Raw genomic sequence first — 56,871 nt, forward strand, 5'->3', positions numbered from 1 at the left:
GCCGAAAAAATCAAGCTTGCGTGCTTGTTAATCGAGAGTTATCGTCCGCGGCAGATTTCCGCAGGCGAGACGGGCCGGACGCGGCCGCATGAGACCGAGACGGCACAATCGGCTGCATGTCCTCCGATGTCGCCGTGGTCGTCCTCTTCGCTCTCGCCGGATTCCTCATCGGCGGGGCGTACACGACCTGGAAGACCGCACGTCCGCTCGCCATCGCGCTGGGCGTGTGCGCAGTGCTAGCGGCGGTCGGCGCGGTCGTCTGGCTCGTGTAAACGGCCGACCCCAGCCCTCGCTGGGAGTCACGCCCGTTGTCGAGCGAAGCGAGACCGAGCATGAGAGTTCGCGACGCCGCAGGCGGTGCAAATCAAACACTGCTCAGCCGGAAGATGCGCAGATCCTCGGGTACCCCGCTGAGCGGAGCGCTGAACATCCCCCGCCGGTACGGCTTGACCGCGTAGCCGAGTTCCTCCAGTACCCCCGGCGACACCGAACGCAGCGTTGCCTCCGACAGCATGGTCCGCCCGTTGCCGCCCGCCTCCATGACGCGGGCCGCGATGGTGACATCGACGCCGAGCCAGTCACCACCGATCTCCCGCGGTGATCCGGTGTGCAGGCCGATCCGCATCTGCGGGCGATAGCCGTCGATACCGACCTCACTCAACGCACGTTTGGCCGCCACCGCGGCGCGTACGGCCGCGTCGGCGGTCGGGAAAACCGCCATCACGCCGTCACCCATCCGTTTCACCACCTGACCGCCCCGCTCGGCGATCGGCGGTTCGATGGCCTTGGCCACCCGGCGCAACAGTTCGAGGGTGGCCTCGTCTCCGGCCGACAGCGACCATTTCGAGAACGACACCAGGTCGGTGAACATGACGGTGACTTCCTGGCTCCCCCGGCCGCGGCCAACTCGCTCCAGCGCGGCCTGCCACACCTGTAGCGCGCCGAATCCGATCTCCCGCGCCGCACTCGGCCTGGCACCGACGAACTTGTCCGCGGCACGGGCCACCGCGCGCGGCCCACCAGGACCGGACACCGACAGCGGATCACCGAACGATGGGTCGCCCGGTAGCTGTTCACGGGCCTTGCGCAGCGCGCCGATGACGTCAGGGCGTTGATTCGCCGCGGTCATCAGGGCCGTGATCGCACGCGGCCGCGGGCGGCGGGAGGAGCCGGCTTCCGCCGGGGGAATGATCACGCCGGGATCGACGTCATCAGCTTCCGGTTCCGGTCCGGACACCGCACCGCCGGAAGGTGTTTTGCTCACGCCCCGAGGGTATCCCAGCCGACTGGACGTGGTGGAGGCCATGAACGGCCTCCGGTCCGGTGCGAGGTTCGCACCGGACCGGAAAAAGAACCGCACCGTCCGCCGGGCAGTGGCGGACGGTGCGCGAGGGGCGCGGACCTCCCGACAAGGTCCGGTTACCCCACAACCCGAGTGGCGAGGGAGGGCTACTCGGGTAGCCAGTGATTCGAGCTAGGCGTCGCGCTGGTTCACCGCGAACAACGCGGCACCGAACACGATCGCGACGAAGGCGATGAAGTAGAGCAGGCTGCCCCACACACCCCAGTGCCAGTTGCCCACCTGCTCCTCCACCGCGAGGAAGCGGTTGGCGTTCGCGAAGGGCAGGAACGGGGTCACATTGCGACCGAAGCTGCCGAACGCGCCGAGCAGCGGCTCGATGAGCAGCGACCACAGCACGATCAGCGAGATCGCCGCCGCCGACTGGCGCACCAGCACACCGACCGCGATCGCCAGCGCCACACACAGGAAGGTGTAGATGGGCAGGCCGTAGATCGTGCGCCAGTGGCCTTCCAGCACCAGGGTGGCAGCCGCCTCGGAGCCACCGACCAGCTTGCCTACCAGGAAGGCGCCGAATGCGAGCACTGTGGTCAACACGGCGCCGTAGAACCCGACGAGCGCGGTCTTGGTGAGGATCACCAGGTTGCGATGCGGAACCGCCTGAAATGTCGTGCGGATGACGCCGAAGCGGTACTCGCTGGTCACTGTCAGCGCCGCCATGATCATCAGCACCATCACGCCGAAGCCGGAGACGCCCGCGGTCACGGTGCCGATGTCGAGCGAGGGCACATCACCCGAATCCGAACCCGCCGTCCGCACCACCAGCGCGAACAGCGCCGCCAGGCCGAGGCCGAGCACGACGACGATCACCGAGCACCACCACGGCGACCTGGTCGAGGTCAGTTTGATCCGTTCCGCTTCGAGCACGCCGATCACAGCGCACCTCCCATCACCTGGTCGTTCATGGGCACGCCCTCACCGTGATACTGCACCGCGCCGCCGGTCATCCGCATGAACGCTTCCTCCAGCGAGGCCCGCTGCGGTGCGAGTTCGAACAGCGTGATGTCGTTCGCGCCTGCCAGCTTGCCGACCGCGTCACTGGTGACGCCCGCGATCATGAGCGCGGGACCCTCCTGGCCGGAGCCGTCCTCACGGACGGTCATGCCATTGGAGGTGAGAATGCTGCGCAGCTGGTCCAGCTGCGGGCTACGCACCCGCACCGACGACTCCGAGGCACGGTCGATGAATTCCTGTGTCGTCGAATCCGAGATCAATTTGCCGCGGCCGATGACCACCAGGTGTTCGGCGGTCTGCGCCATCTCCGACAGCAGATGGCTCGATACCAGGACCGTGCGTCCCTCGGCGGCAAGGCGCTGCATGAACCGGCGGATCCACAGGATGCCCTCCGGGTCGAGGCCGTTGACCGGCTCGTCGAACAGCAGTACCGCGGGGTCGCCGAGCAGCGCGCCCGCGAGGCCGAGCCGCTGCGACATACCGAGCGAGAAACCGCCCGCGTTCTTACCGGCGACCTCGGACAGACCGACCAGCCGCAGCACCTCCTCGACCCGCGATTTCGGGATGCCGTTGGAGGCTGCCATCCATTGCAGATGGGCGCGCGCGGAGCGGTTGGGATGCACCCATTTGGCGTCGAGCAGGGCGCCAACCTCGCGCAGCGGCTGGTCCAGGTCGTGATACGGCCTGCCGTTGATCAGGGCGGTTCCGGCGGTCGGCCGGTCCAGCCCGAGAATCATGCGCATCGTGGTCGACTTGCCCGCGCCGTTCGGTCCGAGGAAGCCCGTCACCTGTCCGGGGCGAACAGTGAAGGTCAGATCCTGAACCGCGACGGTCTGCCCGTAGTGCTTGGTCAGGCCCTTCAGTTCGATCATGCCTACAGCATTGCGCAGATTCGGCCCGCGCGCGTCGGTATAAAGGCTTGTCGTCGGTCATCCTCGAGGATGACCCCGCCTCCGGGGGTGTCCCCCTGCCGTCCCCTAGAGCGACGGCGAGGAGGCTTGGGCCCAGAATCGCTTGGGGATGCGGCCTGCCTCGCGGGCCAGGCGACCGGCGCGGACGGCATCGGCCATGGCCGATGCCATGAGCGCGGGCTGCCTGGCGCGAGTCACCGCGGTCGCGAGCAATACCGCCGAGCAGCCGAGTTCCATGGCAAGTGCGGCGTCGCTCGCGGTGCCGATCCCGGCGTCCAGGATCACCGGGACACCGGCCTCGGCAACGATCATCTCGATATTGTGCGGATTGCCGATGCCGAGGCCGGTGCCGATCGGGGCGCCGAGCGGCATCACCGCGGCGCAGCCCGCCGCTTCGAGCCTGCGGGCCAGCACCGGGTCGTCATTGGTGTAGGGCAGCACCACGAAACCGGCGTCGACCAGCTTTTCCGCGGCGTCGAGCAGTTCGATCGGATCGGGCAGCAGGGTGCGCTCGTCGGCGACGACCTCGAGTTTGACCCAGTTGGTGTCCAGTGCCTCGCGGGCCAGTTGCGCGGTCAGCACGGCCTCGGCGGCGGTGCGGCAACCCGCGGTGTTCGGCAGCGGGGCGATATCGAGACGTTTCAGCAGGTCGAGCACACCGGTGCCGCCCGCTGCATCGACCCGGCGCATGGCGACCGTGGTCAGCTCGGTGCCGGAAGCGACGAGAGCCTCCTCCAGCACGGCCAGGCTCTCGGCACCGCCGGTGCCCATGATCAGCCGGGAACCGAACTGCCTGCCCGCGATCTCTAGCGGGGTGTCGAGGGCCGCTGTGTCAGCCACCCTGGACCGCCGTCAGCACGTCGATCTGCCAGCCGCGGCCGACCGGCTCATCCCAGCGCGACTTCGGGAACACCGCGCCGTCGACGGCCAACGCCACGCCCTGACACGGCAACTCCAGCCGGGTGAGCAGCTCGCGCACCGTGAGCGGCTCGGCGAACTCGTGGTCCTGGCCGTTCACGGTGACGCCGATGGGCACAGATATCGCGGTCATCGAACTCCTCCTGCGGATGAAACAGCCGGCGCGGACGGCGCCGAGAAGCGTTGCGGATTCGCCGATGCCACCTCGGGCAGCGGGGCACCCGCCAGCTCGGCCGACACCGCATCCGCGGTGATGGCGGTGGTGAGCATGCCGTTGCGGCCGTGTCCGGTGGCGGCGATGATCCGGTCGGTGAGCCTGCCGATGAGCGGCAGGTTGTCCGGCGTTCCTGGTCGCGACCCCGCATTCGCCTCGGCCAGTTCGTATTCCCCGATACCCGGCAGGATGGCCTCGGCGTCGGCGATCAGGTCACGCACCCCTCCCACGGTGACCGTCACATCGAAGCCCGCCTCGTATTGTGTTGCGCCGACCACGATTCCGTCGCCGCGCGGCACCAGGTACACCGGCCTGCCGTGCACCCGCGCCCGGATCACCCGGGTCGGCACCGGCTGCGCACCCGGCCGGTGCCGCAGCCGCAGGATCTCGCCCTTGACCGGACGCACCGGCAACCCGGGCGACAGCGTCGACGACGACGCGCCTGCGGCGAGCACGATCTGATCGTGCGGCAGGGCGTCGAGATCGTCGACGGCTTCGGCGCGCATCTGGACCCCGGCCGCCTCGGCGGCGTGGCGCAGCGCGGTGACGAGCAGCCGGTTGTCGATCGCGGGCTCGGCGGTGGCCAGCATGCCCGCGCGCACGGTGCGGGCCAGTCCTGGTTCGAGCTCACGCACCCCGGAACGATCGAGAATGCGCAGGTCGTGGCCGTGGCCGCCCACCCAATCGGCAATGGTGCGCAGATCGGCGGCATCGGCGGCGTCGAGCGCGACGGTCAGGGTCTGCTCGGCCACATAGACATCGACACCGGTTGCGGCGCGGAGGCGGGCGGCGAACTCGGACCAGTGCGCCAAAGCCGCGGCACCGAAGGCGAGCACGGCGTCCTCACCGGGCCAGCCTTCCGAGAGCGGGGCCAGCATCCCACCGGCAACCCACGAGGCGCCGGAACCGACCGACGGATCGAACAGCGTGACCGTCCACCCTGCCTCCGCGGCCCGCCAGGCCGCGGCGAGCCCGATGGCGCCGCCACCGACGACGGCCAGAGTCCGCATCCGTTCCTCCTCGTATTCGCATCACCACGGTAGCGCGGCTACGGTCGAAGGCGTGCAACCCTCCCACCCGAACCGACCGCTGCCGCCACGGGAGCGCCTGGCCACCGCGCGGTTGTATCTGTGCACCGACGCCCGCCGGGAAAAGGGCGATCTGGCCAAGTTCGCCGAGGCCGCACTCGCGGGCGGAGTCGACATCATCCAGCTACGCGACAAGGGGTCGCCGGGCGAGCAGAAGTTCGGCCCGCTGGAGGCGAAGGCCGAACTCGGCGCACTCGCCGAACTGAAAGCCGCCGCCCGCAGGCATGGCGCCCTGATCGCGGTGAACGACCGGGCCGATCTGGCACTCGCGGCGGGCGCCGACGTCCTCCACTTGGGCCAGGGCGATCTGCCGCCCTGGTACGCCCGCCGCATCCTCGGCCCCGACGTGGTGATCGGCCGCTCCACCCACAATCGCGCCCAGGCGGGCCTCGCTGCCATCGACGAGCACATCGACTACTTCTGCACCGGGCCGGTGTGGGCGACTCCGACCAAGCCCGGCCGCTCGGCCGCCGGGATCGACCTGGTCCGTTCCACCGCCGACGCGCATCCGACCCGTCCGTGGTTCGCCATCGGCGGGGTCGATGCGGAGAAGCTGCCGGAGGTGCTCGAGGCGGGCGCCGACCGGGTCGTGGTGGTTCGGGCGATCACCGAAGCGCGAGACCCGGAGGCGGCGGCGCGGGAGTTGAAGGCAGCGCTGCTCGCCAATTTCTGAGCGGCCGAGCGCTCAGGACAAGATCTGGCCGGTGGTCAGCGCCAAGGTGGGATTTGCCTCGGCCCGATCCGCGACATCCTCGTCGGCCAGGTCCGCGAGCCCCTCGACGATCGTGGCGAAATCCCCCGGCCCGTCCGCGACCGCGTGCAACCAGATGAACCCCTGTTCCGCGAGGTCGACGGTGCGGGGAAGGGCGGCCGCCAACGCGGGCGCCTTGGCGATACCGGCCAGGTCCACCCGTGCCGGGACGGCGCGCAGTTCGGGCCAGGCGAGAGCGAAGCCGGGATGCAGCGGGCGAGCGTCCACCTCGTCCTCTGGCACCCAGGCCAGTTCGACGCTCTCCCGGTTGGCGCTGGTCGACAGGGTGTGCGCGGCATCGGCGACGACGGTCGTATAGGTCCAGCCGCTCGGCGCGCACGCCGTCACCCGTTCGGCGCGCACCCGGACATCGGTCGAGGCGATCCCGGCCTCTTCCCACGCCTCGCGGACCGCGGCGTGCATCGGTGTCTCATGGCTGTCGCGGGCACCGCCCGGCAGCGCCCAGGTGCCGCCCTGATGACTCCACGGGGCGCGATGCTGCAACAACACCGCCGAACCTCCGCCCGCCAGCGGCGCCCGCAGCAGCAGGCCGGCCGCCCCGAACTTTCCCCAGTGGCGGACCCCATCCGGTCCACGCGACCAGCCGTCGCCGTCACCACGCATTTCGCACCATCCTCGTCACCTGGCCACTTCCATACTGCCCCACCCGGCGCCGCTAGCGGGCCGTGTCGGTGCGACGCCAGGCGGACGCGGCCGGTATCGGCGACACGCCCCACACACCGACCGCGGGCACTAACCTTGGCCGGTTACCGTGGCCGGTCGCACTCGTTCGGACGGATGAGTTGTCGGCGCACGGTATGGGGCCAGACAGAATAGGCTCCGAATCAGCGCAAATAGGCGCCCCTGAGCGGGGAGGTGGACATGACGCGGTTGGCAGCGGATCGGGCGGCGGCGGTACTGGAGCCGGCGACCGATGCCGAGCCGCCGAACGGGAGCGGGCGACGGCTCCCGATGCGTCCGCATGTGCGGGCGATGCGTAAGCAGCTCGATCCGGCCAATCTACGGTCCTTTGCCCGGTCAACGCCGGGCCGGCTGATCGGCGTCGGACTATTACTGGCCGTGGTCTGCCTGGCCGCGGGCGCGGTGACGGCGGCGACGGTCAACGAGCGGCAGAACGGCCTCGACATCCTGCTCGCGGAAACCGAACCCGACGCCCATTCCGCACACCGGATCTACACCTCGCTCTCGGTCGCCGACGCCGCGGCTGCGACCGCGTTCATCTCCGGTGGTCTGGAGCCACAGCATGTTCGCGACCGCTACAGCCAGGCGGTCGGTGAGTCGGCGGCCGAGCTAGCCGCCCTATCCGGCGAGGGCCCTGACCAGAGGATCCGCACCGAGATAGCGACCGGCCTACCGGTCTACACCGGGCTGATCGAGACCGCGCGGGCCAACAACCGCAGCGGTTACCCCGTCGGCGCCGCCTACCTGAGCGAAGCGTCGAATGAGATGCAGACGAAACTGTTGCCGATGGCGGGTGAACTTCAGCAGCACCGTTCCGACGCGGTCGACGTGGCGCAGCGCCATCACGTGCGGCCGCCGTGGGCGGCGATCGCGTTGCTGATCCTCGCGTTGGCCGGATTGGTCTGGGCCCAAGTAGATTTCGCTCGCCGCTGGCATCGCACCTTCAACCCCGGACTACTCCTCGCCGCTGGTGGGGTGCTCCTGCTGCTGGTGTGGACGGTGGTCGCCGGATCCATCTCGGCGACGTCGATGATCCGCGGCCGCGACGACGCCGCGTTGCCCGCCGACCGTTTGACCGAGAGCCGCATCCTCGCCCAGCAGTCCCGTTCCGCGGAAACTCTGAAGCTGGTGCGCCGCGACGCCACCGGCGACTATGACCTCACCTACGACGCCAACCGGACCAGGCTCACCGAATTGCTCGCCGATGACGCCCCCGGCGTCGCGGATGCCCGTGCGGCACTCGATCGTTGGCATGCCGCGCACCTGCGGATGAACGAGGCACTCGACCGCGGCGATTTCGTCGCGGCGGCAGCCGTGGCGACCGGGCCCGGCGCCGCCGATTCCGCCGCGCAGGTCGACGCCCTCGACAAGGCATTGGCCTCCGGGATCGCGGACACCCGAAACAACCTGCGCGACGACATCTCTCAGAGCGCGCGAGTATTGGACTTCCTGGCACCCGGCGCGCTGATCCTCGGCATCCTGGCCGCGGCATGCGTCGTCCTCGGTGTCTGGCCCCGACTACGGGAGTATCGATGAGAATCGTACGCACCGCGCTCGTGCTGGCCGCGGTCGCAATGATCGGCGGCGGGTGCGCGACCGAGCCGACATCACGCACCGCCATCGACGGTGTCGATTTCACCGCACCTCCGCTGCCCGCGCAGGCGAAAACGATCGAGACCGACGCGAGACTTTCGCCGAAATCCGAACCGGATTGCGGTGACCCCACCGCAAGCCTTCGCCCCGACAATGCCGCCAACGGACCGGCTCTCGATGCCATCCGCGCCCGCGGACGTCTGGTGGTCGGCTTGGACGCGGGCAGTAACCTGTTCAGCTTCCGCGATCCGATCAGTGGGGCGATCGTCGGATTCGATGCCGATATCGCCAGGGAGGTCGCCCGCGATCTGCTCGGCAGCCCGGATCTGATCGAATACCGGAGCTTGTCCTCCGCTGATCGGGAGAAAGCCCTCCAGGACCATTCCGTCGATCTGGTGGTCAAAACCATGACCGTCACGTGTGCCCGGCGGGAACGGGTTTCGTTCTCCACCGTCTACCTGATGGCGCATCAGCGAGTGCTCGCCGTCAAGGGGTCCGGTATTCAGAGCCTCGCGGATCTGGCCGGTAAGCGTGTCTGCGTCGTGGCCGGGACGACCTCGGTGGACCACATCCGCCGCTATGAACCCGCGGCCACGATTCTGACCGTGCCCACCTGGGCAGACTGTCTTGTGGTGCTGCAACAACGTCAAGTCGACGCGGTCAGCACCGATGACGCGATCCTGGCGGGCCTCGCCGCCCAGGACCCCTACACCCATCTGGTCGGCCCCAGTATCAGCGATGAGCCGTACGCAATCGGCATCTCCAAGGGCAATGACGATCTGGTGCGCTTCGTCAACGGCACCCTGGCGCGTATCCGCACCGACGGCACCTGGACCCGTATCTACGACCGCTGGTTGTCGGTGCTCGGCGACGCCCCCCGTCCGCCCGAGCCGGTCTACCGGGACTGATCCATGCGCGAAACCGGCGGCAGCCCAGATGAGCCCGCGGCATCCGACGATGTGCCGGGTACGCAGGCAGTGCCGGGTACCCAGGCGGTGCCGGGTACGCAGGCTGTACACGGCACCCAGGTGACCCCCGGCCGCTCCAGCGCGACCGGGCGCGATTCCGCCGCCACCATGCGCACCTCGGGTCGAAGTGTGCGCACGGCGCTGTCTCGCCCCGCGGTGCGCAAGCTGGGGGCCGGGCTGGTGGAGATTCCCACGGTGGACCCCGCCGATCCGCGTGATGCGGTGCTCGCGGATCCGATTGTCGCGGAGGGTAAGCGGTTCTGCTGGCGGTGCAGTTCCCCGGTGGGGCGGTCGACGCCGACGCATCCGGGGACAACGGAAGGCTCCTGCGACAACTGCGGTGCGCCGTTCGATTTCCGGCCGTCGCTACATCCCGGTGACATGGTGTCGGGCCAATACGAGATTCAAGGCTGCCTCGCACACGGCGGGCTCGGCTGGATCTATCTGGCGATCGACCGCAATGTGAGCGACCGGTGGGTGGTGCTCAAGGGCCTGCTGCACGCGCGGGATGCGGAGGCGCAGGCGGTCGCGGTGGCGGAGCGGCAGTTTCTCGCCGAGGTCGCGCATCCGAGCATCGTCAAGATCCACAACTTCGTCGAGCACACCGGCTCGGATGGCACGCCGGTCGGCTACATCGTCATGGAGTATGTCGGCGGCCGATCCTTGCGCGACATCCTCGACAGCCATCCGCGCCCGGAAAGGATGCCGGTCGCCGAGGCCATCGCCTATGTGCTCGAGGTGCTGCCCGCGCTGGACCATCTGCATTCGATCGGGCTCACCTACAACGATCTCAAGCCCGACAACATCATGGTGACCGAGGATCAGGTCAAACTCATCGACCTCGGCGCAGTCGCCGCCATCGAGGCATACGGAAACCTGTACGGCACCAGGGGTTTCCAGGCACCCGAGATCGCCAAGACCGGACCTACCGTCGCCTCCGACGTCTACACCGTCGGCCGGACGCTTGCTGTACTCACCGTCGATATGCCGATGGAGCACGGCCGCTATCTCGACGGTATCCCCGACCCCGCCGCGCATCCGGTGCTGGCCGTGCACGAGTTCTTCTACCGGCTGCTGCTGTGCGCGACCGATCCGGATCCCGCACGCCGCTTTCCCTCCGCGCGCGCCATGTCCGCCCAGTTGGCCGGTGTGCTGCGGGAGATCCTCGCGATGGAGACCGGCGCCGAACATCCACAACTGTCCACAGTGTTCAGTCCACAGCGGGCCGGGTTCGGTACCGAGGAGCTGCTGGGGCAGACCGATGCTTACACCGACGGCGTCGCCCGCAGCGCCAAGTTGCCCGCCCGGGATGTGGCGCTGGCATTGCCGGTGCCGATCGTCGATCCGGCCGATCCGTCCGCTCCGCTGCTGACCGCCGCGGTGCATCCGGATCCCGACCACGCACTGGAAGCCTTGGACGACGCGAGGGAACGCGCGGCAGCCGATCCGGACAACGCACCACCGAACCTGGACGTGGAGTTGCGGCTGGCCGAGTCACGCATCCGTCTGGATCGCGGCGAACCCGCGGCGGCGACCCACGTACTCGACGGCATTCCGGTCACGGCGCGGGACTGGCGCGTCGACTGGTACACCGGTCTCGCCGAGCTGGTCGAACTCGATTTCGAGAAGGCGTTCGCCCGTTTCGACTCCGTGCTGAACGTGCTGCCCGGCGAGATCGCCCCCAAACTGGCGCTCGCGGCTACCGCGGAACTCGTATTGCAACAGTGGGACTCGGCCGATCCGGAGCAGTGGCGCGCCTACGCGCAGCGGTTCTACGCCACCGTCTGGCGCACCGACCACGGTGTGGTGAGCGCGGCCTTCGGTCTGTCCAGACAGCTCACCACCGCGGGTCGAGTCAACGACGCGGTATACGCACTCGACGAGGTCCCGCCCACCTCCCGCTACTTCACCACAGCTCGGATGACCGCCGTCTTGCTCCTGCTCGCCTCCGCCGAGCCTGACGAGCTCGACGAGACAACCCTGCATTTCGCGGCGGCACGGGTACAGGCCCTGCCCGCCGCGGAGCATCGCGCGGTGCAACTGCGGTTGATGGTGCTCGGCGCCGCCCTGGCCTGGTTACAAGCGGGCCACACCCCAAAGCGTCCGGATGCCACCCTGTTCGGCGAGCCGTTCACCGAGCGCGATCTGCGCGACGGCACCGAAGCGGGGCTGCGTACATTGGCCCGAATCGCCCCCAATCGCGCACACCGATACGCATTGGTCGATCTCGCCAATGCCATCCGGGCCAAAACCTGGTTCTGAGCGAACCACCCTCCGGTCCTTACGCCTCCGAATCGCGCGTCGCTCCGGGCCGCGGCGCTTCGCGTACCTCGTGCAGGGCCCCGTCGTTCAGCCGGGCAGCCCGGCGACAACCTGTTGCGCTGCCCTCGCGATCGCGAGCTCCTCGTTGGTCGGCACAACGAGCACCGCGACCTCGGCATCCGGTCGCGAAATGAACCGCGCAGAACGATCTTTCGCATTGTTGCGCTCCGGATCGACGGCGATTCCGAACTTCTCCAGATCGGCCAATGCATCGGCGCGCACGTCGGGGCTGTTCTCCCCCACGCCCGCGGTGAAGGTGATGGCATCCACCCCGCCGAGCTCGATCAGATACGCGCCAAGGTAGCGACGCAGGCGATGGATGTAGACGTCGTAGGCCAGCTGTGCGGCGCGATCACCACCATCGATGAGCCGCCGCAGTTCGCGGAAGTCATTGACACCGGACAATCCCTTGAGGCCCGAATTGCGGTTGAGCAGTTGGTCGATCCGGTCGATGTCCATATTCGCCGAACGCATCAGATGCAGGATGATACCAGGGTCCAGGTCGCCGGTGCGGGTCCCCATGACCAGGCCTTCCAGCGGGGTCAGCCCCATGGTGGTGTCCACCGGCGCACCGTCGCGAATGGCCGAGGCCGATGCGCCGTTGCCGAGATGGAACACGATCTGCGATACCTCGTCCGGTGCGCGACCGAGCAGCTTCGCCGCCTGACCGGACACGTACTCGTGTGATGTGCCGTGGAAGCCATATCGGCGAATACCGTGAGCTGCCGCCACTTTCGCATCGATCGCGTAGGTTCTCGCGGCATCGGGGAGATCGTGGAAGAACGCGGTGTCGAAGACCGCGACCTGCGGAGTGCCGGGCAGCAGTTCCCGGACCGCTTCGATACCCATGACATTGGCCGGATTGTGCAGCGGAGCCAGCGCCGACAGTTCGGAGATCGTGGCGATGGCGTGATCGTCGAGCAGGGTCGGCCGGTAGAACACTTCGCCGCCGTGCACGACGCGATGCCCGACCGCGGTCATCGCCTCATCGGTCAGATCATGGCCGGAGTCGGCGAACATCCGGAACGCCAATCGCAACCCGGCGGTGTGGTCGGCGATCGGGCCGCGATGCTCGACGGTCTGCCCGTCCACGGTGTGCTCGATCCGGCCGTCGTCCTCACCGATCCGCTCGACCAGGCCGGAGGCGGTGATGACACCGGAATCCGGATCCAGCAGCTGATATTTGATCGACGACGAGCCGGAGTTGATAACCAGCACACGCTCGTTCCCCATCACACCTCCTCCGATACCGACGCGCATATCGAGTCGGCACATCCGCAGTAACCCGGCACCAAACCCGCTTGTTCCACCCCTGTGACCAGCACGACAGCCAGGGTCATTCGCCCTGCGCCTGGATCGCGGTGATGGCGACGGTGTTGACGATATCGGCGACCAGCGCACCCCTGGACAGGTCGTTGACGGGCTTGCGCAGGCCCTGTAGCACCGGGCCGATGGCGATCGCACCGGCGCTGCGCTGCACCGCCTTATAGGTGTTGTTGCCGGTGTTGAGGTCCGGGAAGATGAACACCGTTGCCCGGCCCGCGACTTCGGAGTCGGGCAGCTTGGCGTCGGCCACAGTCGGTTCGATCGCGGCGTCGTATTGGATCGGGCCCTCTACCAGCAGCTCGGGCGCGCGTTCGCGAACGAGCTTGGTGGCGACCCGCACCTTGTCCACATCCGCACCGCTGCCGGATTCACCCGTCGAGTACGACAGCATGGCCACTCGCGGATCGATGCCGAAACGTGCGGCGGTCGCGGCCGAGGACGTCGCGATATCGGCGAGCTGCTCCGAACTCGGGTCCGGTACCACCGCGCAGTCGCCGTAGGCGAGCACCCGATCGGCCAGACACATCAGGAACACACTCGACACCGTCGAGACACCCGGCACGGTCTTGATGATCTCGAACGAGGGCCGGATGGTGTGTGCGGTCGTGTGCGCCGCGCCGGACACCATGCCGTCGGCAATGCCCTTGTGCACCATCATGGTGCCGAAATAGGAGATGTCGGAGACGGTTTCGCGGGCCCGCTCCACCGTCATCCCCTTGTGCTTGCGCAGCTCGGTGTACTCGCGGGCGAAATCCGCCAGGTGGTCGGAGGTGCGCGGGTCGAGGACCTCGGCGTCGGCGATATCGACCCCGAGTTCGGCGGCGCGGGCGCGGATGGCGACCTCGTCACCGAGGATGATCAGATCGGCGATCTTGCGTTGCAGCACCCGCCCGGCGGCGCGGAGGATGCGGTCGTCGTCGCCTTCGGGCAGCACGATGCGTTTGCGGTCGGCCCGTGCCCGTTCGATGAGCTGGTATTCGAACATCTGCGGTGTCACCACAGTGGAGCGCGGAACCTCGAGCCTGCGCAGGAACTCGCCGGCGTCGACGTGCTGTTCCATCAGTGCGAGCGCGGTGTCGACCTTGCGCGGATTGCCCGCCGACATGCGACCGCGAGTGCGATAGGCGGCGCCGGCGGTGTCGTAGGTACCCAGCGAGGTGGTGAGGATCGGCAGCTTCGGCTTCAGGCCGGTCATCAGCCGGGCGATCGAGGGATGCGGTAGCAGCCCACCGTTCATGATGATGCCCGCAAGCGACGGAAACCCCTCCGCCTCATGCGCATTCACCACGCTGAGCAGGACGTCCGAGCGATCACCCGGCGCGATGACCACCTCGCCGTCTTCCAACCGCTCCAGAATGTGCTCGGCCGTCATACCGCCGACCATGATCTTCATCGCCTCGCGGTTGAGCAGCTCCGGATCGCCGCTGTACATCTCGCCATCGATGGCGGCGCACAGTTCGGCCATGGTCGGCGCGATCAGCAGCGGCACCTCCGGCAGAGTCCACGACGGGACATCGAAACCGGACAGCGCGGCACACACCGCATCGAGCTGATCCGGATCGCAGCGGTTGGCGATGATGGCGACCAGCTGGGCGTGCTCGGCGGACAACTCCGACGAACACAGTTCCGCCAACTGCTTCACCTCGTCGGGGCTGCGATCGGACCCGCGAACGACCAGGAGCACCGGCGCGCCCAGATTCACCGCGATCCTGGCGTTGTAGCGCAGTTCGCTTGGGCTGGCCACGTCTGTGTAATCGCTACCGATCACCACCACCGCATCGCATACCTTGGCGACCTCGTGAAACCGCATCACGATCTCGCTGATCGCGGCGTTCGGATCAGCGTGCACCTGTTCGTAGGTGACGCCGATGGCCTGCGCGTAATCGATATCGGCGGTGCTGTGCTCGAGCAGCAGCTCGAGGATGTAGTCGGGTTCATCGGTCGACCGGGTGATCGGCCGGAACACCCCGACCCGCGCGGTGGTCGCGCACAGCATCTGCAATACGCCGAGCGCCACCGTGCTCTTGCCGGTGTCACCTTCCGGTGAGGCGATGTAGACGGTGGACGGTGCTGAGTCGGCCATACGCCAGAGCTTAGTGAACTGGCGGCAATCGGACCTGGCGACGGCAAGCGTGAGATTGTGCCGTGTACAACACCCGCCGATATAGTCCCCGGAATGGCCGAGCCGTTTCCGAATACGCAATGGGGTTCCCGCGACAACCTGCTCTCGCGCCTCGCGCATCCGATTGCCGCGAGCAAGCCCGGTTCCTGGTTGATCCGCACCCTCACCCCCGCCGACCGGGCCATATTGCGCCGCACCAACGGCAAGCGCACCCTGCTCGGCCCGATCGGAGCACCGGTCATCCTGCTGACGACCACGGGACGCACATCGGGTCAGCCGCGCACCCAGCCGCTGCTGTACGTGCACGACGGCGAGACCCTGTATGTGGTCGGCAGCAACTTCGGGCAGGCGCACCATCCGGCGTGGACCGGGAACCTGCTGGCGAATCCGGAGGCGACCGTCGTCATCGCGGGCGAGACCATCCCTGTCACCGCGACGCCGGTTCCGGACAACGCCAAAGACGCCGTCTACGAGCGGTTCATCGAGGTCACCCCCGCCTACGGCGCCTACCGGGAGCGCACCACCCGCGACCTGCGTATCTTCGCGCTGACCCGGTCCTGAACAGCGGCGGACCGGCTCGAGTCGTCATATGAGCGGCCCGAGCCGGTTCGCGAGTCGAGCACACCACTGGGCGCCGTGCGGGTCAGCACTCGGCACACCGACCCGCAACGCACAGTTCGGCCCGTGGTCAGCCCAGTGCCCGCAGCCGCGGCGCCAGATCGCGCTGGAACAGATCCAGGAAACGACGCTGGTCGTGGCCGGGAGCGTGGAAGACCAGGTGGTTGAGCCCGGCGTCCAGGTACGGCGTGATCTGGGCGACGGCGTCGTCGGGATCGCTGGCGACGATCCAGCGCTTGGCGATCTGCTCGATCGGCAGCGCGTCGGCGGCGGCCTCCATCTCGATCGGGTCGGTGATGGAGTGCTTCTGCTCGGCGGTCAGCGACAGCGGCGCCCAGAAACGGGTGTTCTCCAGCGCCAGTTCCGGATCGGTGTCGTAGGAGATCTTGATCTCGATCATCCGATCGAGATCGGAGACCTCGCGACCCACCTTGGCCGCACCCTCGGCGACCGCGGGCATCAGCTTCTCGGTGTAGAGGTCCATGCCCTTGCCGGAGGTGCAGATGAAACCGTCACCTGCGCGACCCGCGTACCGGGCGACCAGCGGACCACCGGCCGCGATGTAGACGGGGATACCGCCCTTGGGCACGTCGTAGATCGACGCGCCGACCGTGCGGTAGTACTGCCCGTCGAAATCGGTCCGCTCGCCGGTCCACAGCGCCCGCATGAGCTCGACCGACTCCCGCAGCCGCGCGAAACGCTCCTTGAATTCCGGCCATTCGCCGGTGTAGCCGGTGGCGATCTCGTTGAGCGCCTCGCCGGTGCCGACACCGAGCATCACCCGGTCCGGGTACAGACAGCCCATGGTGGCGAACGCCTGCGCGATCACCGCGGGGTTGTAGCGGTAGGTCGGTGTGAGCACGGACGTGCCGAGCAGGATGCGCTCGGTGCGCTCACCGGCCGCGGCCATCCAGGCCAGCGAGAACGGCGCGTGCCCACCTTTGTGCCGCCACGGCTGGAAATGATCGCTAACCGTCGCGCTGTCGAGGCCGTGTTCCTCGGCCAGCACGGCCAGCTCGACCAGCTCACGAGGTCCGAACTGTTCCGCCGACGCCTTGTACCCGAGTTTGAGATCCGCCACCTGCGCCACTCCTGTCGCTTTGTGCGGGGTCACCGCACACCCGTCGCTTCGACCATAGTCACCGGCGTGGTGTGTCGCCCAGAGCGCCCCACAGGGCGGCGATAGCGGACAATTGGCCGGTGACCTCCGCAGACGATCGGATCCTTTCCTACCTCACCGATATGGACGGTGTGCTCGTGCACGAGGACCACCTGGTCCCCGGCGCCGACGAGTTCCTCGCCGAGCTGCGGGACAAGGAGATCCCGTTCCTGGTCCTCACCAACAACTCCATCCGCACCCCGCGCGATCTCCAGGCCCGCCTGCGCCACAGCGGTCTCGACATTCCAGAGACGGCGATCTGGACCTCCGCGCTGGCCACCGCCACCTTCCTCGACGATCAACGGCCGCAGGGCACCGCGTATGTGGTCGGCGAATCCGGTCTGACCACCGCGTTGCACGAGATCGGCTACGTGCTCACCGACAGCGATCCGGACTATGTGGTGCTCGGTGAGACCCGCACCTATTCGTTCGAGGCGATCACCACCGCGATCCGCCTGGTAGAGCGTGGTGCCCGGTTCATCGCCACCAATCCGGACGCCACCGGCCCGTCTCGCGACGGCGTGTTGCCGGCGACGGGTTCGGTCGCCGCGCTGATCACCCGTGCGACCGGCCGCGAACCGTACTACGTGGGCAAACCCAACCCGCTGATGATGCGGTCGGCGCTGCGCCGTATCGGCGCGCATTCACAGACCAGCGTGATGATCGGCGACCGCATGGACACCGATGTCATCTCGGGGATGGAAGCGGGCATGCGGACGGTGCTGGTGACGACGGGCATCTCCACCCGCGCCTCCGTCGAGCAATTCCCCTACCGCCCCACCCTCGTCGTGGATTCGGTGGCCGATCTCATCGGCCGCACCGAGACCCCGTTCGCGGACTGAACCGGCGCGCGTCACCTGAAAATAGAACGTGTTACGTTTCGCCTATCCGGAAGAACGCGCGAAGGGTGCCGACGGCGATGGTCAGTTTCTTCACCAAAGACGGGGATCTACTCGTCCCGGAGAAGCATGCGGTGAGCCGGTGGGCGCCGACGCAGCTGGGCGGTACCGGGGTCTGCGGCCTGCTGGCCCGGCAATTGGAGACGCATTGCCCGGCGGGGTTCGTTCCGGTGCGGATGACTGCCGATCTGTTCCGTCCCGTGCTGAACGCACCCATCGAGGTGCGCAGCGAGATCGTCCGCGAGGGCAAGCGGATCACCGTCGCCGACGCCACCATCGTTCAGGAGGGCGAGGTTCGCACACGCGGAACCGCGGTGTTCCTGACCACCGGCTCCGAACCGCCCGGCCAGGTGTGGAGCGCGGCCCTCGACCTGCCGGTACCCGAGCAGATCCTGTCCCCAGACGGTGCGCCCGGGCTGTTCACCAGCGGTGACCGCGACTGGTCCCATGACGTGGCGGCGAACCAGAACGCCGATCGTAAGACCTCCTGGCACAGCCTGCCGCCGCTCGTCGCCGGCGAACCCATCTCCCCCTTCCAGCGTGCGGCCTTCCTCGGCGACACCACCAACCATGTGTGCCACTGGGGTTCACACGGCGCCGGCTACATCAACACCGATATGACCCTCACCCTGTCGCGTCTGCCGATCGGGCACGAAATCGGCATGCGCGCCGACAACACCATCGCCAACGCAGGCATCTCGATCGGCACCGCCACCCTCTACGACCGCACCGGTGCGGTCGGTACCTGCGTTGTCACTGCCTTGTCCAACGCCCACCGGCAGATAGATTTCACGGTGCCGGCCCGCCGCTGACCTCGATCCGCGCCTACAAGGCCGTGTACACGGCCTCGACCAGGTCGTAGGCACGACGGTCACCGGCAAGCCCGTCGCGACGCAGATTCGGGATGAAAGCAATCGCCACATCGTTGTCCAGGTCGCCGAGACCGATCGATCCACCGGCACCCGGATGACCGAAGGCGCTGGCACGCGCCGCTTTCGGGAGGAGGAAGTTCGGTGACGGGCGCATATAACCGAGCCCGAAGGCACTCTCCAGGAAGAGCACCTCATCCGCGCCGCGCACCCGTTCACGGATGGCCTCGCGCACTGTTTCCGGTTCGAGCAGATCACCACGGATCAGATCGCGATAGAACGCGGCGAGCGCTCGCGCGGTGGTGACCATCCCGGCGCCCGGCCAGCCGCCACCGAGAACGGCGGGGTCGTTGTAGGAACCGGCGGGATTCGTGGATGCGCGCATGAGCAACGAACCCGGGTCGCGGTAGGCGGCGGACAGACGGCGCAGCGTGTCGTTCTCGATCGAGAGTTCGTCGGATGACCACCGCGTCTGCGACGCCGGTGGGAAGCCGACCCGAGCAGCGCGCGCCATGACCGCAGACGGGACACCGATCCACAGCTCGCTGCCAATGGATGCGCGCACGTAGCCTCCGACGGTGTCACCCGTGCGGCGACGCACCAATTCGCCGACGAGCCAGCCGAAAGTCAGTGCGTGATAGCCGTGACGCGTCCCCGGCTCCCACAGCGGCGCCTGCCTGGTCAGTCGCGCGGCCATCGCAGCAGGATCAGCGGCATCGGCAGCCGTCAATGGTTGCGCGAACGCGGGCAGCCCGGCCCGATGCGTCAATAGATCCTCGGTGGTCGTGCTCTCTTTGCCGAGTCCAGCGAACTCAGGCCACCAGTGGGCGACCGGCTTGCCGAGATCGATCCGCTCGCGCTCGGCCACCATGAGCGCGGCAGTCGCCGTGACCGCCTTGGTACACGAAAACGCGACGCATGGCGTATCCGAAACCCACGTGCGCCCTGTCTTCGCGTCGGCCACGCCGCCCCACAGATCGACGACCGTCTCTCCACCGACGAACACCGCAACCGCGGCACCTACATCACGCCCGTCGACAAGGCTCGCTTCGAAGAGCTCGCGCACGCCTCGAAACGCTGGATCGCACACACCGTCGACCATCATGGCAAATTAGAACACGTTCTATAAATTGCCGACAACCTGTCACACTCACTCGCCCGGAGAGCCGATCACGTCGAGCGCATCGGTCAGGCGGGTCAGTGCGGCGACGATTGGTGCGAAGTCGTCGCCGAGCTCGTCGGCAAGGCGTTGCGCCATCACCGCATGCTGTGGGTTGATGCGGGCGACGGCTTCGCGGCCGGATTCGGTGGCGGCCACCAGTTTGGAGCGGCGATGGGCGGGGTTGGGGCGGTATTCGGCCAGCCCCTTGCCGACCAGCAGGTCGGCGATGCGCTGGACGCTTTGACGGGTAATACCCATGACACGAGCGATACCCGCCACCGGCATCGGTTCGCGAAGGACCGCGCCGAGCACCTGCCACCAAGCGGCGGTCAGGCCTGCCGGTGTGGCCAATTCCTCGGCGATGGCGAGGAATTGGCCGTTGAGCCGGAACGAGGTGATCGCGGCGGCGCTGAGAAGCTCTTGATCCGACATGCTCATGCCGTTGATGCTGCCCTGGCGTACTCGTCGAGCTCCGCGTAGGCCGACGCGTCGCTGTGCGCGTAGAGCCGGTACCAGGCGTCGAGGATGTGCGGTTCGTAGACGCCGAGTACGCCGAGCACCTCACGGGCGAATTCGAACGGCGCAGTGCCCGATGCGGTGACCACACCGCCGTCGGCGACCGCCGGCGACGCCACATAGTTGTCCGCACCCGCATATCCGCTGTACGCCAGCACCTCCGCGGCGTTGCTGGTGTGCTTCCTTGTGTCGAGCAGCCCTTCGAGCGCGAGCCCGAGCGTCGCCCCGCAGATCGCCGCGACCGGCACATCCGCATCGAGGAATCGGCGCGCGGCGCGAGCGAAGGGCGTCAGCGCATCAGTACCCCACTGATCGGCCCCGGGCAGGATCAGCATCGCGCTGTCGGCCGGGTCCAGATCGGCCAGCGCCAGATCCGGCGTGATGCGCATGCCGCCCTTGGTGCTGATCGGATCAGTGGTGAGCCCGACCGTACGCACCTGGAACGCGCCGGGCGTGCGCTGCCAGGGATGGGCGTTGACATGCGCGGTCGCCGCACCCACTTCCCAATCGGCGAGCAAGTCGTAAACGGCTACATGAACTACCTTCATTGTCATGACAGCATGCTGTCATATTCGACAGCATGCTGTCAACATCCGAGACCGAAAGAAGGCCGGTGCCACTACCGGCACCGGCCTTTTCCCAGCGTATGACCTCAGCTCAACGCATGCTCCAGATCGCCGAGCAGATCCCCCACATCCTCGAGCCCCACCGAAATACGCACCACACCATCGGTCAGGCCGATGGTTGCGCGCCCCTCCGGACCCATCGCTCGATGGGTGGTGGTGGCCGGATGGGTGATGAGAGTCTTAGCATCACCGAGATTGTTGGACAGGTCGATGATGCGCAGCCGGTTCAGTACCTCGAAAGCACGCTTCTTCGCCTCGTGCTCGGGCGCCTTCAACTCGAAGGTGACCACGGTGCCGCCGCCGCTCATCTGACTCGCGGCCAGGTCGTACTGCGGATGCGAATCCAGGAACGGGTACTTCACCCAGCTGACCGCATCGTTGCCCTCCAGGAAACGCGCGATCCGCAACGCGGATTCGGTCGAATGACGCACTCGCAGCGGCATGGTCTCCAGGCCCTTGAGCAACGTCCACGCGTTGAACGGGCTCAACGCCGGGCCGGTATGCCGCATCAGATTCTTGACCGGACCGCCGATGTACTCCTCCGAGCCGAGGATCGCACCGCCGAGCACCCGGCCCTGACCGTCGATGTGCTTGGTACCGGAGTACACCACCACATCGGCACCGAGTTCGAAGCAACGTTGCAGCAGCGGCGTCGCGAAGACGTTGTCCAGCACCACTTTCGCGCCGGCGGCATGCGCCATCTCGCTCACCCGGCGCACATCGACCAGCGTCTGCATCGGGTTGGCCGGCGTCTCGAAGAACACGGCCGTGGTCGGCACCGACAGCGCCTGCTCCCACTGGTCGAGGTCTTCACCGTCGACGAAGACGGTCTCCACACCCCAGCGCGGCAGGATCTCGTTACACACCACGAAACAGGAGCCGAACAGGCTGCGCGCGGCGACCAGCCGGTCGCCGGCGCCGAGCAGAGCACCCAGTGCGGTGAACACCGCCGCCATACCGCTCGCGGTGGCGAAACACGCCTCCGCGCCGTCGATCAGCCGCATCCGCTCCTCGAACATGGCGACCGTTGGGTTGCCGTAGCGGGAGTAGACGAAATGCTCGACCTCGCCGGTGAACGCGGCCTCCGCCGCTTCGGCGCTCTCGTAGACGAAACCGGACGTCAGATACAGCGCTTCGGACGTCTCCTCGAACCCCGAACGCCGCACTCCGCCGCGCACACCGAGCGTGGCAGGACCGACGCCCTCCGGTAGCGGCCGGTTGAACGCGCCGCCGGTGATCACGACTGCCGCCACGGTAGGCCGTCGGCGCGCCAGCCGGCAGCACCGCGATGACCGAACTCGTCGAGCGGGCCCTCGAAGCCCTCGCTGACGTTGTAGGCGGGCGCGATACCCGCGCTGGTCGCCACCGTCGCCGCATGCGCCGAACGCTGCCCGGAGCGACACAGGAACACCACGGGGGCATCCGGATCGCGACCATCGAGGACGGTGCTCAGCTGCTGGGCGAACTCGGTATTGCGCGCGCCCGTCCCGTCGACCCATTCGATCAGCACGGTCTGCCGGTCGATGGCGCTGGTGTCCGGAATGCCGACGAATTTCCATTCGGCCTCGGTCCGCACGTCCACCAGGACCGCCCGGGGATCGTCGCGCAATATCTCCCACGCCTGCTTCGGGGTGATGTCGCCGGCATAAGTCATGTGTGGCACCTTCCTCGAGAATCCGCACTTGCCGCATCTGGCTTCGATGCGAGCCAGGTCGTCACCCGGAGCACCCCACCGCGGAGGAGGGTTGCCGGCCAGCAAGCCGGGGCTTGGCGCTGGCACTCATGACCTGAAACGAGATTGCCTGGCCAGGGGTTGTCGTGTCAAACCCCCGATCAGGGGCTTGCGCAGGCGTTCAGTGGCAGACCAGCCACTCGTTGTCGATGCGCCGCAGCTGCCAGGTTCCGGTCGTCTCGTCGCCGTCGACCTTGCTGGTGACCGTCGCGCCGGCGCGGTCACCTTCGACCTTCATGTCGTCGACTTTCGTGATTTCTATGGCTTTTCCGGTCTCGCCCTCGTTCAGCCTGCCCGCCAGCGGCGAGCGCTTCGGGTCGAAGTCCGGGCACACCGCTTCTCGCGGCGGCACCAAGCCGTAGCGCGAACTCGCCTCGCCGAAGTCACGCACCGCGGCGGCGACCCGGTCGGCCTCTGTGACATTTTTCTCAACCGGCGAGACCAGCTCGGCGATGACGATGACAGCGAGCACGATGGCCGCGATCGCGGCGGCGATGATGAACGGCGCCATCGAGCGGGTCGAATCGTCGGATTCCCGCCCGTTGCCAGGCATATCCCCGCCCTTGTCCTGGCCCGATTCGGCAGGCTGCTGATCGCTCATGACAAACGATGATCCCCTGGTCCCCGCAGGCCCCTCGAGAGGCCCCCGATAGAATCGGCAGGATCGCGGCCGGCGCCGTGCAGGTGAAATCCAGCCGTGCGTCAACTTAGCCTAAGCTAAACACCGACGCCATTTACTGTCCCAACCATAAGGTGCGCGTAAACGATGACCGAACAGACCGCAGCTGCACGCCCGCTCCGCATCGCGATCGTGGGTGCCGGACCGGCCGGTATCTACGCCGCCGATGCGTTGATGAAGTCGGATGCGGACGTGTCCATCGACCTCTATGAACGGATGCCAGCGCCGTTCGGCCTGATCCGCTACGGCGTGGCGCCGGACCACCCGCGCATCAAGGGCATCATCACCGCACTGCACAAGGTGCTGGACAAGCCGCAGGTGCGCCTGCTCGGCAATATCGACTACGGCTCCGACATCACCCTCGACGACCTGCGGGTCTACTACGACGCGGTGATCTTCTCCACCGGCGCCAACGCCGACCGCGCGCTGCCGATCCCCGGCATCGACCTGGACGGCTCCTACGGCGCCGCCGACTTCGTCTCCTGGTACGACGGGCACCCGGATGTGCCGCGCACCTGGCCGCTGGAGGCCGAGAAGGTCGCGGTGCTCGGTGTCGGCAACGTCGCGCTGGACATCGCGCGCGTGCTGGCCAAGACCGGTGACGAACTGCTGCCCACCGAGATCCCGCCGAACGTCTACAAGGGCCTGAAGGAGAACAAGGCCGTCGAGGTGCACGTCTTCGGACGTCGCGGCCCGGCTCAGGCCAAGTTCACCCCGCTGGAGCTGCGCGAGCTGGACCACTCGCCCACCATCGAGGTCATCGTCGACCCCGAGGACATCGACTACGACGAGGGCTCCGAGGCCACGCGCCGCCACTCCAAGCAGGTCGACATGGTCGCCAACACCCTCGAACAGTGGGCCATCCGCGATCAAGGCGACCGCCCGCACAAGCTGTACCTGCACTTCTTCGAGTCGCCCGCCGAGGTGCTCGGTGAGGACGGCAAGGTCGTCGGCCTGAAGACCGAGCGCACCCAGCTCGACGGCACCGGCAACGTCAAGGGCACCGGCGAGTACCGGACCTGGGACGTGCAGGCCGTCTATCGTGCCGTCGGCTACCTGTCGCAGAACATCACCAACCTGCCGTTCGACGATCAGGCGGGCGTTGTGCCCAATGAGGCCGGACGCGTGCTTGCCGACGAAAACGCCGACGACGCGGGCCGCTACATGCCCGGCACCTACGTCACCGGCTGGATCAAGCGCGGCCCGGTCGGCCTGATCGGCCACACCAAGGGCGATGCCAACGAGACCGTGGCCTGCCTGCTCGACGACAGCAAGAACTTCACCCCCGCCGAGCGGCCCGAGCCCGAAGCGGTGCTCGAGTTCCTCGAAGGTAAGGGCATTCCGTTCACCACCTGGGACGGCTGGTACCGCCTCGACGCCCACGAGCGTGCGCTCGGCGAGCCCGAGGGCCGCGAGCGAGTCAAGGTCGTCGAGCGTGAGGACATGCTGCGCGCCAGCGAGCCGCACAAAGTCTGACCGCTACCCGGGATCGGGAAGGCGCGAAACCCGACGCTGAGGCATGCTGTACAGGTGTTCGATGCCCATGTCCACATCATCGATCCGCGGTTCCCGCTGATCGAAAATGAGGGCTACCTGCCGGAGCCCTACACCATCGACGATTACCGAAAGCGCATGTCGCGCTTCGACGTCGCCGGCGGTGCGGTGGTCAGTGCTTCCTTCCAGGGCAGCGATCAGAGTTATCTGCGGGCGGCACTGGCCGAGCTCGGCGAGGGCTGGGTCGGCGTCACCCGGTTGCCGCTGGACACCAGCGACGAGGAAATCGTCGATCTGGACCGGGTCGGGGTGCGCGCGCTGCGGTTCAACCTCAAGCGCGCTGCCGCCGATATCGCCGCGATGACAGTGCAGGCGATCCGGGCGTATGAGCTGGCGGGCTGGCATGTCGAGGTCTATATCGACGGCCAGATGCTCGCCTCGCTGCAACCGGTGATCCTGAAGCTGCCTGCGCTGTCGATCGACCACCTCGGCATGTCCGAGGACGGCCTGCCCTACCTGCTGGACCTGGTCGACCGCGGCGCCAGGGTCAAGGCGACCGGCTTCGGCCGGGTCGACATGGACGTCGCCACCGCGCTGCGCCGCATCCACGCGGTCAGCCCCGAGGCCCTCATGTTCGGCACCGACCTCCCCGGCACCCGAGCAGGGCGCCCCTTCGAGGACTCCGACGTCGACCTGCTCTGCGACGTCGTCGGCACCGATATGTACAAGGTCCTCGAAGACAACGCCCGCGCCTTCTACCGGCTGCCACCTGTGGAACGCGCGGTCCAGGACCCCGATCCGACGCTCCCCCTGCACGCCCCACCCGAGCCGACCCTGCCGCTGCGTCGCTCGGATCTGCCGACGCCCGAATCGCTGGATACGGTTCCGCTACCGATCGTGGAGTGATCCTGCCCGGACCGGGCAATCCGAATAGCTCGGGAGAGTGGTTCGCGGGTGCGCCCCGCGAACCACTCGACCCATCGTTCAGCGGCAGTGAACCTTGAAGGTCTGCCACTTGTCGTCAGCGATGAGGCCGCCCCAGTCGATGCACTTGCCCTTGGCCTCGACCGTCACCGGACCCGCGTACTCCTTGTACTTGTCGTCGTCGATGACCTCTTTGTCGTGGTCGGACGACAGCCGCAGACCGGCACCCATCCGGATCGGATCGCCCGGCTGATCACGTACGGTGACAACGCAGTTCTTCGAGCCGTCGTAGGTGAGGAAGACCGTGCCGCCCTTCAGCTCGTGTAAGTCGATGACCTTGAATCCGGCACCACACTGACCTCCGTAGGTCGCCGCGGACGCGGTGGCGGGGAGCACAACCGCGGTTCCCGCCGCGATTCCGATGGCGCCCGCACATACGGCGATCGCCTTCCTGGTGTTGAGCATGTCGAAATTTTTCCTCTCGATGTGGTTCTTCGATTCAGCTACCCACGCCGTAAACACCCAAAACACGAATTCTTCCAATACACCCGAGGTAGGTCATGATTGGATTGCCGCAGTACCCCCAGCGCACGAAATGTTCGCAGAAACGCACCGATTCCGAATGAACTATCCGAGCTTCGCGAGCCTTTCCTGCTCTTTCTGATAAGCGCGCCATGCCTGTTGCGTCGGGGTCGGCTTCGTGGTGAGGGCCGTCCAGTCGGTCGAGCGGACGAAGTTCACCACCATCATCACCGGCAGGATGAAGGCGTGGAAGAGGATCAGGTAGCTGCCGCCCTCGAAGAGGAAGGCCAAATATCCTGCGTAGGCAAGGAATCCGGCGCCGAGCGCACCGTTGAGCCATCGGAACGCCTCGCTCTGCCCGCCCTTGACGACGGCCATCACGATCATGATGGAGCCGCTGAGCGCGAGCAGTCCGACGTACCAATCGAACATGGTGTTCCTCCCGAGTCATGGTGCGGCGCTGCGGCAGCACCGGATGACCGATAGGAAACCCCGAATTCCTTGCCGAACGCTTACCGAACCCTTACGTCACCACTCACGGGCGGCCTGTCCAGATCATCAGTACCGGCGGGCGCCGGCGAACGGCATTGTCGCCATATCGGATTCGACGACACCGCTGCCCGACGTCGAGGCGTGGATGACCTTGCCCGCACCCGAGTACAGCGCAGAGTGGCCGCCACCGTAGAACGACACCAGATCGCCGGGGCGAAGTTCGTTCCGCGAGACCGGGGTTCCGGTGGCGAGCTGTTGCTGGCTGGTCCGCGGTAGGTCGATGCCCGCCCGGCCGTATGACCATTGCACCAGGCCGGAGCAGTCGAACGCGTTGGGGCCGGTCCCACCTGTCGCGTAGCTCGCGCCCAGCTTGCTGCGGGCGGCCGCGATGGCGGCATCACCCCGGGTCTGCTCGGGGACAACGGCGGGCGCGGGCGGCGGGACGCCCGGCAGGAAGGACAGGTCAACGGGTAGGTGCGGGATGGTGAAATCAATGGGCTGAGCTGGGGCCGGTTCGTGGGCGGTGAACTCAGCCCTGACCGGGTCGATTGCCGGCTCGCCGATACCGAATTTCGCCGGTGGAATATTGTCCGCCGGGATGTTCGCCAACTCTGGAGCGTCGAAACTATCCGGAATGACAATGTCCACTGGAATATCAAAAGTACCTATTCCGGGAACTGCCACTGGCTGCGCGGTTGCCGATCCGGTGGCCGGCAACAGCACTCCCATAGCTCCGGCCGCAGAGCCGATGAACAGCAGGAATGCACGGCGCAGCCAGCGCGAATATCGCACGTCGTCGTCAGATGATGCCATGATGCGGTCCTCCGATGCTCACATCGAGGCCTATGGCGGACGATCGTTGTTCACCACGGCCTTCGAATTGATTCGAAAAACGTCACGGTGATCTGTTCGGTCCAGTCGATCCGATCGTCGATCTTTCATTCATCGGAACGCCGAGCACAGCGGAACACGCCGAGTTGATATAACAAAACAATAACAACCAGCTATCTCGGGCTAATTACATCGCGTTTTTGCTCCAATTCGCCCCGGTCAGCGAGCCCGGTGCTTCTACACCACTCACGAATGGGACGCCTGCACCGCCGGTATCGAAGCCGGCGAGTTCGCACTCCTCACCGCCGCCTGACGCATAGCATCGCGGGCATCATGACTCGATCAGGAAACGACCGCGTGGCAGAAGTCTCCCGCCCGTTCAGCAGCCTGGTGCTCATACTCGGTGTGGCCGTTGCGATTCCGACACTCGCGACTCTCGCGTTCGCGACCATTGGCCACCCCGAATGCGCAGACATCCCCGAGGATGTGGGTCCGTGCGGATACTGGGCCCGCGTGGCGGAGTACGGGCCGTTCATCATCCTGTGGGGCACGGCCATCACGGCAAGCTTCGGCGTCGTGGGGTGGCTGATGCTTCGCGCCATACTCGGACTCTCCGCGGCGCTACTCCGTCGCCGCGAGTAACGCACGATTGTCGAGCCTTGGGGGCGTGCGATGGCGCGGCTCGTATCAGCCAAGTCCGTGGCGAATCCGTCGTTGAACCTCGCGGACGCACGGAGTCACGGCGAACGACTTGTCGGGGTCTTCGCCCGGAGACGCCCAGTATTCGAACGTCTGCGCTATGGCACATGCCGATGTGGCCTCCCATACCGCAACCAGCGCAGCGACCAGTAGTTCGTCCCGTTCATGCAGATCATCTCGTTCGCTCGCGGACGCCAGGACCAGATTCAGCAGCCAGTAGGTCAACTCCCACTCCGCCTTGTTCGCGACCAGCAGACCGACGAACTCATCGAGCCGTTGCGGATCGGACACCTCGACTGGCCAGTCCTGCATCCAATCTTCGTGAACCACATTCGCCACCTGCGCCGCGCGCAGCATCGATTCGCGAGTCGGGTGAGTCCTGTCGTGCACGACGGCGCCAACGCCGACGATCAATTCGTCGTGGGATGCCACCGGTCGGTACCCGCCGCTCGGGAGCCGGTATTCACCGGCTTGCTCTCGACGATTACGCCACTCGCGACGGCGTGCTCGGCCAGACGCAGGCGCTTCTGATTCGGTGGCAGCTCTTCGATCCCGAAGGTCCGGAACAGTGCGCGCATGTGGGTCTTGACCGTGGCGATGCTGAGGCTCAGCTCGCGGGCGATCTGGCAATTCGACGCCGGGAACGCTAAGGGGTGCTGCGCGTTGCGAGGACGGCACAGCGCCTCCAGTACCAGATACTGTGCTCCGGTCAGCGAATTCGCGGTCGGCGCTCCGACCAGTCCAGCGGTGGTTTCCCGCTCGGGCTCCTCGTCTCGGAGGACGAACACTGATTGCCCCATCCGGATGATATCGCCGGTATTCAACCTCCGGCATCCGCAGACCCGCTCGCCGTTGACAAATGTCCCATTCTTCGACAGTCCATTGTCGACGATGACCCAGCAGTCGCACACCCACTCGATGATTGCGTGCAGGCGTGAGACCGTCGAATCGGCGGGCACGCTGATATCGGCCGTTTCCGACCGTCCGATCGTCACACCGGATGCAGTCGGCTTCAGTGGAAATCCACGCCACATGCCGGGCGCGATCTGCTGACACAGAGTGGGACGAACGACTCGCCGCCGCGTTGCCGACCGACCGGCAAACGGGTTCGGCAATTGATCATGGCGCTCGGTTCCGTCTGACCTTGACATGATTACCGGGTTCCGTTCGAGGTACATCATGATCTGCCGGCCCGAGCTCGATCGCTCGCCGTGCACCCCTGCTACGACCGCGTTCTCAGCAGCTTACCCCACTCGGGGGTCGCTTCGGCTGGCGTTCGACACCTGTTTCACATCGCTGGGCTGAAGAGATTCAGCCCCGGGGATGATAGCCCCTCGGCCCCGTTCGCGAGCACAGTTGATGGTGTTCATCCTTCAACGATATGAAGGCATCTGAATGTACCCAATTCAAGGAATAACCATGAGCAAGAATACATTCCGTGCCACGGTGGCGGCTGCGGCAATCGCGCCGATGATCGCCCTCGGGTCAGGTATCGGCACTGCCGCCCCGGTCGAGGCGCCATCGCCGGTCCAGGTAGAGCCCGCCGTGTTGTCGTCCACGATCCCGCCCTTCCTGTGGCCGCTCATCCCGTTCTGCTTCACCCCATTCCCGCACCCCGGTTCGTTCATCTGCTGGGCGTAATTACGTCACTATCCAAGAAACGAAAAAGCTGTCACGCCGCGAACGCACCGATCAACCACACACCCGACGCCAGCAGCGCACCGAACAGCTCGACCAGGATCGACAGACCGACGCCCTTGAGGGCGTGCCAGGTCGATTGCCAGGCCAGCCGTTGACCGCGGACGCGTTGAAGCTCGGAAAGGTACACGCCTACAACGAAACCCACGAACAGCCCGACCACCGGAATGACGAAGAAGCCGACGATACCGAGGATCGCGCCGAGGTAGAGGGAGCGATTGGCCACGCCCGCATCGCGCAGTTTGGCGCCGGGCCAGGTGTATTTGACGACACCCGAGATCACCAGCAGCACAGTGCTGATCGCGAAGACAGCCCATGCGGTGGCGCCGCCGGTGACGAAGGCCCACACGGCGATCGCGCCGAAGATCAGCACCACGCCCGGCAGGATCGGGATGACGATCCCGAGCAGTCCGACCAGAATCGCCAGGCCGACGACGACCTCGCCCCACACACTCACTGACTCGTCCCTCCGTTGTCGGCGCGGCTGCCTTCGGCCGACCCGCCGGCACTGCTGCGTCGCACCGCTCGGCAAGGACGACGCGGGTGGCTACCTCGCCGACGCTCCCCGCTCGCCGGGCGAACCGTTTGCCCGAATTCTGTCCTATTGCGCGAGGTCGCGCAGCATGGAGGTACCGATACCGTAGGTCCGGGTTATTGTCGTACTGTCAATACAGTCCTCGGGCGGCGCCCGGAGACGAGCACCGGTATGCGGTGCGCAGCATTCGACGACGAACCGAGGTAGGGCGTGAGCACTCCATCCACCACGCAGGGCCCGCTCGCGGGCATCCGGGTTATCGAACTGGCCGGTATCGGCCCTGGTCCGCACGCCGCGCTGCTGCTGGCGGATCTCGGCGCCGATGTGGTGCGGGTCCAGCGGGCCGGTCAGCTGCCCGGTGGCTTCGATCGGCCGCAGCTGCGCGGCCGCACCATCGTGGAGGCCAACCTGAAGGACCCGGCCGACGTGCAGAAGGTGCTCGGCCTGCTCGACAAGGCCGACGTGCTGATCGAGGGCTTCCGCCCCGGCGTCACCGAGCGGATGGGCCTCGGCCCGGATGACGTGCTGGCCCGCAACCCGCGTCTGGTGTACGGCCGGATGACCGGTTGGGGCCAGTTCGGCCCGATGGCCGATCGCGCGGGCCACGACATCAACTACATCAGTCTGACCGGCGTCCTGCATGCCATCGGCCGCAAGGGCGAACGTCCGGTGCCGCCGCTGAACATGGTCGGCGACTTCGGTGGCGGCTCGATGTTCCTGGTGTTCGGCATCCTCGCCGCGTTGGTGGAACGACAGAACTCCGGTAAGGGTCAGGTCATCGACGCCGCAATGGTCGATGGTGCCCTTGCTCTTTCGCACATGATCTGGGGTATGCGCGGATCCGGCGCCTGGTCCGACGAACGCGGCGTGAACCTGCTCGATACCGGTATGTCGTTCTACGACACCTACGAAACCTCCGACGGCAAGCATATGGCGGTCGGGGCCATCGAACCGCAGTTCTATGCCCAGCTGCTGGCCGGCCTCGGCATCGACCAGGAAGGCCTGCCCTTCCAGATCGACCCCGCGGGACAGGACACCCTGAAAAAGCTGTTCGCCGAACGCTTCCGGACCAAGACCCGCGATGAGTGGGCCGAGATCTTCATCGGCACCGACGCCTGTGTCACCCCGGTGCTGACCTTCGAGGAAGCCACCGCGAACGAGCACATTGTGGCGCGCGAGTCCCTGCTGGACCTGGAGAACATCACCCAGCACGCACCGGCTCCCCGCTTCTCGCGTACGCCCAACCCCATCCCCACGCCGCCGCCGACCGTGGCGACGCCGATCGAATCGGTCTGGGCCGACTGAGTTTCCGCACGCGACGGCCGGGTCACCTGCTGGTGCCCGGCCGTTGCCGGTTATCGACTCAGTAGCATGTCAGTGGCTGGAGGGGTTCGGCGGCTCGTGGGCTCAGCGCGGCGTAGGCGCCTGCCATCGATTCGACCGCGCGGTGCAGGTCTGCGCTCGGGTGGGTGAACGGAAGCCGGACGAAACGTTCGAAGGCTCCCTGGACGCCGAACCTCGGGCCCGCGGCAAGGAGGACACCGTGATTCGGAGCGGTGGCCGCCAACGCCGTGGAGACGGGGGCGGGCAGCTGAGCCCAGACCGACATTCCGCCCGCGCCAGCGGCAACCTGCCAGTCCGGCAGATGCTCGGATAGGGCGTCCAGCAACGCCGCACGCTGGTCGCGGAGTTGGTTGCGGCGGCGGGCGAGGATGGTGTCGGCGTGCTCGAGGAGGTACGTCGTGGCCAGCTGGTCCATGACGGGGGTGCCGAGGTCGACGGTGGCGCGGATACCGAGCAGACGGGTGATCAGAGACTGGCCTGCGCGGATCCAGCCGACCCGCAGACCGCCCCAGAACGATTTCGACGCCGACCCGATGGTGATGATCTCGGCGCCGCGGGCGAACGAGGCGGTGGGCGGTGGCGGGGTGGCATCGGTGAGCGCGAGATCGGCCATGGATTCGTCGATGATGATGGCCATACGTGTGTCGCGGGCGATCGCGGCGAGTTCGGCGCGGTCCTCGGCGGGCATCAGCAGCCCGGTCGGGTTGTTGAAGTCGGGAACGAGGTAGGCCAGCGTGGCAGCGGTTTGCCGTGCGGCGCTACGGATTCCGTCGAGATCCCAACCGGACTCGGGCCGCAGTGGCACCGGGACCGGGCGAGCGCCGACATCGCGGATGGCCTCGATGGCATTGGGGTAGGTGGGGTGATCGATCAGGACTCGTGCGGCCGGCGGGGCGAGCACATTGAGCAGCAGTCGAAGTCCGTGCTGGGCGCCGAGCGTCACCAGGATCTGGTCCGGATCGGTGGGCAGCCCGCGTTCGGTGTAGCGGCGAGCCACTGCCTCCCGCAGCGCGAGCACGCCGACCGGGTCCATGCCATGGGTGCCCAGATAGGATGGAATGCCTTGCAGCGCAGTCGTATACGCCGCCTCCATCTCTGGCGGGGCAGCCATGGCGGCATAGGTGAGATCGACCGTCGGCTGATCGGCGCCGCCCATCATCACCAGGATGCCCTTGGCCGGTCGGCTGCCGTCGTGCTGAACGGTCGGCGGCAATGCGACGGTACTGCGCGAACCCTGCCGGGTGATCAGATAGCCGTGCTCACGCAGCAGTGAGTAGGTGGAGGTGATGGTGGTGCGGCTGACACCGAGGGTGGTGGCGAGGTCGCGTTCACTCGGCAGCGCGATGCCCAGCGGGGCGCGTCCGTCGTGGATGAGCAGGCGGATACCCTCCGCCAACGCCAGGTAGGCGGGGCGCGCGGGCTTGCGGGATACCCCGTTGGTCTCCGGATCCCGCCAGCTGCCGAGGTCGCGAGCCAGGCCCGCCGCACCGATCACTCGTGTCGCCATACAGTCCAGTATCGGGGCAGTGGCTCTTTTTCGGCAAGGCCAGTCGGCGCACGCTGGGCAGATGACCTTTCTCGTCACCCTCTTCGTCATCGTGACCTTCGGCTTGCTCGGCTACTACTACGCGCCCAGGCGCTCCGAGGACGGGTGGGACGTGGATCGGTTGCGTCCTCGCGATCCGGTCAACAATCTGCCTCTTTCGCACTACGATGAGCAGCGATTATTCCGTGATATCGCCGCTGTGTACGCCCATCGCGAGGAGACGGGCCGGGGTCGCGACGTGGAGGAACCCGGTCGGCGGCGGCGCCGCGCGAACCCACGTGCATGACGAGGCGTCCGGCAGATTATTTCAGTCCAGTTGATCCAACTGGACTGCCTATGCCGAATCTGTCGGTGGGACCGGGCACACTGGCACCCATGAACGCACCAGCCGGCCCGTCGGTTACCGCGGCACTGTTCGATACCGCGATCGGGACCTGCGCGATCGCGTGGCGCGCGGACGCGGTCGTGCGATTCCGGCTACCCGAAACGAGTCGGGAGGCCACTCGCGCACGCATCACTCGCGACGGCCCGGGACTCGGCCCGGTCCAGGAGTCCGAACCCGTCGGTGTGATCGGCGACGCCATCGAGGGAATCCGCGCCCACCTCGACGGCGAGCTCGACGACCTGCGCTGGATCCCTCTGGACACCAGCATGATCCCGCAGTTCCACCGCGCGGTGTACGAGGTGACACGTGAGATCGATCCGGGCCACACTCTCAGTTACGGCGAGGTGGCCGAACGTGTCGGGGCGGCAGGCGCGGCCCAAGCCGTCGGCCAGGCCCTCGGCCGCAACCCGATCCCGCTGATCATCCCCTGCCACCGCGTCCTCGCCTCCGACCATGGCCTGCACGGGTTTTCCGCACCGGGCGGCATCAACACCAAACAGCGACTCCTACAGATCGAACGCACACCCGGCATCGGCGAACCGACTCTGTTCTGAACCAGGACCCCGATCGGGTGCGCCCTAGTGCGGTGCCCGGAATCCGCCGACCTTCTGCTCGAGCAGTTCGGCCAGCCGCAGCGGGGTGCGGTCCTCGAACATCGGGCCGATGAGCTGCACGCCCACCGGCAGGCCCTCGGGTGACCGGCCCGTCGGGATGGCAGTGGCAGGTAGGCCGGGCATGGTGGCCGTCCCGGCCCAGACGAGCTGGTCGAAATACGGGTACTCGACGCCGTCGATGTCGATGTGCCGGTTCTCCAGGCCCCCGATGTGGTTGTGTGGGAAGGCGGGAGTGGGGGTGATGGGGCACACCACGGCATCGAACTCGGCGAAGAGCTGCCGCCAGCTGTGGCGGTGGAGTTCGCGACGGTTGTTCGCCTCGACCCAGTCGCGGTGGCTGAGCACCATGCCGCGCAGCCGCGCCGCATCGAGGCTCCGGTCGTCCGCGCTCAGGGCTGCGGCGTGGGTCCGCAGCTGTTCGTACCCGGCGGCGGGCAGACCTGCGGCGGCGTTCGACAGCATCAACAGCATGTAGAGGGTCGCCGCTTCGGTCGGATCGGGCAGCAGCGGACTGTACCGTTCGACGCGGGCGCCCTCGTCGACGAGCGCCTCGGCGACCCGGTTCACGCCCGCCCGCACCGCCGATCCGGTCGGAATGAGCGGATGGTCCTCGATGGTCAGGACACGGAAGTCCGACAGCCGCTCGTGACGCGCGGGCGGCAGTGCGACATCGTAGGCGACGCCGCGGGTCAGCGGGTCCGGTCCGGCCATGACGTCGAGCAGCAGCGCGAGGTCGCGGGCGGTGCGCGCCATCGGGCCGACGACGGCGAGGTCGAGGTCGATCGGCAAGGCCGGGGCAGGCGGTGCGACCATGCCGCGGGTCGGCGCCAGCCCGAGTGTCGGCTTGTGCGCGTAGACACCGCAGAAATGCGCGGGGGTGCGCAGCGAACCGGCGAGATCGGAGCCGATGGACAGCGCGCCGAATCCGGACGCCAGGGCCGCTGCCGAGCCGCCGGAGGATCCACCCGACGTGCGGCCGCGATCCCATGGATTGTTGGTGGTCCCGTAGATCTCGTTGAAGCTCTGGATATCTCGCAGCATGAACGGCACATTGGTCTTACCGAGCAGCACTGCGCCTGCCGCCCTCAACCGCGACACTTGTACCGCGTCCTCGGCGGGCACATGGTTCGCGTGCTGCGGCATGCCCCAGGTCGTGGGCAAGCCGGCCATGTTGTAGGACTCCTTGACCGTCACCGGAAGACCGAGTAGCGGCCGGTCCTCGCCGCGGGCGCGCACCTGGTCGGCCCGGCTTGCCGCGGCCCGCGCACGATCGAAGTCCGGCACACAGATCGCGTTGATCACCGTGTCGTCGCGCTCGATACGAGCGATCGCCTCCTCGGTCAGTTCCACCGATGTCACCTCACCGGCCCGCAACGCCGCCAACAATTCTTCCGCCGATGGGAGATTCCGTTCCACGGATCCGACGATATCGGCGCGCCGAAAAAGCCATAAAATGCCGATTCACACAATGGGAAAGTCGAACAGACCGCCGAAGTCACACACCCGCTCTGCCTTGGTCGAAGGTCTGCCCCAGGCCCTACTCACAGCGGATGTCGACGGTAGAAATCGCAGTCGGGGCCGGTGATGTATCCGTCGCGGCAGCCGAAGTAGATCTGGATGCAGGCGTTGGTGGTGCAGCCGAGTTCGATGAGTTGTTCTCGGATGCGGCGGTCGCGTTCCTGCGGTGATTCGGTGCGGGCGGCGGTGGTTGTGGTGGTGACGGGTGTGGGTTCGGATGGTTCGGCGCAGGCGGACAGCAGCCCGATCGCGGCAGCGACACACGCGCCCACCGCCGCTGTTCGGCCAGTTCTCCGCGAACCGTTCGACGTCATCGCACAACCTCCTGGCAACACCGGCTCCACTGCCAGGCGGCCAGCGTAACCGACAGCGTTCGAGCCGGCCCGCCGGTTGCCGACAGTCGCAGGTCGCCTGCGTGCCACGTCCTCGTCCCGGGCAGAACTTGCGGAGCATCGGCCGGCATCATCGCGACACTCCGGCCGACCAGCTCGGGTCGGCCGGCGTACAGCGTCGCGCCGAGGCTCGCCCCGCCCATTCCACCGAACACACCGCCGACCGCACCGCCGGCAGCACCCACCGCGGTGGCGGCGGCGATCTTGTCGGAGCGACTCGGGTCGATGCCGATGGACCGTCCGCCCCTGCGCGGGTGGCGACCACGCGATAATCAGGCCGGCGTCTCACCACGCAACAATGCCGCGAGCGATTCCCTATCTGTCACATCCATTTTGATGCAGGCCCGGTAGAGATGGCCCTCCACAGTACGAACGGAAACCGTGAGCCGGTCGGCGATTTGGCGATTCGACAAACCCGCCGCGACCAGATTCGCGATCTCGCGTTCGCGCGCAGTGAGTGGAAGCGGTTGCGCCGCTTGCCGAAGCGCTGGCGTGCTCGCACCACCGCAGGCCGCGGCGAGCCGGTTGGCGGCAGCGGCCGATTCCAGCAGACGACGCCGATCGCCCGCACGTTCGTGGGCCGAGGCAGCTTGCGCAGCGGCGTCGGCTGCCGAGAGCATCGCGCCGATGCGCTCGAATTCAGCTGCGGCAGTGTCGAGTCCGGGACCATCGTGCGCGGAGAGGGCGACTGCGTGACGGGCTTGCACCTGCACCAGATCACCGTCGACCTTGGCGGCCAGATCGGCGAGCCTGCCCGCGACCGAATGTTCACCGAACCGCGCCGCGGTGTGCAGCGCCATGGCTTCGATCGCGTGCTGATGCGAACGGGCGGCGGCATCGGCGGCGCCCATCGCGAGCCGGATGGCAGGGGTCATCGTCCCCTCGGCACCGGCCAGCCAGGCCTTGACGATCTCGAGCTGAGGTTCGTACACCGCACTGTGCCTGCCACCGCGTTCGGTCGCGCCCGCGATGGCCTCGGCGGCGTCGGTGGACCGGCCGAGCGCCGAATACGCCTCGGCCAGCCGCAATCGCGCCGGGAACATCCAGGCCGCGGCGCCTTCGGTACTCAGGGCGGCCAGCGCCTGCTCCAGATTGTCGATACCGTCCGGGAACCGGCCCTGCGCCACGTCGACGGTGCCCTGCAGGATCTTCGACATTCCCCAGGCCAGGTACTGGCCTGGCGCCGAGTAGCCGAAATAGGCGGTGGCGCACCGGCGCGCACCGTCCAGATCGCCGGTGAAGGTCAAGGCGAGCACTTCGGCGTGGGTGGACATGAACCGGTTCAGCCCATCGATATGCGATTCGACCTCGTGCCCGCGCGCCGCGTATTGGCGCGCGGCCTCGCCGCGGCCCATCAGCGCCAATGCCAAACCGCCACCGAAGGACGCCCACCACACCGCCCACGGCGGCGCGTCGTCGGTGTTCATCACGGTTTCGGCGTCGTCGAAGGCGTCGTCGATGCGGTTCTCGTTGACCGCGCAGGCGGAAGCGAGTCCGGTCAGAATGGCCGCGATCTTCGGATGACGCACCTTCGAACGCACCAGCCCGAGCACGGCATCGGCACGGTCGGCATCGCCCATGGCCCACAGCAGATTCGAGACCCGTGTGCTGCCCCAGCGTGCCAGCTGCACCTCATTGAGCTGGTCGGGATCGAAACTGGCCAGTGTGCGTTCGGCCTCGATCCGGTGGCCCTGCCACAGCAGTGCCCTTGCCAGCAGGTCCGCTGATTCCACCCCGCCGCGACGTTCGACTGCCGCGCGGGCGAACCGTTCGCCGAGCGGCAGATTCGCCAAACCGATCGCATCGGCGGCGGCGGCTTCGAACAATTCGAGATCGGCGGACTTGTCACTGTCGAGGGCCAGTTCGGCCAGCCGGATCCGGTCGGCGGCGGAATTGATCCGCCGCTCACTCAACGCCGAATACAGCCGCCCGCGCAGTCGCCGCGCCGAGGCGATACCGAGCCGTCGCCGGATGACCTCGCCGAACAGCGGATGGTTGTAGCGCACAACGAGTTCGTGGGAGTTCTCCACCACCCGGATGACGCCGCGGTTCTCGGCCGCCTCCACCGCCTCCTCGCCGGCGAGCTCGGCCATCACCTCGAGGTCGATGGGCTCGCAGAAGGTGAGCAGCTCCAGCACCCGCAGCACGTCCTCGGGTAGCTGCTCGACCCGATCTTCCAGCAGCGCGGCCAGTTCCGAGGTGACCGCGGCCCGTCCGCGCAGCTGCCACACGCCGTTGACCTGACGCAGCGAGCCCGCCTCCAGCGCACCCTCCACCAGATGCCGCAGGAACAAAGCGTTGCCGCCGGACGATTCCCACATCAGGTTCGCGGTGAATCCCTCCAGCTGCCCGCCGAGCATAGACTCCACCAGATCCACGCTCTGCCGCTGGCTGAACGGATTCAGGTCGATACGCAGCAGATGCCCGTCTTTCCACAACGAGGTCACCGCGTCGGGCACCTGGACCCCGCTGCGCACGGTCGCGACAATCCTGGCCGCCCGGTCGATCGCCAACTGCAGCAGCAGCGTCGCCGACAGTTGATCGAGCAGGTGGGCGTCGTCGACGCCGATGATGATCGGCCCGTCGGCCAGCAGTGCCTCCCGCGCGGCCGACATGAACGTCACCGGATCGTGGGCGGTGTATACCCCGACCATATGGGCGAATACGCCGAGCGGGATGCTGCGCGCCGACTCGGTGCCCGCCACCCAGCGGACGTTGCCGCCCACTGCCGCTGTGGCCTGTCTGGCGAGCGTGGTCTTGCCTACGCCCGCATCGCCGGTGAGCACCGCACCGACCGGTCCGTCACCGGTGAGCGCTGACCGAATCGCCTCGAATTCGGTCGCGCGTTCGATCATCGGCCAGTTCCGAGCCATTTACCTACTGTAGAGCCTCGCCGGGCAGGTCGGCGCCCTACGGCGATCAGTTCACAGTCGACGTCGGCTCCATCTCGGTAGCCAACTACGTTCGGGCGCACCAGCTCAGCAGGAATGCGCCGCTGAACCCAGCCCTACGCGCCCCATGGCAGTGGTCGGCGAGCCCCAAATTTCGAGCGAAGCGAGACCGAGCAGCACAGTCCGCGTGCCGCAGGCGGCGCAAAATTTCACAACACGTCGTGGCGGACGATGGTCTGGTCGCGGCCCGGACCCACACCGATGCAGGAGATCCGCGCGCCCGACAGCTCTTCGAGCCGCCGTACATAAGCCTGGGCATTGGCGGGCAGGTCCTCGAAGGTCCTGGCCCCGGAGATGTCCTCCCACCAGCCCGGCATCTCTTCGTAAATGGGCTTGGCGTGGTGGAACTCGGTCTGCGTCGTCGGCATCTGCTCGACCCGCTCACCGTCGATGTCGTAGGCGACGCAGATCGGCACGGTCTCCAGGCTGGACAGCACGTCGAGCTTGGTGAGGAAGTAGTCGGTGATGCCGTTGACGCGGGTGGCGTACCGGGCGATGACGGCGTCGAACCAGCCGCAACGACGTGCGCGACCGGTGGTCACGCCGACCTCGCCGCCGGTCTTGGCCAGATAGGTGCCGGATTCGTCGAACAGCTCGGTCGGGAACGGGCCCGAGCCGACACGGGTGGTGTAGCACTTGAGGATGCCGAGCACCGTGGTGATCTTGTTCGGCCCGACGCCCGCGCCGACGGCCGCACCGCCGGAGGTGGGGTTGGACGAGGTCACGTACGGGTAGGTGCCGTGATCGACGTCGAGCAGGGTGCCCTGCGAGCCTTCCAGCAACACGGTCTCACCGCGCTCGAGCGCCTGATTCAGCTGCAGCCGGGTGTCACTGATGCGGTGCTTGAAGCGCTCCGCCTGTTCGAGCACCTCGTCGACGACCTGCTGCGGCTCGAGGGCGCGGCGGTTGTAGATCTTGACCAGCACCTGGTTCTTGAACTCGAGCGCCGCCTCCACCTTCTGGGTGAGGATCTTCTCGTCGAGCACATCGGCGACCCGGACACCGACGCGGGCGACCTTGTCTTGGTAGCAGGGGCCGATACCGCGGCCGGTGGTGCCGATCTTGTTGTTGCCGAGGAAGCGTTCGGTGACCTTATCGATGGCCACGTGGTACGGCATGATCAGGTGCGCGTCGGCCGACACCAGCAGGCCGGTGGTGTCGACGCCGCGCTGTTCCAGACCGGCGAGCTCGTCGAGCAGCACTCCCGGATCGATCACGACACCATTGCCGATGACGTTGGTGACGCCGGGAGTGAGGATGCCGGACGGGATCAGGTGCAATGCGAAATTGTCGCCGTTGGGCAGCACCACGGTGTGACCGGCATTGTTGCCGCCCTGGTACCGAACCACCCATTGCACGCGCCCACCGAGTAGGTCGGTAGCTTTGCCCTTGCCCTCGTCGCCCCACTGGGCGCCGATGAGGACGATTGCCGGCATGGTCGTGTCTCCTACGGTTCGACGCGCAACACCGTCTGTGTTGCAGCTACCTGCCGTATTGAGGCGGTGGCCGGAAGCACAGTCTAGTCGACCCCTCCGCGGTCCGAGCCGAACGGTCATCCGGCCGCACCGAACCCACCCACCCCACCGGCCGCGCCGGCAATCTCCCAGCACTCGCGGCTTAGAAGCTGACCAGCAGGACGGCTCCCCTTGTCATTCGACTCCTTCAGCACATCAGCAACTAGAAACAACGGCCGGTAACACCCCATTTTTCGAGCGAAGCGAGACCGAGCATCCAGTTCGCGGTGCCGCAGGCAGCGCAAATTAGGCACAGCTATGCTGGCAGCGGACGTCGATCGTCCGAGTGAAGTGGGCTGGACGACCGACGGGAGTCGGCCGGATCGAGGAGGGTGTACGGCAGTTTGAGTACCCACGTTCTCCGTTGCGACGGCGCACCGGTACCGATTGCCCTCGCTTCCCAGCCGACCACCCACACCGACGCCATCCCCGATACCGGCGAGATCGATGAGCTGCTTCCGGTACTCGCCGCCGACAGCCTGCCCCGGTTGATCGTGCTCGGTGACGATGCCGCGCTGGCCGCGGTACTCACCCACCTGATGCGCACCGAACGACTGAACGTGGAGATCGGCTACGTTCCGGTCGACAAGACCTACGGCTCACGCGCCTACGAGACCGGCACCGGCAATGCCGCCGCGCGACGCGCGTTGGAGGGGCGCGCCACCGAGGTGCCACTGATCCGCGACGACACCGGAACAGTGTTGGTCGGGCGTGCCACGCTGATCGGCGCCGAGGGCGACAAGCTCGAGGGCGAGGCCTACGTCGACGACACCCAGTTGTTCTCCGGCAAGGTCGCGTCCATGATCGTCTCGCCGACACTGGACATGCCCGGCGTGCGCGCCACTGTCCAACGCGGAGTGCGTAAACGACGATGGGTCAGTGGACGTGCCGCTCAGCTCGGCACACCGGGCGCACGGGTCACCCGCGACGGCATCGACAGCGAGCGCATCGTGCCCCGATCCACCTTCTACCGTCATCACGAGCCCTGGCTGCTGGTCCGATGAGCTTTCCCGCCAAGGCCAGGCGCACCGGTGCGGTGCGGCCGAGCCCGATCTTCCTGCTCGTCGTGGTGATCGCGGTGGCGGGCGGTGCACTGGCCTGGGACGCCGATCTGGAGTCGGTGCGGGCCAAGGCCGGAGTCTTCCTGCTTGTGGTGTTCGGCTGGATAGTCAGCCTGTGCCTGCACGAGTTCGCGCATGCGTATGTGGCGTGGCGGGCCGGAGACCGTGAGGTCGAGTTGCGCGGGTATCTCACGCTGAATCCGTTGAAGTACAGCCATCCGCTGCTGTCGATCGTGTTACCGATCGTATTCATCGCACTGGGGGGTATCGGTCTGCCCGGCGGCGCGGTCTATGTGCATGCGCACAACTTCTCCACCCGGATCCAGCGGATCATCAGCGGAGCTGGTCCTGCGGTGAATGTGGTGGGCGCGGCACTGCTGCTGATCATCGTGCGGCTGTTCGGCAGCGCCGAGGAACATGCCGCGTTCTGGTTCGGGCTGAGCTTCCTGGCATTTCTTCAGGTGACGGCCGCGTTGCTGAATCTGCTGCCCATCCCTGGCCTGGACGGGTACGGGATCTTGGAGCCGTCGCTGAGCTACCAGACGCGGCGCGCGCTCGATCAGTTCAAGCCGTTCGGCATGCTGATCCTGTTCGCGCTGCTGTTCACCCCCGCGATCAACCAGGTGTTCTTCGATGCGGTGTACGCCCTGTACGACCTGTCGGGTGTGCCGTCGGAGTGGTCGCGCTGGGGCGGTTACCTCACCCGGTTCTGGACCTGACGGCAGAACTCAGGGCCGCCCGGTCGATGGACCGGACGACCCTGGTCTTCGCCCCGCAGCGCGGCCCCAGCCCGCCGGCCACCACACCAACATGGGCCGGCAGGCGTCGCGCTGTGCGGCGAAGTGTGTGACCGCACCACCCCTCGTCGGCTCGGTCGGTTTTCACGGTAGGGATCGGTGGGCAGCATCGCCTGAGTAGCGGACTACGCGAAGATCAGGGCCACGCCGCCGCACGGGGCGCTCAGGCACTCAGCAGGGCTCAGACAACCGCGGAGCGAGTCGAGTAGTCCTCACGGCAAGGCCGCAGTCGAAGTCAGTCCTCGGGCCGCACATACGGATTCGGCACCGTCGGCGGGAGCAGCGCGATTGCGGAGATGCGCTGCATACCGCAGACCTGCATCAGATCGACGACCGTCGAGCGCACCTGGGCGAAGACCACATGGGCCGAAAGACCGGCACCGGAAACGAGTTCGGGACGCGCACCCTTGGCCACCGAACGCAACACCCGTGCGGCCTCGGCCCGATCCGGCTGCTGGCCCGGGTCGGCGAGCATCATCCGGCGCACCACGTCGATCGCGCGACCCAGGCCCTCCACCTCGTCGATCAGGCGCGGATCGAGGATCTCGTCGTCACGGACCAGGGTCAGACCGCGCCGTAGCAGCACACGGGTATTACGGACGGCGTTGTCGAGCGGATCGGCGGTGGCGCGGATGCGTTCGAGACGGTTGCGCGAGTTCCAGTACAGCGGTGAGATCCGGCTGATCTCACGTCCGCCTTCGAGGGTTTTGCGCAGCGAATCCAGCTGCGCTTGGGTGGCGCGGACCGCGCTCAGCGCGTTGTGCACCTTGTCGGCGTCCTGCTCCAACAGGCCTTCGGCACCGTCGATCAGGGATTTACCCATCACACCGAGGATCTCCCCCGCCTGCTCTCGCGCCCGGCGCACCGGATGCAACGGGATCGCGGCGACGACGACCACGCCGACGAGGCCGCCGACCAGCGCATCGATCATCCGAGAGAACCCGCCACCCGCCGTGGGCGGCAACAGGGTCGCGACCAGCACGGCCGAACCGGCCGCCTGCATGGCGATGATGGTGCCGCCGTCGAGGAATACCGCCAGACTCATGGCAACGGCGACGACCAGCGCGATCTGCCAGATACCGGTTCCGGCCTGGGAGATGAACAGGTCACCGATGCCGATGCCGACCGCGACACCGACCACCAGCTCCACCGAACGACGCAGCCGCGCGCCGAAGGAGATACCGATCGACACGACGGCCGCCGTCGGCGCGAAGAACGGCAGAGCGTGACCGATGACGTTGTGCGCGATGAACCAAGCAAGGGCGGCGCCGACCGCGCACTGCAGGATGGGCAGCGCGGACAGGCGCAGCCGGGTCCAGGAACTGCGCAGCCGGTCCATGCCACCGGCCCGTGCGAGGGCGACGCGGGAGGTCGGGTCGATCAACTCGGGATCTGTTTCGTCGAGGGCCGGTGTCGGATCAGTCCAGACCGAGTTCCGCGGCGGCGCGCGGATCGCAGTCCTCGAGCAGATCGAGGCAGCGGGCATATTCGTCGGTTTCACCGATGGCGCGCGCGGCCTTGGCGAGCGCACCAACACTGCGCAGGAAGCCCTGGTTGGGTTCATGGCTCCACGGCACCGGGCCGAAACCCTTCCAGCCGTTGCGGCGCAGCAGGTCGAGACCGCGGTGGTAGCCGGTGCGGGCGAAGGCGTAGGCGGCCACGACATCGTGGTTGACGGTCTCCCCGGCCGCTTCCGCACGCTCGAGCGCGGCTTCGGCCAGATGCGCCCAGGCGATCGAGGCGGCCGGATGATCGGCCGCAACCTGCACCGGATCGGCCTTGGCGAGGAGCGCGTCCTCGGCATCGGGGATTTCCGGCAGCAGTACCGGTTGCGGGCCGAGCAGATCACCGAACGAGGTCATGCGCTTCATTGTGCACGCCGGACCGGCGGCCGGCAGCGGCACCACCGTGTGGCAGCGAGCAAGCGGAGCGAGCTGCCCGCACGCGATGGTGGTAACGCGGGGATTTCGGACGCGACATGACATACCGACGGACACCGCGCCCATTAGGCTGGCCGTCGAGTTCACAATGTTCCGCTGAGCGAGGGGTAGTGGTGTCCGACCCGAACGACGACAAGAATCCGGTGCGCAAACCCGCCGACGCCCGCAAGACGGACGGACCGGCCGCACCGCCCACCTCTGCCGCCGACGGGACAAGCCCCACCTCGCCGACCGCATCCGGCGCCGACGCCGACGCCCCGACCAAGGCGTTCACCCGGATCTCCGCCGCTGATCCGGCAGACCGCGCCGCATCGACCGACGCCGACCCGGGTGCCGGCACCGGCGACTCGACGACGCAGGCCGCCGACGAGCCCGCCCCAACCGACGAGTCCGGCGACCCCGATGCGGAAACGGCCGAGATCTCCCGGGACCGGGTCGCGGAACGCGCCGCACAGCCGTCCCCCAGCGCCGACGCCAAGGGCGCAGCCCCCCTCGGAACCAGCTCCCCCGCGGCCGACCCGGCCGGGTCCGGCAGCGACGAATCCGACACCGCAGACTCGACCACGGGCCCCACTGCAACGTCACCTTCCGAGGCCGAAGCGAATTCACCGGCGCCACAGTCCGATCCGCGGGAAACCGCCGACTCCGACGCCAGGACCGAGGCGATCCCAGCTCCGAGCAAGTCCACGAAGCCTTCCCCTGCGAAGGCCCCGGCTGCTGCTGCAGGCGCCGCCGACACGGATAGAGCCGAGCAGCAGGCCGCGGAACGCAGTACATCCAGCACGGCCGATCCGTCAGCCGATGCACCCGCGCGAGCAACCGGGACCGCCGATCAGGCGACTGCCGAGCCCGGCGGCGAACAGCCGCATGAGGGCAACGCCGACGCGGCGACGGTCGCCATGCGGCGCGTCGATCCCGCAGGCAAAGCCGGGTCCGGTGGGCCAGGCACGAAGGCTGCGGCCGAGTCGAACACCACCGCGAGCGCCGCGGCTACGGGCGCAGCAGCAGCGAAGGCTGCGGGAGCAGGCGATAAAGCTCCGACGCAGCCAGACGACGCGCAGCCCACAGGTGTATCCGATGCCGACGAACCTGCGGCCGCGTCGAAGGGCGGTTCCGCCGCGGGTTCGAGCCGCGCCACGAGCTCCGTGGCTGCGGGTGCCGCTGGTGCGGGTGCGGCTGGTGCGGCAGCAGCCAAGACGGCGGGAGCGGGCGACAAGGTTGCCGGGAAGCCGGGCGACGCCACGGGAACGGGCAACGCTCGAGTCGGCGAGGCACACGGTGCGGATGATGCGCACAATGCCGACGAATCCGCAGCGGCGGACGGGAAGTCCACCGACGGCGATAAGCCAGTAACCGCAGATGGCGCACCCACCGCGTCCCACGATGGCGCCGAGGCGACCGAGGGCAGCGCTCCCGCAGACCCCGGGGGCGACGCGAAGACGGTGAAGATGCGGGCCGTGCCGAATCCGGCCGATGCCCAGACGGTCGCCATTCCGGTGCAGCGGCCCGGCGGGACCGATCGGGTGTCCGGTGGGGGCGCGCGGCAGCCGCTCAGCAAGCCGCCGAGCACTCCGCGGCCTGCCGCAGGGCCTAAGCAGGCAGGCACGCATGGGCCGTCGGGGCCCGAGCACGGCGCCACACCGCCGCAGAGCAAGTCGCAGCGGCCGCAACCCGGCGGGCCCCAGCAAGGCGGCCCGCAGCACGGTCCCCAGAAGGGCGGGCCCCAGCAAGGCGGCATCCCTCAGCGGGGCCGGTCCGAGCAGGGTGGTAACCAGCCCGGCGCATCCGAACAAGGCGGCCCCCAGCAGCGCGGACCGCAGTCGGGCGGGCCCCAGCAGCGCGGCCCTCAACCGCACGGCGGTACCCAACAGCCGGGTTCGGCCCCTTCGCAGCAGGGCGACGCGCAGCAGCCCGGCCTCGACAATGGCCACGCACCTCGCCCCGGCAGCGCCCCTTCACCTGCGGATATGCAACCGACGACACCCGCGCAATCGCTGGCAGGCTCCCATCCCCCGCAGCCGCGAGCGGTGGCTCAGCCGCAGCGCGTGCAGCCTGCACCGGCGGCCGAGCCGCAGCCGCAGACAGCCGGCGGCCGGTCGAATCGGTGGCTGCTCACCGTGGGTGCAGCGGTGGTGCTGATCGTCGGGCTCATCGCGGTGGTGCTGGTCGCGGTGGTGGGTTCGGGCGATGATTCCCCCGAGGCGCAGATCCGCAATGCCATCGGCAGCTACACCGGGGCACTGGAGGACGGCGATCTGGAGACGCTGAGGTCCAGCACCTGCGGTTCGTTGCACGAGTTCTACCAGGGCATTCCCGATGATCAGTTCGCCGGTGTGCACCAGCAGTCGGTGGACCAGGGTGACATTCCGGTGATCGAGAACATCCAGGCGATCCGGATCACCGACAACACCGCCATCGCCCAGGCGACCGTCTATACGACGTCGGATCCGGCGCGTTCGGCCCGGACCTTCGATCTGCAGCACACCCCGGACGGCTGGAAGGTCTGTGACCCACCGGACAGCATGCCGTAACGATGCGGCACCGATGAGGCAGCGGCCGGTATCGAAGGTCACAGTTGCCCCTTCCTAGCTGGTCGCTGGTCCGAATCGCCAGTAGCATGGCCCGGATCATGGGCAGGGAACAATCGATGGCGCGGCCGGACGACAAGGTGGTGCGGACGGCAACGCTCGCGGGACGGCGGTTCCGAATTCGGGATCACTACGAGGTGGGCCGAGAGAAGATCCGCGAGTTCGCGCGAGCGGTGCAGAACGATCACGGTGCACATCAGAACGAGGTCGACGCACGCAAGCTGGGCTATGACGGTGTCGTTGCCCCGCCGACCTTCGCTTCGGTGATCGGTATGTCCGCGACCAACGTCCTGCTGGACTCGGTGCTCACCGATTACGACCTGTCCCAGATCTTGCAGACCGATCAGGTGTTCCAGGTGTATCGGCCGATGGTGGCCGGTGACCGGATCACCACCGAGGTCGAGGTCGAGTCGATCCGCCAGTTCAACGACAACGACTTCATCCACGTGAAGTTCCTGTTGACGAATCAGAACGACGAGATCGCCCAGGTCGGCACGACCACCATTGTCGCGCGGCGCGGTGTGGAGGTGGCCCCCGATATCGTCGAGGCGGTCGAGAACATCATCATGCAGGGCCGCGGCGATGCCGAACACGCCGCGCTCGGTGACCTGGACGCACTCGTCGAACTGGACGTCGACACGGTCGAGACTGCGCCGACACCGGTACCGGCTCCCGTGCACACCGCCCGCGAGTTCGACAAGTTGTCGGTCGGTGACGAGATCGCGCTTGGCACGGTCTCGTTGACCCGCGGTGATCTGGCGAACTACGCGGGCGTTTCCGGCGACTCGAACCCCATCCATTTCAGCGAGCACGCCGCCAAGCTGGCAGGCCTGCCGACGACGGTGGCACACGGCCTGCTCACGATGGGCCTGGCAGGCGGCAAGCTGACCTCCTGGCTGGGTGATCCCACCGCGATCGAATCGTTGAGCGTGCGGTTCGCCGGTTTCGTTCCGGTCGCGGCCGATGCCCGCAGCGTCGTCGAGTTCTCCGGCAAGATCAAGAAACTCGACCCCGAACGGCGCACCGCGACCATTGTGCTGTCCGGGAAATCCCAGGGCCGCAAGCTGTTCGGGCGGGCGCTCGCCGAGGTCCGGCTCGGCTGAGCCGCTGGGTCATTCCAGCGTCGCGTGCATCAAGTAGACGTTGTAGTCGCTCCACGTGGTGATGTTGAAGTACAGGTCCGATCCCGATGACCACGGGTGGATGAATCCTCCGTACAGCTCCGGGTAGTCACGCACGGTCACCGTCGGGGTTCCCTCCGACCAGACCCCCTGCGGCGAGTTCGCCTCGCGCACAACGATCGCGGCCTTGGCCGTGTCCAGATAGCTCATCTGCCAGACCTCACGCTCGGCGTCGTAGCGCACCGAGAGTTCACCGGCGGGGCCGTTGAGCACCGGAGTCGCCGAGGCGGCCCCACCGACCGGCGTCCAGGAACCATCGCGCCAGTACTGATAGGCGGTGGTGTTGAGGACCTGATCCTTTGGCACCCGCGCCAACCCGACGGCACCGAGGCGGGTATTCGGCGTGCCGAACACATATACGTGCTCGCCGTGCGGAACCATCGCGCTCACTTGGAAATTCGCCAGTCCGAAGATGTTCTCCCAGCGGGCGTGCGGATCCTTGGTCCAGGTCTGGCCGTGATCGTCGGAGTAGGCGATGCCGCCGTAGTTGGTGAAGAACGTGCCGGGCAGGCTGTTCCAGGTGCGAATCGACATGTAGCTCATGTACTGCCGGTCACCGAGCGCGAAACCCGAGGTGGGAATGGTGGTGACTTCGACGTTGTCGAGTTTGCGGCTGGAGAGCACTTCGGCGGCGTGGCAGCGGCTGTCGGTGACCATCCGGTCGTAGGTCATGCCGTCGCCCAGTTGTCGGTCGGTGCTGAAGGCGAGCACATTGCTGCGCCAGTCACCGCCCATACCGCCCGGTGGGTGAAAGCCGCGGCCGACGGTATCGCCGAAGGCGGTAGCGATTTCGCCGGGCGCCGATTCCCACATGATGCCCAGATCTGTGCCCTGCACCTGCCAACGCTTATCGGTGCGATTGACCGAACTCGCGCCGGTCTGTTTGGCCACCTCGCGGACCGCGCCGACCCTCGGTGTGGACGGAGCCGGTGTCTGTGCGGCGGCCTCGACCACCGGTTCCACCGCCAGCGGTGGCGGCGGCCCCGGTCCCGGATCGGGTCCGGGGCCGCGGATGGCGAAATGGAACGGCTTGGGGCTCAACAGGATTTCCGGTATCCCGAGCTGATTCGCCAGGCTCGGCGGTTCTGCGGCCTCATCGGTCAGATCGGGGCACGGGTCGGTGCACGGATTCGACGGCAGCTCCATCTCGACGCGCGTCGGCTCCGGGTCCGGCCGCTGCGGCGGCAACACGGTGATCACCGGGTACGGAATCGGCACCTCGAGCGTCTCCGGGACCAGCGGTTCATGCGTGGGCGCCGGATCGGTGCGGCACGGACCGCTGCCGGGCTCACCCACCGCGACCTGTGGATCCGCGCCGACTGTCACCGGTTCCGCACAGACCACCGCACCCGCGCCGAAGACCACCGCGCCGAGCGCGGCCATCACCCGCCTCGCCATCGTCATCCCCTCGATCCATGGCTATCCGTGGAAGTTCCGCACCAGCGTGTGACCCTACCGGCCCGGCACGTCTCGGACCGGACGAACTCGCGCGGCATCGCCTGCGAACCCGGCGAACCGTGAGGACTACCTGGCCGCCTGGAACACCAGCACGGTCCCGCCGATCCGAATGGCATCACCATCGGCCAGCAGCGCGCCGGTCTCGATCGCCTGCTCGTTGACGAACACACCGTTGGCCGAATGTAGATCCTTGACCAGCAGCCCGGCGCGGCTCGGCATGATCTGTGCGTGATAGCGGCTGGCCTTGGGATCGTCGATCACCAGGTCGTTGTCGGTCATCCGGCCGATGCGCAACCCCGCCTGCGTGACGAGCACCGCGCGCCCGTCCGGCATCAGAATCTGTCCGCTGCGGACCGCGCTCGGCACCTCGGTGACGGTCTCGGTCATCGCGGCGGCCATGCGTTCTGCCCGTTTGAATTCGATGGTATTCAACGGTTCCTGGCGCAGCACCCGCTGCTCCAGCTCGATCAGAGCCGCCCCCGGGTCGATGCCGAGTTCGTCGGCGAGCACCGTGCGCACCCGGCGGCACGCGTCCAGCGCATCCGCCTGTCGGCCGGACAGATACAGCGCGGTGATCAGCTGGCCCCACAGCGGTTCCCGCAGCGGATGTTCGGTTGTCATTGACACCAGCTCGCCGATGACCGAAGACGCACGCCCGCATGCGATCTCGGCATCGATCCGGGCCGAGGCGGCGAGCAGACGCTCTTCATCCATTGCGGTGGCGAAACCGTCCGCGAACTGCAGCCCGGCCAAGCAGGCGAGCGCCCTGCCGTCCCATTCGCGCAAAGCGGTACCGAACAGATGGGCGGCCGTGGCGTGGTCGCCCACGTCCGCCGCGCGGGACGCCGCATCTCGCGCGGCTTCGAAGCGCCCGAGATCGCAGGCTTCCTCGGCGATCTCGAGCCGATAGCCGGAAGACTCGGTGCGCAACACGACCGCAGGGTCGATCCCTGAGTTACGCAGCGCCTTACGGATATTCGAGACGAATACCTGCAGGCTCGCGGCGTAGGAGTCGGGTGGATCCTCGTTCCACACCATGTCGGCCAGCGCGACCGACGACACCGCGCGCCGCCGATTCACCGCCAACGCAGCAAGCAACGCCCGCGGCTTGGGCCCGCCGACCGCCACCGGCTCACCGCCGACGAGCAGCCGCACGGGCCCGAGCAGGCGCACCTCGAGACTCATGTGCTGTTGCCCCCGCCAGGGTTGTGGGTCAGGCGCTGATCGACCGTCCCGCGGACTTCAGATCATTGCACGCCTCGACGACACGCGCCGCCATGGAGGCTTCGGCCTTCTTCAGGTAGCTGCGCGGGTCGTAGGTCTTCTTGTTACCGACCTCGCCGTCGATCTTGAGCACACCGTCGTAGTTGGAGAACATGTGCGCAGCGACCGGGCGGGTGAAGGCGTACTGGGTGTCGGTATCCACATTCATCTTCACCACACCGAAGCGCAGCGAATCGTCGATCTCGGACTTCAGCGAGCCCGAACCGCCGTGGAAGACGAAGTCGAACGGCTGCGCGTCGGCGGCAAGGCCGAGCTTGGCCGCGGCCACCCGCTGGCCCTCGGCGAGGACCTCGGGACGCAGCACCACGTTGCCCGGCTTGTACACACCGTGCACATTGCCGAAGGTGGCGGCGAGCAGGTACTTGCCGTTCTCGCCCGCACCCAGTGCGTCGATGGTCTTCTCGAAGTCTTCCGGCGAGGTGTAGAGCTTCTCGTCGATGGCGGCCTCGACACCGTCTTCTTCACCGCCGACGACGCCGATCTCGACCTCGAGGATGATGTTGGCCGCCTTGGTGGCCTTCAGCAGGTCCTTGGCGATCTCGAGGTTCTCGTCGATCGGGATGGCCGAGCCGTCCCACATATGCGACTGGAACAGCGGGTTGCGGCCCGCGTTCACCCGCTCCTGGGAGATCGCGATCAGCGGGCGGACGAAACCGTCCAGCTTGTCCTTGGGGCAGTGGTCGGTGTGCAGCGCGATGGTGATGTCGTACTTGGCCGCCACCACGTGCGCGAACTCGGCCAGCGCGACGGCGCCGGTCACCATGTCCTTCACACCCTGGCCGGAACCGAACTCCGCGCCGCCGGTGGAGAACTGGATGATGCCGTCGCTGCCCGCGTCGGCGAAACCCTTGATCGCCGCGTTGACGGTCTCTGACGAGGTGCAGTTGATGGCGGGGAAGGCAAAGGAGTTCGCTTTGGCCCGACCGAGCATCTCGGCGTAGACCTCCGGAGTCGCGATGGGCACTGTGAAGACCTCCGTGTTGTGCGGCAAAAGACAATTTTGTCTGCCCCACCCTAAGCCAGCAGGCTTTCGGCCGATATCAGGGGATCGATGCGCACTGCTTGTGATGGATTACACAAGCTCGCCGACGCTCGCTGCGGTTATGCGCCGCCGCCTCGCCCGGGCCTTGACCGGGGCTGGTGGGAGATGACCCGGTACTGTGGGCCGGGTGATTGCGCTCGCAGCCTCCGACGCGGTGACAAGCAACCTTGCTCTGACTCAGTTGCTTGATCCGATGTACCTGCTCACCGAGACATGGCTGCAGCACGCCGTCCTCCCTGCCATCCTGGTCATCGTCTTCATCGAGACCGGTCTGCTGTTCCCGCTCCTGCCGGGCGACTCGCTGCTGTTCACCGGTGGCCTGCTGGCCGCACAGGAGAACCCGCCGGCGGGCTTGTCGATCTGGGTGCTTGTGCCCGCCGTCACGCTCGTCGCGTTCGCTGGCGACCAATGTGCGTATTGGATCGGCAGGAAGATCGGGCCCGCGCTCTTCCAGAAGGAAGACAGCCGCTTCTTCAAGAAGCACTACATCACCGAGACGCACGCCTTCTTCGAGAAGCACGGCCCGAAGACGATCATCCTGGCCAGGTTCGTGCCGATCGTGCGTACCTTCATGCCGGTGCTGGCGGGCGTGTCCACGATGGACTACCGCAAGTTCGTCTCCTTCGACATCGTCGGCGCGATCCTGTGGGGCGGCGGCGTCACGATCCTCGGCTACTTCCTCGGCAACGTCGCCTTCATCCGCGACCACGTCGAGGCGATCTTCCTGCTCATCGTGTTCGTGTCGATCCTGCCCGGGATCATGGCCATCGCGAAGAAGCTGCTCGGCCGCGGAGCGCCCGCGGAGACCGCCCCTGCCCGTGATGTCGAGCTGACCGCCTCGACGAACGAGACCACGCGCTGATCGCCCGTGACGCCGGCGTCCTCCACCCTCGCACTTGGCAGTTTCGAACCGCTGATCTCGGCGGGACCCGCACTCGTCTGGACGGTCGTGCTGACGTTCGTCTTCCTGGAGTGCGCCTTCATCATCGGCCTGTTCCTGCCCGGCGACTCGATGCTGATCACCGCCGGTGTGGTGATGGCCTCGCACGCCACCGGTGAAGCGCAGGTCTGGGCTCTGTCGCTCGGCACGATGCTCGCGGCCATCGCGGGCAACCAGGTCGGCTATGTCGTCGGCAGTCGCACCGGCCACCATCTGGTCGCCCGCAAGAACGGCCGCTACATCAACACCCGCAACCTCGCGCGCGTCACAGAGATGCTGCACCGGCACGGTTTCGTCGCGGTGCTCGTCGCCCGCTGGATCCCGTGGGTGCGCACCCTGTGCCCGATGGTCGCGGGCGCGGCAGGCATGGATCACCGCAAATACACCATCGCCAGCACCATCGGCGCCATCCTGTGGGCCCCGGTACTGCTGCTCATCGGCTACTACGCGGGCGGTTTCATCCAGCGGGTGCCGTGGCTGATGCCGGCCGTGGTCGTGGTGCTGGTTGTCGGCCTGATCATCGGCACGATCCTCGGCATCCGGCAGTACCGCCAGGAAATGGCGCAGCCGGCCGAGGACTTCGACTTGGACGCGGCGGCGGTTACCGAGCACTGAGGCGCACAGCAGAGTCGGCTTGCCGACGGGTGGTCGGCAAGCCTCGGTTCGCCGGGAACCGTCTGAGCGGGCCAGGACGGGCCAGTAGGGCGATGCCTCAACCCCGCAACCGCAATACCGCCATCACCCTGCGGTGATGAGTGTCCGACGGTGGCAGATCGAGCTTGGTGAAAATGTTGCCGATGTGCTTTTCCACCGCCCGCTCTGTGACAGTCATCGAGCGGGCGATAGCGCCGTTGGTGAGCCCCTGGGCCATGAGTTCGAGGACTTCACGCTCGCGTGGCGTCAACCGGTCGAGGGCTTGTTGCTGGCGGGAGGCGCCCATCAATTGGCTCACCACCTCGGGGTCGAGGGCGGTGCCGCCGGTGGCGACCCGGTCCAGGGCTTCCATGAACTCGCGAACATCGGCGACCCGATCCTTGAGCAGGTAGCCGACGCCGTTCGCGCCACTGGCGAGCAGTTCCGTGGCATAGCGGGTTTCCACCCATTGTGAGAAGACGAGCACGCCGGTGAGCGGGAATTTCCGGCGCAGTTCGATGGCGGCAAGCAGGCCCTCATCGGTGTACGACGGCGGCATCCGCACATCGACCACCGCCACGTCGGGCGCGTGCTCGGCGACAACCTCGGACAGGTTGGTGGCGTCCCCGACCATCGCCACCACCCGGTGCCCGCGTTCGGTGAGCAGCCCGGCCAGGCCGTCGCGGAGGATGGCGCTGTCCTCCGCGATCACCACGCGTAGCGAATCCGGTTGGCCGGCACCGTTGTTCATCGCGGCCCCGCTGTCGGGAGGGTGATGGTGACAACGGTTGGCCCGCCGACCGGACTGTCAACGGTGAGGCTGCCGTCCACGCTCGCTGCTCGCGCCGCCAGCCCGGCCAGCCCACTGCCGGCCACCGGTTCACCCGCCATCGGTTGCAGGACTCCACCACTGCCGTTGTCGCGTACCGAAACCACCAGGCAATCCTGACCGGAGGGCAGCACCGACACCCACGCATGGCTCGCACCCGCGTGCTTCACCACATTCGTCAGCAGTTCGGCGACGGAGAAGTAGGCGATCGCCTCGATGGCAGGATTCGGCCGCGCGGGCAGATGCACCCGCAGCTCCACCGGAACCGAGCAACGAGCGGCCAGTGTCTCCAGGGCCGGCTCCAGGCCCAATTCCAGTGCAGGCGGGTGGATTCCACGGACCAGCTCGCGCAGTTCGGCCAGCGCCTCTTTCGTGCCGGCATGGGCGTCGGCGATCAGGTCACGGGCGTCACCGCCGTTTTCCAGGCGCTCCTCGGCCCGCCCGAGCGCCATCGCGATGGTGACAAGTCGCGCCTGGGTGCCGTCGTGCAGATCGCGTTCCAGCCTGCGCAGGGTGGCGGCGGAATCCTCGACCGCGACGCGCCTGCTCTCCTGGAGGTCGGCCATGCGCCGGTCGCGCGCGGTCGGTGCCAGCAGCCAGATCGCCAGCTGGCGATGCACCAGGCACACCACGCGGAACAGCCACGGCAGTGCGAAACAGCCGATGACGCCGAGCGCTGCGAAGCCGAGCACCCGGGGCCAGGTATCGATGTAGAAGTCGCCGAACTGGGCGAGTGAATGCCGCTCGACTCCGTTCTCATCGATATTGGTCGGGTTCAGCAAGTACCACGGGAGCGGCGAGATCGCCGTGAACCCGATCATCGCGGTCGCGATCAGCACGAAGTACCCGCCGACCATGCCGACGATGCCCTGCACCACAACAAAAGCCAGTGCCCGCCAGCTCGGCAGATCGGTGAACGCGGACTTCAGGAAGCCGAAGAGCCCGGAGTGCGGTGCGAACGGCGGTGGCGCGTCCAGGGGGGTGCCGAGCAGATCGCGCACCAGCGCTCGATACACATGCCCCCACAGGCGCCCACCGAGGATCACCAGAGCCAGGATGGGGATACCGATGATGGTCAGCGCCACCAGCACACCACCTCCGCCGGCCAGGTAGATGTAGCCGACGCCGAGCGTGCCGAGGATGAACGAAACGATCAGGTAGCCGAGCTCTTTCCACGTCCTCGAGGTGAAGGGTGCGCGCAGGATGGTCCGCAGCACCTGCGGGCCCTTCGGCTCGGGTTTTCTGGCCGGTTTGTCGAGTACCAACGTCGGAGTGACGGAAGAATCGGTCATGAGCTCCATGTTCGTCGTGGCGGGTGGCCCGATCGAGGGCGCTGACCACCGGGTCGATGGTGTAGCTCGCCCCACCATGGTGCCCGCCCACCGTTAACATCACCGGCATGACATACCCACCGCAGCAGCCGCCCGGCTCCGATCCATACAAGTCCCACGGCTCGGACCCCTACGCTGCGCAGCCATACGGCGCGCAACCCTATGGCGCGGCACCAGGTTATGGTGCGGCGCCCGGTTACGGCGCGCCCGGTTACCCACAGCCCTACGGATACGGTCCGCCGCAGGATCATCCCCAGGCCACCACGATCCTGATCCTCGGCATCCTCAGCCTGGTCATGTGTGGCATTCTCGGGCCGTTCGCGTGGACGATGGGTAAGAAGGCGCTGGCTGAAATCGACGCTTCCGGGGGGATGATCGGGGGTCGGGGGAACGTCAAGGCGGGCTACATCTGCGGGATGATCTCGTCGATTCTGCTGATCGTCTCGATCGTCTTCTTCATCCTGTACATCATCATCGTCGTCATCGCCATCGGCGCCTCCGCGTAGTTCGCGCCTGCCGACCTCCGGCGACGTCACCTCGGGAATTAGCATCGTCGGCGTGAACGACCTCGCGCCGGACGTGCCGGAACAGCTACCCGGACCCACCGAATGGGGCGAGCATCCGCACGGTGTCGGCCCATGGGCAGACGAATTCGGCGGGCAGCCACCGGACGATCCACGACTCGATCCGGTGCTGCTCGCCGAGGGCGATCGCCGCAACGTGGTCGACGCCTATCGGTATTGGACTCGCGAAGCGATCGTCGCCGATATCGATCGGCGCAGGCATCCCTTCCACGTCGCGATCGAGAACTTCGGACACGACGCGAATATCGGCACCGT

Annotated in this window: 57 protein-coding genes and 1 riboswitch (1 of these 58 cut by a window edge); of the genes, 23 read left to right on the forward strand and 34 right to left on the reverse strand. The window is 67.2% G+C overall.

Translation table 11 applies throughout. The annotated features are described in order from the left end of the window. Positions 1-116: 116 nt before the first annotated feature. Positions 117-272, forward strand: coding sequence for a hypothetical protein (locus tag GV792_RS29010; protein ID WP_175583107.1), 156 nt, complete (start codon positions 117-119; stop codon positions 270-272). A gap of 92 nt (positions 273-364) precedes the next feature. On the opposite strand, the gene GV792_RS08805 is transcribed toward GV792_RS29010, so the two are convergent. From GV792_RS08805 to thiO, 6 genes are all read right to left on the reverse strand, one after another. Beyond that, positions 365-1,129, reverse strand: coding sequence for an adenylate/guanylate cyclase domain-containing protein (locus GV792_RS08805; protein ID WP_163823616.1), 765 nt, complete (start codon positions 1,127-1,129; stop codon positions 365-367). Positions 1,130-1,474: 345 nt separating this feature from the next. Continuing rightward, on the reverse strand, positions 1,475-2,233 hold the full coding sequence (locus GV792_RS08810) for an ABC transporter permease (RefSeq protein WP_163823617.1): 759 nt from the start codon (positions 2,231-2,233) through the stop codon (positions 1,475-1,477). Beyond that, positions 2,233-3,186, reverse strand: a complete 954-nt coding sequence (locus GV792_RS08815) for an ABC transporter ATP-binding protein (RefSeq protein WP_163823529.1) — start codon at positions 3,184-3,186, stop codon at positions 2,233-2,235. Before GV792_RS08815 ends, GV792_RS08810 begins: the two co-directional genes overlap by 1 nt. Before the next feature lie 105 nt (positions 3,187-3,291). Then, positions 3,292-4,065 (reverse strand): thiazole synthase, encoded by a 774-nt coding sequence (locus GV792_RS08820; RefSeq protein WP_163823530.1) that lies wholly within the window; start codon positions 4,063-4,065, stop codon positions 3,292-3,294. Next, positions 4,058-4,276 (reverse strand): sulfur carrier protein ThiS, encoded by a 219-nt coding sequence (gene thiS / locus GV792_RS08825; protein WP_163823531.1) that lies wholly within the window; start codon positions 4,274-4,276, stop codon positions 4,058-4,060. Before thiS ends, GV792_RS08820 begins: the two co-directional genes overlap by 8 nt. Continuing rightward, positions 4,273-5,367, reverse strand: a complete 1,095-nt coding sequence (thiO, locus tag GV792_RS08830; RefSeq protein WP_163823532.1) for a glycine oxidase ThiO — start codon at positions 5,365-5,367, stop codon at positions 4,273-4,275. Before thiO ends, thiS begins: the two co-directional genes overlap by 4 nt. A 52-nt stretch (positions 5,368-5,419) precedes the next feature. Between thiO and thiE the strand changes: the two genes are divergently transcribed. Beyond that, the gene (gene thiE / locus GV792_RS08835) at positions 5,420-6,118 is read left to right on the forward strand and encodes a thiamine phosphate synthase (RefSeq protein WP_163823533.1); all 699 of its coding nucleotides are present in this window, start codon (positions 5,420-5,422) and stop codon (positions 6,116-6,118) included. A gap of 12 nt (positions 6,119-6,130) precedes the next feature. Here thiE and GV792_RS08840 read toward each other — a convergent pair whose 3' ends face one another. After that, on the reverse strand, positions 6,131-6,820 hold the full coding sequence (locus GV792_RS08840) for an NUDIX hydrolase (RefSeq protein ID WP_163823534.1): 690 nt from the start codon (positions 6,818-6,820) through the stop codon (positions 6,131-6,133). 258 nt (positions 6,821-7,078) lie between these two features. Between GV792_RS08840 and GV792_RS08845 the strand changes: the two genes are divergently transcribed. The 3 genes from GV792_RS08845 to GV792_RS08855 are packed head-to-tail and all read left to right on the forward strand — an operon-like array spanning position 7,079 to position 11,721. Continuing rightward, positions 7,079-8,434 carry a hypothetical protein gene (locus GV792_RS08845; RefSeq protein WP_163823535.1) on the forward strand — a complete coding sequence of 452 codons (1,356 nt, stop codon included), beginning with the start codon at positions 7,079-7,081 and terminating at the stop codon, positions 8,432-8,434. Then, positions 8,431-9,399 carry a glutamate ABC transporter substrate-binding protein gene (locus GV792_RS08850; RefSeq protein ID WP_163823536.1) on the forward strand — a complete coding sequence of 323 codons (969 nt, stop codon included), beginning with the start codon at positions 8,431-8,433 and terminating at the stop codon, positions 9,397-9,399. Before GV792_RS08845 ends, GV792_RS08850 begins: the two co-directional genes overlap by 4 nt. Positions 9,400-9,402: 3 nt before the next feature. Continuing rightward, a complete protein-coding gene (locus GV792_RS08855; protein WP_256668671.1) occupies positions 9,403-11,721 on the forward strand; it encodes a serine/threonine-protein kinase PknG in 2,319 nt (772 codons plus the stop codon). A gap of 87 nt (positions 11,722-11,808) precedes the next feature. Here the strand turns inward: GV792_RS08855 and GV792_RS08860 are convergent, their stop codons facing one another. Next, positions 11,809-13,014: an acetate kinase gene (locus tag GV792_RS08860; protein WP_163823537.1), complete on the reverse strand. Its 1,206-nt coding sequence runs from the start codon at positions 13,012-13,014 to the stop codon at positions 11,809-11,811. Between the two features lie 103 nt (positions 13,015-13,117). Beyond that, a complete protein-coding gene (gene pta, locus GV792_RS08865) occupies positions 13,118-15,190 on the reverse strand; it encodes a phosphate acetyltransferase (RefSeq protein WP_163823538.1) in 2,073 nt (690 codons plus the stop codon). A gap of 93 nt (positions 15,191-15,283) precedes the next feature. Here pta and GV792_RS08870 point away from each other — a divergent pair, with 93 nt between their 5' ends. Beyond that, positions 15,284-15,790, forward strand: coding sequence for a nitroreductase family deazaflavin-dependent oxidoreductase (locus GV792_RS08870; protein ID WP_163823539.1), 507 nt, complete (start codon positions 15,284-15,286; stop codon positions 15,788-15,790). Positions 15,791-15,917: 127 nt separating this feature from the next. Here the strand turns inward: GV792_RS08870 and fgd are convergent, their stop codons facing one another. Further along, the gene (gene fgd, locus GV792_RS08875) at positions 15,918-16,928 is read right to left on the reverse strand and encodes a glucose-6-phosphate dehydrogenase (coenzyme-F420) (protein WP_163823540.1); all 1,011 of its coding nucleotides are present in this window, start codon (positions 16,926-16,928) and stop codon (positions 15,918-15,920) included. A 161-nt stretch (positions 16,929-17,089) separates the two neighbouring features. Here fgd and GV792_RS08880 point away from each other — a divergent pair, with 161 nt between their 5' ends. Together GV792_RS08880 and GV792_RS08885 are read left to right on the forward strand one after the other, a co-directional pair. Beyond that, the gene (locus GV792_RS08880; RefSeq protein ID WP_175584159.1) at positions 17,090-17,848 is read left to right on the forward strand and encodes an HAD-IIA family hydrolase; all 759 of its coding nucleotides are present in this window, start codon (positions 17,090-17,092) and stop codon (positions 17,846-17,848) included. Between the two features lie 77 nt (positions 17,849-17,925). Continuing rightward, entirely contained in the window at positions 17,926-18,717 is a 792-nt protein-coding gene (locus tag GV792_RS08885; RefSeq protein ID WP_163823542.1) for a thioesterase family protein, read from the forward strand. A gap of 13 nt (positions 18,718-18,730) precedes the next feature. Here the strand turns inward: GV792_RS08885 and GV792_RS08890 are convergent, their stop codons facing one another. The 6 genes from GV792_RS08890 to GV792_RS08915 all read right to left on the reverse strand — a co-directional run bounded on the left by GV792_RS08890 (position 18,731) and on the right by GV792_RS08915 (position 23,411). Next, positions 18,731-19,840 carry a serine hydrolase domain-containing protein gene (locus GV792_RS08890; RefSeq protein ID WP_309139087.1) on the reverse strand — a complete coding sequence of 370 codons (1,110 nt, stop codon included), beginning with the start codon at positions 19,838-19,840 and terminating at the stop codon, positions 18,731-18,733. An 84-nt stretch (positions 19,841-19,924) separates the two neighbouring features. After that, the gene (locus GV792_RS08895) at positions 19,925-20,374 is read right to left on the reverse strand and encodes a MarR family winged helix-turn-helix transcriptional regulator (RefSeq protein ID WP_163823544.1); all 450 of its coding nucleotides are present in this window, start codon (positions 20,372-20,374) and stop codon (positions 19,925-19,927) included. Then, positions 20,371-21,000 (reverse strand): DJ-1/PfpI family protein, encoded by a 630-nt coding sequence (locus tag GV792_RS08900; protein ID WP_375154457.1) that lies wholly within the window; start codon positions 20,998-21,000, stop codon positions 20,371-20,373. The genes GV792_RS08895 and GV792_RS08900 overlap by 4 nt, the downstream gene beginning before the upstream one ends. Before the next feature lie 104 nt (positions 21,001-21,104). Next, complete coding sequence (locus tag GV792_RS08905) at positions 21,105-22,319, reverse strand: O-succinylhomoserine sulfhydrylase (RefSeq protein WP_163823546.1); 1,215 nt, start codon at positions 22,317-22,319, stop codon at positions 21,105-21,107. Next, positions 22,316-22,732, reverse strand: coding sequence for a rhodanese-like domain-containing protein (locus tag GV792_RS08910; RefSeq protein ID WP_163823547.1), 417 nt, complete (start codon positions 22,730-22,732; stop codon positions 22,316-22,318). Before GV792_RS08910 ends, GV792_RS08905 begins: the two co-directional genes overlap by 4 nt. Before the next feature lie 19 nt (positions 22,733-22,751). After that, a riboswitch (SAM riboswitch) is annotated at positions 22,752-22,866 on the reverse strand. A gap of 65 nt (positions 22,867-22,931) precedes the next feature. Next, positions 22,932-23,411, reverse strand: coding sequence for an Rv0361 family membrane protein (locus tag GV792_RS08915; RefSeq protein WP_163823548.1), 480 nt, complete (start codon positions 23,409-23,411; stop codon positions 22,932-22,934). 165 nt (positions 23,412-23,576) lie between these two features. Between GV792_RS08915 and GV792_RS08920 the strand changes: the two genes are divergently transcribed. Then, on the forward strand, positions 23,577-24,965 hold the full coding sequence (locus GV792_RS08920; protein ID WP_163823549.1) for an FAD-dependent oxidoreductase: 1,389 nt from the start codon (positions 23,577-23,579) through the stop codon (positions 24,963-24,965). Positions 24,966-25,019: 54 nt separating this feature from the next. Then, positions 25,020-25,889: an amidohydrolase family protein gene (locus GV792_RS08925; RefSeq protein WP_163823550.1), complete on the forward strand. Its 870-nt coding sequence runs from the start codon at positions 25,020-25,022 to the stop codon at positions 25,887-25,889. Positions 25,890-25,967: 78 nt separating this feature from the next. Here the strand turns inward: GV792_RS08925 and GV792_RS08930 are convergent, their stop codons facing one another. From GV792_RS08930 to GV792_RS08940, 3 genes are all read right to left on the reverse strand, one after another. Beyond that, complete coding sequence (locus GV792_RS08930; RefSeq protein WP_163823551.1) at positions 25,968-26,372, reverse strand: spore-associated protein A; 405 nt, start codon at positions 26,370-26,372, stop codon at positions 25,968-25,970. Between the two features lie 162 nt (positions 26,373-26,534). Further along, on the reverse strand, positions 26,535-26,861 hold the full coding sequence (locus GV792_RS08935; protein WP_163823552.1) for a hypothetical protein: 327 nt from the start codon (positions 26,859-26,861) through the stop codon (positions 26,535-26,537). Positions 26,862-26,987: 126 nt separating this feature from the next. Next, the gene (locus tag GV792_RS08940) at positions 26,988-27,734 is read right to left on the reverse strand and encodes a C40 family peptidase (protein WP_175584120.1); all 747 of its coding nucleotides are present in this window, start codon (positions 27,732-27,734) and stop codon (positions 26,988-26,990) included. A gap of 375 nt (positions 27,735-28,109) precedes the next feature. On the opposite strand from GV792_RS08940, the gene GV792_RS08945 reads away from it, so the two are divergent. Further along, positions 28,110-28,394, forward strand: coding sequence for a hypothetical protein (locus GV792_RS08945; RefSeq protein WP_163823553.1), 285 nt, complete (start codon positions 28,110-28,112; stop codon positions 28,392-28,394). A gap of 45 nt (positions 28,395-28,439) precedes the next feature. Here the strand turns inward: GV792_RS08945 and GV792_RS08950 are convergent, their stop codons facing one another. Both GV792_RS08950 and GV792_RS08955 read right to left on the reverse strand, forming a co-directional pair. Then, positions 28,440-28,883, reverse strand: a complete 444-nt coding sequence (locus GV792_RS08950; RefSeq protein WP_163823554.1) for a hypothetical protein — start codon at positions 28,881-28,883, stop codon at positions 28,440-28,442. Next, positions 28,862-29,668 (reverse strand): FHA domain-containing protein, encoded by an 807-nt coding sequence (locus tag GV792_RS08955; protein WP_309138686.1) that lies wholly within the window; start codon positions 29,666-29,668, stop codon positions 28,862-28,864. The genes GV792_RS08950 and GV792_RS08955 overlap by 22 nt, the downstream gene beginning before the upstream one ends. Before the next feature lie 202 nt (positions 29,669-29,870). Between GV792_RS08955 and GV792_RS08960 the strand changes: the two genes are divergently transcribed. Further along, positions 29,871-30,092, forward strand: a complete 222-nt coding sequence (locus GV792_RS08960; RefSeq protein WP_163823555.1) for a hypothetical protein — start codon at positions 29,871-29,873, stop codon at positions 30,090-30,092. 31 nt (positions 30,093-30,123) lie between these two features. Here the strand turns inward: GV792_RS08960 and GV792_RS08965 are convergent, their stop codons facing one another. Further along, a complete protein-coding gene (locus tag GV792_RS08965; RefSeq protein WP_163823556.1) occupies positions 30,124-30,606 on the reverse strand; it encodes a DUF456 domain-containing protein in 483 nt (160 codons plus the stop codon). A gap of 288 nt (positions 30,607-30,894) precedes the next feature. Here GV792_RS08965 and GV792_RS08970 point away from each other — a divergent pair, with 288 nt between their 5' ends. Then, positions 30,895-31,989, forward strand: a complete 1,095-nt coding sequence (locus GV792_RS08970) for a CaiB/BaiF CoA transferase family protein (RefSeq protein ID WP_163823557.1) — start codon at positions 30,895-30,897, stop codon at positions 31,987-31,989. Between the two features lie 58 nt (positions 31,990-32,047). On the opposite strand, the gene yczR is transcribed toward GV792_RS08970, so the two are convergent. Next, positions 32,048-33,535 (reverse strand): MocR-like transcription factor YczR, encoded by a 1,488-nt coding sequence (gene yczR, locus GV792_RS08975; protein WP_163823558.1) that lies wholly within the window; start codon positions 33,533-33,535, stop codon positions 32,048-32,050. Positions 33,536-33,596: 61 nt separating this feature from the next. Here yczR and GV792_RS08980 point away from each other — a divergent pair, with 61 nt between their 5' ends. After that, a complete protein-coding gene (locus tag GV792_RS08980) occupies positions 33,597-33,860 on the forward strand; it encodes a hypothetical protein (protein WP_163823559.1) in 264 nt (87 codons plus the stop codon). Between the two features lie 89 nt (positions 33,861-33,949). Further along, positions 33,950-34,513, forward strand: coding sequence for a methylated-DNA--[protein]-cysteine S-methyltransferase (locus GV792_RS08985; protein WP_163823560.1), 564 nt, complete (start codon positions 33,950-33,952; stop codon positions 34,511-34,513). 24 nt (positions 34,514-34,537) lie between these two features. Here the strand turns inward: GV792_RS08985 and GV792_RS08990 are convergent, their stop codons facing one another. From GV792_RS08990 to GV792_RS09005, 4 genes are all read right to left on the reverse strand, one after another. Then, entirely contained in the window at positions 34,538-35,989 is a 1,452-nt protein-coding gene (locus GV792_RS08990) for an amidase (protein ID WP_163823561.1), read from the reverse strand. Positions 35,990-36,114: 125 nt separating this feature from the next. After that, positions 36,115-36,405 (reverse strand): hypothetical protein, encoded by a 291-nt coding sequence (locus GV792_RS08995; protein WP_163823562.1) that lies wholly within the window; start codon positions 36,403-36,405, stop codon positions 36,115-36,117. A gap of 350 nt (positions 36,406-36,755) precedes the next feature. Continuing rightward, positions 36,756-39,356 (reverse strand): helix-turn-helix transcriptional regulator, encoded by a 2,601-nt coding sequence (locus GV792_RS09000; RefSeq protein ID WP_163823563.1) that lies wholly within the window; start codon positions 39,354-39,356, stop codon positions 36,756-36,758. Positions 39,357-39,583: 227 nt separating this feature from the next. Further along, on the reverse strand, positions 39,584-40,870 hold the full coding sequence (locus GV792_RS09005) for an adenylosuccinate synthase (protein ID WP_163823564.1): 1,287 nt from the start codon (positions 40,868-40,870) through the stop codon (positions 39,584-39,586). A gap of 422 nt (positions 40,871-41,292) precedes the next feature. On the opposite strand from GV792_RS09005, the gene GV792_RS09010 reads away from it, so the two are divergent. Continuing rightward, entirely contained in the window at positions 41,293-41,952 is a 660-nt protein-coding gene (locus GV792_RS09010) for a hypothetical protein (protein ID WP_175584122.1), read from the forward strand. Next, complete coding sequence (locus GV792_RS09015) at positions 41,949-42,728, forward strand: site-2 protease family protein (protein WP_163823566.1); 780 nt, start codon at positions 41,949-41,951, stop codon at positions 42,726-42,728. The genes GV792_RS09010 and GV792_RS09015 overlap by 4 nt, the downstream gene beginning before the upstream one ends. Before the next feature lie 313 nt (positions 42,729-43,041). Here the strand turns inward: GV792_RS09015 and GV792_RS09020 are convergent, their stop codons facing one another. Continuing rightward, positions 43,042-44,145, reverse strand: a complete 1,104-nt coding sequence (locus tag GV792_RS09020) for an FUSC family protein (RefSeq protein ID WP_175583178.1) — start codon at positions 44,143-44,145, stop codon at positions 43,042-43,044. 79 nt (positions 44,146-44,224) lie between these two features. Beyond that, a complete protein-coding gene (locus GV792_RS09025) occupies positions 44,225-44,668 on the reverse strand; it encodes a DUF3151 domain-containing protein (RefSeq protein WP_163823567.1) in 444 nt (147 codons plus the stop codon). A 191-nt stretch (positions 44,669-44,859) separates the two neighbouring features. Here GV792_RS09025 and GV792_RS09030 point away from each other — a divergent pair, with 191 nt between their 5' ends. Both GV792_RS09030 and GV792_RS09035 read left to right on the forward strand, forming a co-directional pair. After that, positions 44,860-47,277, forward strand: a complete 2,418-nt coding sequence (locus tag GV792_RS09030; RefSeq protein WP_163823568.1) for an Rv0361 family membrane protein — start codon at positions 44,860-44,862, stop codon at positions 47,275-47,277. Between the two features lie 98 nt (positions 47,278-47,375). Continuing rightward, positions 47,376-48,437, forward strand: coding sequence for a fused (3R)-hydroxyacyl-ACP dehydratase subunits HadA/HadB (locus GV792_RS09035; RefSeq protein ID WP_256673783.1), 1,062 nt, complete (start codon positions 47,376-47,378; stop codon positions 48,435-48,437). Between the two features lie 9 nt (positions 48,438-48,446). Here the strand turns inward: GV792_RS09035 and GV792_RS09040 are convergent, their stop codons facing one another. The 3 genes from GV792_RS09040 to fbaA form a co-directional block, all read right to left on the reverse strand. Next, a complete protein-coding gene (locus tag GV792_RS09040) occupies positions 48,447-49,913 on the reverse strand; it encodes a DUF4185 domain-containing protein (RefSeq protein WP_163823622.1) in 1,467 nt (488 codons plus the stop codon). 126 nt (positions 49,914-50,039) lie between these two features. After that, positions 50,040-51,158 carry a BTAD domain-containing putative transcriptional regulator gene (locus GV792_RS09045; RefSeq protein ID WP_163823569.1) on the reverse strand — a complete coding sequence of 373 codons (1,119 nt, stop codon included), beginning with the start codon at positions 51,156-51,158 and terminating at the stop codon, positions 50,040-50,042. Between the two features lie 28 nt (positions 51,159-51,186). Continuing rightward, the gene (gene fbaA / locus GV792_RS09050; protein WP_163823623.1) at positions 51,187-52,221 is read right to left on the reverse strand and encodes a class II fructose-bisphosphate aldolase; all 1,035 of its coding nucleotides are present in this window, start codon (positions 52,219-52,221) and stop codon (positions 51,187-51,189) included. A gap of 271 nt (positions 52,222-52,492) precedes the next feature. Here fbaA and GV792_RS09055 point away from each other — a divergent pair, with 271 nt between their 5' ends. Together GV792_RS09055 and GV792_RS09060 are read left to right on the forward strand one after the other, a co-directional pair. Continuing rightward, positions 52,493-53,161 (forward strand): DedA family protein, encoded by a 669-nt coding sequence (locus GV792_RS09055; RefSeq protein WP_256668347.1) that lies wholly within the window; start codon positions 52,493-52,495, stop codon positions 53,159-53,161. Positions 53,162-53,167: 6 nt separating this feature from the next. Further along, a complete protein-coding gene (locus GV792_RS09060; protein WP_163823570.1) occupies positions 53,168-53,854 on the forward strand; it encodes a DedA family protein in 687 nt (228 codons plus the stop codon). A gap of 97 nt (positions 53,855-53,951) precedes the next feature. Here the strand turns inward: GV792_RS09060 and GV792_RS09065 are convergent, their stop codons facing one another. Next, complete coding sequence (locus GV792_RS09065; RefSeq protein WP_163823571.1) at positions 53,952-54,623, reverse strand: LuxR C-terminal-related transcriptional regulator; 672 nt, start codon at positions 54,621-54,623, stop codon at positions 53,952-53,954. Further along, the gene (locus GV792_RS09070) at positions 54,620-55,993 is read right to left on the reverse strand and encodes a sensor histidine kinase (protein WP_256670463.1); all 1,374 of its coding nucleotides are present in this window, start codon (positions 55,991-55,993) and stop codon (positions 54,620-54,622) included. The genes GV792_RS09065 and GV792_RS09070 overlap by 4 nt, the downstream gene beginning before the upstream one ends. A gap of 107 nt (positions 55,994-56,100) precedes the next feature. Here GV792_RS09070 and GV792_RS30060 point away from each other — a divergent pair, with 107 nt between their 5' ends. Both GV792_RS30060 and GV792_RS09080 read left to right on the forward strand, forming a co-directional pair. Then, positions 56,101-56,538 (forward strand): DUF4190 domain-containing protein, encoded by a 438-nt coding sequence (locus GV792_RS30060; RefSeq protein WP_306043977.1) that lies wholly within the window; start codon positions 56,101-56,103, stop codon positions 56,536-56,538. 52 nt (positions 56,539-56,590) lie between these two features. Further along, a protein-coding gene (locus tag GV792_RS09080; RefSeq protein WP_163823573.1) for a TrmH family RNA methyltransferase crosses the window boundary here: on the forward strand, positions 56,591-56,871 show its 5' end (the start). It continues 403 nt past the right edge of the window; 281 of the gene's 684 nt are visible here — the first part of the coding sequence; the start codon lies at positions 56,591-56,593; its stop codon lies beyond the right edge, outside the window.

This window comes from Nocardia cyriacigeorgica (assembly GCF_010868145.1).
Lineage (GTDB): Bacteria > Actinomycetota > Actinomycetes > Mycobacteriales > Mycobacteriaceae > Nocardia > Nocardia cyriacigeorgica_D.

Coding starts and splice junctions, on each gene's coding strand:
- GV792_RS29010 (WP_175583107.1), top strand. CDS start 117: ATGTCCTCCGATGTCGCCGTGGTCGTCCTCTTCGCTCTCGCCGGATTC.
- GV792_RS08805 (WP_163823616.1), bottom strand. CDS start 1,129: ATGACCGCGGCGAATCAACGCCCTGACGTCATCGGCGCGCTGCGCAAG.
- GV792_RS08815 (WP_163823529.1), bottom strand. CDS start 3,186: ATGATCGAACTGAAGGGCCTGACCAAGCACTACGGGCAGACCGTCGCG.
- thiS (WP_163823531.1), bottom strand. CDS start 4,276: ATGACCGCGATATCTGTGCCCATCGGCGTCACCGTGAACGGCCAGGAC.
- thiO (WP_163823532.1), bottom strand. CDS start 5,367: ATGCGGACTCTGGCCGTCGTCGGTGGCGGCGCCATCGGGCTCGCCGCG.
- GV792_RS08840 (WP_163823534.1), bottom strand. CDS start 6,820: ATGCGTGGTGACGGCGACGGCTGGTCGCGTGGACCGGATGGGGTCCGC.
- GV792_RS08845 (WP_163823535.1), top strand. CDS start 7,079: ATGACGCGGTTGGCAGCGGATCGGGCGGCGGCGGTACTGGAGCCGGCG.
- GV792_RS08850 (WP_163823536.1), top strand. CDS start 8,431: ATGAGAATCGTACGCACCGCGCTCGTGCTGGCCGCGGTCGCAATGATC.
- GV792_RS08855 (WP_256668671.1), top strand. CDS start 9,403: ATGCGCGAAACCGGCGGCAGCCCAGATGAGCCCGCGGCATCCGACGAT.
- GV792_RS08860 (WP_163823537.1), bottom strand. CDS start 13,014: ATGGGGAACGAGCGTGTGCTGGTTATCAACTCCGGCTCGTCGTCGATC.
- pta (WP_163823538.1), bottom strand. CDS start 15,190: ATGGCCGACTCAGCACCGTCCACCGTCTACATCGCCTCACCGGAAGGT.
- GV792_RS08870 (WP_163823539.1), top strand. CDS start 15,284: ATGGCCGAGCCGTTTCCGAATACGCAATGGGGTTCCCGCGACAACCTG.
- GV792_RS08880 (WP_175584159.1), top strand. CDS start 17,090: ATGGACGGTGTGCTCGTGCACGAGGACCACCTGGTCCCCGGCGCCGAC.
- GV792_RS08885 (WP_163823542.1), top strand. CDS start 17,926: ATGGTCAGTTTCTTCACCAAAGACGGGGATCTACTCGTCCCGGAGAAG.
- GV792_RS08895 (WP_163823544.1), bottom strand. CDS start 20,374: ATGAGCATGTCGGATCAAGAGCTTCTCAGCGCCGCCGCGATCACCTCG.
- GV792_RS08900 (WP_375154457.1), bottom strand. CDS start 21,000: ATGAAGGTAGTTCATGTAGCCGTTTACGACTTGCTCGCCGATTGGGAA.
- GV792_RS08910 (WP_163823547.1), bottom strand. CDS start 22,732: ATGACTTATGCCGGCGACATCACCCCGAAGCAGGCGTGGGAGATATTG.
- GV792_RS08915 (WP_163823548.1), bottom strand. CDS start 23,411: ATGAGCGATCAGCAGCCTGCCGAATCGGGCCAGGACAAGGGCGGGGAT.
- GV792_RS08920 (WP_163823549.1), top strand. CDS start 23,577: ATGACCGAACAGACCGCAGCTGCACGCCCGCTCCGCATCGCGATCGTG.
- GV792_RS08930 (WP_163823551.1), bottom strand. CDS start 26,372: ATGCTCAACACCAGGAAGGCGATCGCCGTATGTGCGGGCGCCATCGGA.
- GV792_RS08935 (WP_163823552.1), bottom strand. CDS start 26,861: ATGTTCGATTGGTACGTCGGACTGCTCGCGCTCAGCGGCTCCATCATG.
- GV792_RS08940 (WP_175584120.1), bottom strand. CDS start 27,734: ATGGCATCATCTGACGACGACGTGCGATATTCGCGCTGGCTGCGCCGT.
- GV792_RS08960 (WP_163823555.1), top strand. CDS start 29,871: ATGAGCAAGAATACATTCCGTGCCACGGTGGCGGCTGCGGCAATCGCG.
- yczR (WP_163823558.1), bottom strand. CDS start 33,535: ATGGCGACACGAGTGATCGGTGCGGCGGGCCTGGCTCGCGACCTCGGC.
- GV792_RS08980 (WP_163823559.1), top strand. CDS start 33,597: ATGACCTTTCTCGTCACCCTCTTCGTCATCGTGACCTTCGGCTTGCTC.
- GV792_RS08985 (WP_163823560.1), top strand. CDS start 33,950: ATGAACGCACCAGCCGGCCCGTCGGTTACCGCGGCACTGTTCGATACC.
- GV792_RS08995 (WP_163823562.1), bottom strand. CDS start 36,405: ATGACGTCGAACGGTTCGCGGAGAACTGGCCGAACAGCGGCGGTGGGC.
- GV792_RS09000 (WP_163823563.1), bottom strand. CDS start 39,356: ATGGCTCGGAACTGGCCGATGATCGAACGCGCGACCGAATTCGAGGCG.
- GV792_RS09005 (WP_163823564.1), bottom strand. CDS start 40,870: ATGCCGGCAATCGTCCTCATCGGCGCCCAGTGGGGCGACGAGGGCAAG.
- GV792_RS09015 (WP_163823566.1), top strand. CDS start 41,949: ATGAGCTTTCCCGCCAAGGCCAGGCGCACCGGTGCGGTGCGGCCGAGC.
- GV792_RS09020 (WP_175583178.1), bottom strand. CDS start 44,145: ATGGACCGGCTGCGCAGTTCCTGGACCCGGCTGCGCCTGTCCGCGCTG.
- GV792_RS09025 (WP_163823567.1), bottom strand. CDS start 44,668: ATGACCTCGTTCGGTGATCTGCTCGGCCCGCAACCGGTACTGCTGCCG.
- GV792_RS09035 (WP_256673783.1), top strand. CDS start 47,376: ATGGGCAGGGAACAATCGATGGCGCGGCCGGACGACAAGGTGGTGCGG.
- GV792_RS09040 (WP_163823622.1), bottom strand. CDS start 49,913: ATGGCGAGGCGGGTGATGGCCGCGCTCGGCGCGGTGGTCTTCGGCGCG.
- GV792_RS09045 (WP_163823569.1), bottom strand. CDS start 51,158: ATGAGTCTCGAGGTGCGCCTGCTCGGGCCCGTGCGGCTGCTCGTCGGC.
- GV792_RS09055 (WP_256668347.1), top strand. CDS start 52,493: ATGTACCTGCTCACCGAGACATGGCTGCAGCACGCCGTCCTCCCTGCC.
- GV792_RS09065 (WP_163823571.1), bottom strand. CDS start 54,623: ATGAACAACGGTGCCGGCCAACCGGATTCGCTACGCGTGGTGATCGCG.
- GV792_RS09070 (WP_256670463.1), bottom strand. CDS start 55,993: ATGACCGATTCTTCCGTCACTCCGACGTTGGTACTCGACAAACCGGCC.
- GV792_RS30060 (WP_306043977.1), top strand. CDS start 56,101: ATGACATACCCACCGCAGCAGCCGCCCGGCTCCGATCCATACAAGTCC.